Origin of the sequence: Rhodovulum sp. PH10 (assembly GCF_000293785.1) — a bacterium.
GTDB lineage: Bacteria > Pseudomonadota > Alphaproteobacteria > Rhizobiales > Xanthobacteraceae > Rhodoplanes.
Genome location: NZ_AKZI01000082.1, coordinates 1 through 43,285, shown reverse-complemented (window position 1 = coordinate 43,285; position 43,285 = coordinate 1). Strand labels below are relative to the sequence as shown.

The following is a 43,285-nucleotide window of genomic DNA, read 5'->3' as shown; positions in this document are numbered from 1 at the left end:
CCTGGGTCGCCGCCCGCCTCGGCGGCTGGAACTGCTACTACAAGCCGCCCGGCCCCAAGACCATGCGCGACGGCTGGAACAGCCTCGTCGCACACCTCGCAGGCTTCCTCCTCGCCACACGCGAAGCACTTCCGTGAATCCCGTAGGCGGATCAGGGGCGGACCAGGCGGGCGGCCCAGGTGGGCGCCCGGACGGGGTGGCACGGCGCATGGGGGGGCGCAACGGTCGGGCGAGGGGCGGCACAACGCGCGGGCGGAGGGATGGCGCAGGACTGCGGCCCTGCACCGGTCGGCGCGGCTGCCGGGCGTCGACGTCACGGGCGGCCGGTGCGGACAGCCTCTGGGGTCACCGCAGATGGTTCGATGTCACGGGAGAGAAATGGCGCGCCCGAAGTGCCTCAATTAAGAATTGTAGAAGTCGAGAAATTACCAGTTTTGCTTCGCGTAATCAAGCATTTGTTGCTGAGCCGTTCTCCTTACTCAGCAGCGAGAAATACAGCTTGTTGCACGCGATATTGGACGCCACGTTGAGCGGAGCACGACCCTACGGTTGGCCTATAAGATGGAACACCGGTGTTGAGAGTATCCAGCAGCATTTCTGACATCAGCGGCGTGAAGCGTCCGTTGTTGCCGAGGAACAGGTGAATCAAAAAGAGCCAACGATGCGCGGCTGCGGCGGCGGCAAGGATGGCGTCCGTTCTACCAGGCTTGCTGTCACAGCGACCGACCATAGCAATCAGACGGAATAGTTAAAATACCGGCCCTCACCGTAGTCGTAGATCTGCACTGACCTCCCGTTCACCAAACCGCTGAAATGATGGCCGCCATCATAATCGTAGCCGGAGAACGCAGTGCCTTTGATGCTGAGGTTCAGATGGCTTGCGGTACCGTAGTGGTAGAGGCTCGAACCTGAACCACCGAAATGCGCACCTGCTTCATAATCGTAGCCAGAGCCTATCGACGTGTGCCGTCCCCGGTCATAGCTATAGACACTCGACGGCCGCTGCCGGTTAACACGCGACGCGGCCTCGTATGCAACCATTCTCCGTATTTCTTCCCTCATCTGTGTTCTTTCCATATCCGTGACCACCAATTCTTGACGCCTGCCCAGCCCCCGCTGGCACTCGGCCGCTCGTCGCTCATGCTGCCCGCTGGACGTTGGGGATTGCTCTGCTGGCTGCCGAACTGCCGTTGCTTCGCCGCCCGATCAGCGGCGCGCCCGGCCGCGATCTCCTCGTCCGACCAATCCGGAGCCCACTCGATGTGGTTCTCACGAATCCAGTAGTGGGAACGGCACTTGAAGTTCCAATTGCCGATGGAGGGGTGCAGCGACATCGTGTCGCCGTCGTAGATCATCTTCCAATCCGTGCGGCCGAATGGAGTCACGACCTTCTCGCCGCAGCCGCAAGCGCAGCGGTGCACGGCGGTGCCGTACTCGATCGACACGTAGAGTATGCGCTCCTTCAGCTCCTTCGGTACGAACTCGACGAATTCATGAGTAAACTCGATAGGCCGGTTCATTTGGTAGGCTCGCTGGTGAGCATGTTGCAGTCGATCGTGTAGGTGCTGAGGTACTCGCCCTCGTAGTCAGCATAGAAGGCGAGGAGCTTCTTCCAGCGGATCACGGCCATGGCTGCGTTCAGCATATTTAGGTCGGCGATCTGGATGTTCTTGTCGTACTCGTCGTTGCCGCCTTCACCCGCGAGCGCGATGCCGCCCTTCTCGCGGGCGAGATCGCGGTGCCCTTCCGTACTGGTCGTGACGCGCACGATCCCGTGCAGAGTCTCGTCCTTGGCGTATAGTCCCATCCCCACATCGACGAAGGGCACGCCCCATTCCTCCAGCTTCTGGATGATCAGGGCTTTCGGTTCGGGCTTATCAATGCACACGAATACAAACCGCATCTCGCGCAGCAGCTCGACGTTCGACGCGTCGATGAACACGCCGTGCGAGACGATGCCACGATGCATCTTTTCGTAGATGGCCTTGAAGTGGTCGACCTTGAGCGGCTGCTCCCGCAGTTCCTCGATCGAGGGAGCCCCCGGCGCTCGGAACGCGTTGTGGGTGGAGAAGACGTCCCCATCGAAGGTGTGGATTTCCTTCGTCGGCGTCTTGGCCACCTGGTCGAGTACGTAGGACCCGGTGCCGCCCAAGCCGACGATGGCCACGCTCTGGATCGCCAGCTTCTTCGTGATCATGTTGATGTCGGCGCGGCTGGAGGCAGTGTCCAAGTAATTGAACGGCGTGTCCTCGTCCTCCGGCTCCTCGACGCGGTACACGCGCGCCTTGGCTTCCGGGTCCAGCGCCTGCGCTTGACTTTCCAGAATGGTGACGTAGGTGGCCATCTTCTCGTAGTAGTCCACGTAGTAGCCGCACTGGGGCTTCTGCGAGAAGGAGATGATGGCCGCGTGCTGCTCGTCGATACGGGGGCCGCCCATGCCGCTCACGATCTCCTGCATCTGCGAGCCGTCGTGGTGACACGGATACTCGCCGATGAAGTAGGCCTGATGGTTGTCGGGCCGCTGCGTGATGTCGCCGGCGAGATTGAGCGGCGACAGGAGGATTCCGCGCTTCACCTCGCGACGTGCCGTAACGTACGGCACGTCCTTGACGAGGAGGTACGTCGCGCGGACCTCGATGTTGAAGCCGTCGTCACGCAGCCACTTCAGGTCGGCATTACGACTTATCAGTGCGCGTGACATTGAAGATCGTGCCGTTCTTGATCTTGACGGTGCCGCTCGGGAGCAACGTGCCCTGATGCAAGGGCCCGGCAGCCTTCTTGAAGGTCACCGTGAAGACGATCTGCGGGCCGGTCGGCAGGCCCGGGAACGTCAGCCGGGTGATCTCGTCGAAGGTCAGCACCCGCTTACGCACCACCACCGGCTCGCCGTTGATGACGATCTTGAACGCTCGCTCGCGTTGCTTGGCGCTGTGGAAGTGCTCGTCCGCGCGCAGGTAGAAGCGCTCCCCGTCCTTGGCCACCAACTCGTCTTCGCGGTTGCCGTCGACCTCGCGGTAGAGCTCGTCCTCGTCGCCGAGGTGGGCGAGAGCATAGAGCGCCGCCCCCGTCGTGGGGGTCGGCGACGTATAGGCGTGCTGGTCGATATGGACCTGCACCCCCTGATCTGCGTGTTGCTGTTCCATCTGGAAGGGCCTCCTTGACCCTTTTGTTGTCTTGAGCCCCTCACATAGCACGGCGCGCGGGTAAATGCGAGTCATGAGCACAAATTAATTGTGCTCTTAGATCACAATGTGATTTTCGTTGACAAAATAAATGCGAATCTCTACACACGCGGGATGGACCATAAATGGATCTACCCCATTATTGGCGAGCGCGTGCGACAGCGGCGCAAGACCTTCAAGCTGAAGCAAGAAGTTCTTGCTGAGAAAGTCGGGATGTCCCGCGCGACCGTGGCCAATATCGAGACCGGTCGGCAAAACGTGCTGGTTCACCAGCTCTTTGCGCTGGCTGAAGCGCTCGAAATCGAGCCTCAAGCGCTCCTACCCGACAAGGACCTGCGTCCCACCACGGAGGAACGCGGCAAGGCGGCGGTCGCCCCCACCGTGCCGCTACCCGCCGACTTGAAGCCGCAATATCGCGAGCAGGTCATGCGCGTATTCGCAGAAGCTGCACCAGAATCACCACCACTACCGGAGGGGGGCCATGGCAAGAAAACAAAGCGATGATCCAGAAGCACGCGCAGAAGAAACACTAGCAAGCCTGAATATTCGTAGCCTGCCCATTCCAGTAGAAAAAGTTGCAAAAGGTCTCGGTGCGCAAGTTCGCTTCTCGCCGCTCGACGAAGAATTATCGGGCATGATTTTTATCAAGGATGGCGTTCCCATCATCGGCGTTAACGCGCTGCACCATCCCAACCGTCAACGCTTTACAATCTCCCACGAAATCGGCCATCTCGTGCTCCACAAGGACATGATTACAGCCGAAGTCCATGTGGATAAGGGTTTCCCGATCCTTATGCGCGACGCCATATCAGCGACCGGCACGCAGCAATTGGAAATCGCTGCGAACAGGTTTGCCTCAGCACTCCTCATGCCGATGAGTTTCTTGAAGCAGGCACTTGCCGGGAAGTCGATCGACATTGACGACGAAAAATCACTCGAAGCGCTGGCGAAGAAATTCAGGGTAAGTAGGCAAGCGCTTGAATACCGAATGCGGAAGCTAACTGAATTGGGATAGCTCCGCATACCCACGATGGGGGCGTAAATGGGATTCGTGTTTTATGATGCCGAGACCACTGGCACCAATACCACGTTCGACCAGATTCTTCAGTTCGCGGCGATCCGCACGGACCCGGAGCTGAAGGAGATTGATCGGTTCGAGGCGCGCTGCCGCCTCATGCCGCATATCGTGCCCTCCCCGGGTGCCATGCGGGTCACAGGCACCACGCGCGCGCGGCTGCTCGATGCCTCGCTACCCACACACTACCAAATGATGTGCGCGATCCGCGCCAAGCTGCTTTCGTGGAGTCCGGCGATCTTCGTCGGCTACAGCTCGCTCCGGTTCGATGAGCACCTGTTCCGGCAAGCGCTCTACAAGACCTTGCATGCTCCCTACCTGACCAATACCGGCGGCAACGCGCGGACCGATGCGCTGCGGATGGCGCAGGCAGCCCTGACGTTCGCGCCGCAGGCGCTCACGGTTCCTGTGGGGTCGGATGGGAAGACGGACTTCAAGCTCGATCGCCTTGCGCCAGCCAATGGCTTCAGACACGCGAACGCGCACGACGCCTTGGCGGATGTCGAGGCGACGATTTTCCTGTGCCGCCTACTGATGGACCGCGCTCCCGACGTCTGGTCGACCTTCATGCGCTTCAGCAATAAGGCTTCCGTTGTCGATTTCGTTTCCGGCGAGCGGATTTTTTGCGTTGCTGACTACTTCTTCGGCTGCCCATTTTCGTGGTTCGTGACACCGATCGGCGCGAACCAGGTCAACCCGTCAGAATTCTACGTCTACAATCTCGCGATTGATCCGGAGGAACTGGCCGGTTTGTCGGACGACCAGCTCGTGGAACGGATGGGCCATTCGCCCAAGCCCATGCGGAAACTCAAATCGAACGCCTGCCCGATGTTGGTGCCGTGCGACGAAGCTCCGCCCATTACCGCCGGGATGCGGCTCGGCATGCAAGAGATCGAACGCCGCGCCGATCTACTCCATACGGACGAGGCGCTTCGCAACCGCCTCAACGCCGCCTTCCAGACCTCGATTGGCGTATGGGCACCATCGCCGCATGTCGAGATGCAGATTTACAATGGCTTCTTCTCGAACCCGGATACGGTGCTGATGGATCAGTTCCATGCGGCGCCGTGGGAACAGCGCCCGGCCATCGTTCCGCGTTTTGCCGATCAGCGGCTCCGAACCATTGGCAACCACTTGATCCATGTCGAACGGCCTGACCTCCTCTGCGCATCCGACTGCCAAGAATATGACCGCGCTCGGGCGCGGCGGCTGCTTGGCTCGGACGGCGATGTGCCATGGATGACCGTGTCGAAGGCGCTGGCGCAGCTTGAAGACCTCATTGCCAAGTGTGAAGCGCACGAGCACGAGCTTCTAAATGGTCACCGGCAGCATTTTATTGAGTGCTCACAGCAGGCTTCCGCGCTCATCAGAGCTTCCACAACAGGAGCTGCGTAAGGCTCGTTCGGGATGAATAAGGCTGGGCTCTTCTACGCCTCGTCCGGTGCTTTCTCAGGAAGGAGTCTGGGTATCGAGCGGAGGCGAACGGGCCGGAAAGGCGATGCGTAGCGGAGCTGCAACCGCAGCAAGGCCGCAACCATCGACGAAAGAATAAATCAATACTCCATATGTTAAACTAGGATAATTCGTACTTGGCGTAGGCTGACCTTCAAGTGGGGCCTTTGCGACGCAGGATGAATATCCTATTATCGAGACACTAGGTTGCTATCTATGTATCCCCAGAAGCGGCCGATAATTAAGCGCTTTCGGACAAGATGTTGATTTCGGCCTCGCGGGTAGCTGGTCTGGACTGTGTACAAGTATGAGAGCACCCTGCGCGTTCTTCGCGAATGGTGCACCATGCGCGGGTGTGGCAGGGGGGAGCAATGCGGATTTTGCATACGGCCGATTGGCATATTGGTCAGACCGTGAACGGGTGGACTCGCGAGGTCGAGCACCGGGCTTTCCTTCAGACGCTTTCCGACCTTGTCGCCGCACAAGCTGTCGATGCGCTGATCGTTGCCGGTGACGTCTTCGACGGAATCAATCCGTCGGCCGAAGCGATGCAGCTTCTTTATGAGAGCCTGCTGGCGATGCGCGAGCGTCGGCCGACGCTTACGACGATTATGGTCGCGGGCAATCACGACCCGGCGGGGCGGCTGGAGGCACCCGCAGCCCTGCTTCGAACCATCGGCGTCCATTCCGTCGGGATCATGCATTCGCAGGGAGGTTCGATCGACCTAGACAGACATCTCGTGCCGTTGCGTGATGAATCTGGAAACATTCGCGTTTTCGGACTTGCGATACCTTATTTGCGTTGCGCTGATCTTCCGGCTTTACAGCAGACCGAAGACGAACCCGGTTCCCCAATCGTCCGTGCTACCCGCGAACTCTATGCCAAAGCGTATGCCGCCGCTCGGACTCATGCCGGACTGATCCCACTCGTCGCCACTGGCCACCTTCACTGCACCGGCACTCAGGAAAGCGAAGGCGCCGAACGTCGCATTCTCGTTGGCGGCGAGCACGCCGTGCCCCACGACATTTTTCCCACCGACCTCGCCTATGTAGCGCTCGGCCACCTGCACCGGCCCCAGCAGGTCGCCCGCCGCAACGTGCGTTATTCCGGATCGCCGTTTCCCCTTTCGGCAACGGAACTTCCGTACGAGCACGGGGTCAGCCTCATCGAGCTGCACGACGGCGCTGTTCAGTGTGAGCACGTCCGTCTCCCGCGGACTGTCCCATGTATACGTGTTCCTGAAACCGGCGGCGTCACGTCGCGCGCGCTTTCCGAAACGCTCACACAGCTGGCCTTCGACCCCGATTGCCCGGTGGAAAGTCGACCCTTCCTCCACGTCGTCGTCGAACCCGACGGACCGGCAGCGGGGTTGATCGCGGAGGTCGACCAGATTCTCGCCGAGTATCCGGTCAGGTGCGCCAGCATCAAAATCGAGCGACCTCAATCCTCCGAGGAAGCTGGGCCATCGCCGGTCATGATGAACCTCACCGAATGCGATCCCATGGACCTGTTCGAGCGCGCCTTCACCGAGACCCATGGTGTGACGCCGGAACCCGAACATAAAGCGGCATTCGATCAATTGCGGGTCGAGGTCTGAACTATGCGCATCCTCGCCATTCGAGGCCGAAACATCGCCAGCCTCGCAGACAGTTTCGAAATCGCCCTCGATGCCGAGCCCCTCGCATCGGCAGGACTGTTCGCGATCACGGGCGAAACCGGAAGTGGCAAGTCATCCATTCTCGACGCCCTGTGCCTTGCACTTTATGCGAGCTGCCCCCGGCTCGCGGGAGACGGGCTTCGGGAGTCTCTGCCCGACATCGGCGAAGAAATCCTTTCCAACGATTCCAGGACGTGCCTCCGGCGGGGGGCAGCTGAAGGCTTCGCCGAGGTTGATTATCGCGGCATAGACGGAGTGCGGTACCGAGCGAACTGGACCGCGCGCCGCGCGCGCGGCAAGGTGACGGGCTCGCTGCAGAAAGTTTCGGTTTCGCTCAAGAAGATCGACGACGGGACGGTGGTTGAAGCCAACCTCACGGGTGTCAAAGCCGCCGTCGAGCGAACCACCGGGCTGTCCTATGACCAGTTCCGCCGCACCGTCCTTCTCGCCCAGGGCGATTTCGATGCGCTTTTGCGCGCCGATGCCAACGCACGCGCAGAACTACTCGAAAAGATTACCGGAACGTTCGTCTACCGCGAGATATCCAAAAAGGCGTATGACCAGTGCTCGGCCGCGGAGCAAGCCGTCCAGTTGCTCGAAGGCCGCAGGCAGGATTTTCGGCTGCTGTCGGAGGACGACCGAAAGACACGGGCCGACGAGAAGTTGACGCTGGAAACCGTCGCGGCGACAGCAACGCGTCGCCGATCGGAAATCGACCTTCTTCTGGCGCGGCACACTGCTATCGATCTTGCAGAGACTAATCTCGAAAAGGCCAGGGGGACGCTCGACCAGGCTCTGGCTGAGGTCGAGCGGCTAACGCCACAACGTCAACGTCTGATCCGGATCGACGCAGCGGAACGCATCCGTCCCGCTTTCACGCGCCGCGCGGAAAAGCGCGGGAACCTTCAGACGATTGAAGCGAAGTTGGTCGAAGCATCCGGAAACGCCACCGAAGTCGAAAGACAGGCGGAAGAGGCAGCCGCGGCTGTTCGCACAGCTATTGACGCCCTCAATGACTTCGAACGCCGGTTCAAAGAGTATGGGCCGGTATGGACCGAGGCCACGCGGCTTGATGCCGACATCCTTACGGCCAGGAGCGAAGTTGCTGGTGCGGAAGGACGCGCCGCCCAACTCCACGACGAGCATGCGAGACTGGAGGACATCGCCACCCAGCTCGAATCGCAGGTCAACACGACCGCAGAGGATTGCGCGCGTCTCGACCGCGAACTCTCATCTCTAGAACACCTGAAGCCTCTCGCCGACCGGTGGGAAGAGATCAACGAAAAGATCGACCGGCGAATATCGCTCGTTGGAACAATACAGAGCCAGGCTGGGGCTCTTGAACAGCACGAAACAACTCATTCCAAACTTGAAGGAGAGATCGCCGAACTTGACACGGCTGATGCGCGCGACATGGCTGCGCGTGACGAGGTTGCGAAAGGGCTGTCCGGCCTCACGGCCGAGTTGTCCGACCTCGACGAGCCGGGTCTGACGGCCCGGAGCGACCTCCTGTCCCGGCTTCGCACTTCCTTGCAAGACCTCCGGCGTGCGGCGCAGAATTACGAAACCGCCGCGAAGAATGCCGCCACAGCTCGGGCCGATCTGGCCACGGCTGAAAACGACCTTCGCCAGGCGACCCAGGACAATGCCACGGCCACGACCGCGATGAAAATGGCAGAGGCGAAGATCGAGGCCCTGACCGCACCTCTTGCCCGAGCCGAGGATGCGACATCAGACGCCGCCGCTCACCTGCGTGATCGCCTCGTCGAAGGTGAGGCGTGCCCGGTCTGCGGGTCCATTGAACATCCTGTCCATGGTGACGCTACGCTTCGAGAAATCGCATCCGGTCTGCGCGCTGATCTTGGGGCTGCCGAACGAGAACTCGCGGAAGGCCGGAATGCGTTGCTCGACGCTGAGAAGCGCGCAACGAAGGCCACTGCGAAGCAGGCGGAGGCACGGAGCGCTGCCGACCGGTCCGAAGCTCAGATGCGAGCGGAAACGGACGCCTACGTGACGGGTCATCGTATCTATGAAGAATTGGCCGGATCACTTGAAATCCCGGTCCTCTGCCCAACCACGCCTATCGATGCCCCGGACACAATCGCCAAGGCTTTCGATCATGCAGGGGTGGCGCTGGACGAAACGAGGAACAATCTCGCCAAAGCCACCAAGCTCAAGACAGAAATCGCTCGGTTCACAAGCCAGCGGGACACCCTCAATAGAGCGTTCGAGACGCGCCTTGCAGAACGGACCCGCACGCAAAACGCGTTGTCAGTAGCCGCGTCCGCGTCCGCCACGACCAAGGCCGAGCTGGCTTCTGCAAAGTCCACGCTCCATGCCGTCGATGATGATCTTCTGCCGTGGCTGCGGTTGGCAAAAGCATCCCCTGAAGACCTCGATCAGGATCCCGAAGCCACGAGGCAGAGCCTCGCTGACCTGGTCGAAGCGTGGTCGAGCGAGAAAATGAACCGCGAGTCGGCGGAGAAGCACAGAATCGAACTCGCGCCGAAAGCCGCCGAAGCACGTTCTCAATCGAATGCCGCGAAGAGTTTGGCGGAACAGGCCAAGCGCGATGTCGAAACCCGAAAGACTGCGCTCGACGAGAAGGTCCACGCACGGGCCGGGCTGCTCGGCGGTGAGGCCACGGACGTTCATCGAAGCCGCGTCAACAGAGAGCGGCAACAAGCCCAAACAGACAAAGACCGTCTCTCAGCGGTCTCGACGACTGCGACTGCGGCCCTCGCAACGGCCACGCAAGCCGTCGCATCTTTGACCCAGCAACGCGACACTCTTACGTCAGAAGCCGCCAACGCCGACCGGGTGTTCATTATCCAATTGCAGCAGGCACAGCTCGGCGAGCCCGAAGTCACCGAACTTCTCGCACTCGATATGGCAGAGGTCGACGAACTACGCCGAACTTTGTCCAGTGCCGATAACAAGGTCGTCGAGGCGAAATCCGCACTCACAGAGCGTCAGGCCGATCTCGCTACCGCCTCGACGGGCGGGCGACCTGAAGTTGCGAAACCCGAACTTGAAGGGGAACGCACCAAGCTCGATGCCGACCGGGAAGGCTATCAGCTGCGCATCGGCGCGATTACAAACGAACTTGCGAACGATGACGAACAACGGAAACTGTTCGCTGATCTGGAAACCGAGATCGCCGCCGCCACCGCTACCGCGAAGATCTGGAAAGACATCAACGCGGCGATCGGCTCTCGCACCGGGGATCGCTTCGCGCGTTTTGCCCAGAACCTCACCCTCGACGTTCTTGTCCAGCTTGCGAATACGCATCTCGCCAGTCTGAAGCCGCGCTACCGCCTAAAGAGGGCGGCGCAAGACCTCGGCCTCCACATTATCGACTGCGACATGGCCGACGAAGTACGGTCGACACGCAGCCTGTCGGGGGGTGAACGGTTTCTTGTGTCACTCGCGCTCGCCCTTGCCCTATCGGGCCTCGGGGGGCGGCAATCATTCGCGGACACCCTGTTCATCGATGAAGGCTTCGGCTCGCTCGACGCCGACACCTTGGAGATCGCGATCGATGCCCTGGAAACCTTGCGCAGTCAGGGCCGCACTGTCGGCGTCATCAGTCATGTCGAAGCGATGAAAGACCGCATACCGGTGCAGGTACGCCTTGTCCGGCAAGGGGCCGGACGAAGCACGGTAAAAATCGTCGCGCCTGAAGCGCAATAATCGCCAGCAAATGCATCAGCCAATAGCGATGAACGGGCTCGCCACAGCCATTCCATGTCTCGGGAAACGAAAGTTCCCCAAACTCAATGTGGTACGCCGCAACCTGTACTCATCAAGTATTTTAAGATCTCCCGCCGGTGCTTTCTCGTGCTACCTACAGCAGCCCTTTGATTGCACGCGCGTACCGGATGTGCGATACTTGATCGAAGTCAAGCAGGCGCCAATTATAGTTGCGTTCTATGAGAAAACATGGGCATCCCTGTCAAATCCGTTTATCCCAACATTCCCTGAACTGGCGTTCATCGTATAAAATATTTGAGTTCGTAGCCTATCCCACCTGTCTCCAGAGCGAACCTCCACGAGTGGCCTGATGTATATCCGATCAGTCACAATTTCCGGCTTCCGGTCATTTGGACCCACGCCTCACAAAATCAAATTCTCCGACGGTCTCACTGCCGTCATTGGTCCAAATGCGTCGGGCAAGACAGCGCTGCTACAAGCGCTGTGCAAATTGTTTGGCATCAGCCGGGGGCAACGCAACGTTCAGCGTTCAGATTTTCACTTGCCGGTCGGCGTGGGACCGGATGACCGGACGGCCCGCAGCCTTACAATTGAAGTTATCATCGCCTTGTCCGAACTCGCCAAAGGATCGGCAACATCGAAGACGGTTGCGCCTTGCTTCAAGCACATGCAGATCGCCAAGACCGGGGCGACGCCGGTGTGTCGCCTGCGGCTTGAAGCCCAATGGGCCGATGACGGTACCGCTGAAGGCGAGGTGACACAGGATCTGTTCTGGATCACAACATTAGATGACGCCATAAAGGACGAGCATAAGAGCAAGGTTGCACCGTTCGAGCGTGGGTTCATTCAAGTCTACTACACACCAGCGACGCGCAATCCTGAAGCGCAGATCAAGCTCTCTACGGGGGCTCTCGCCGCCCGGTTGCTTCGTGCCATCGAGTGGTCGAAAGGAACGCGTAAATCGGTGGAAGACGCGACGAAGGCGCTTTCGGATGCGTTCGGAGGCGAGTCCGCCATTAAGGCGATGAGCGAGGCGCTCTCAACGAGATGGCGTGACCTGCACGATAGCGTGACCGACAAGGACCCCGGCCTTGCTCTGATGAGCCAGCGGTTCGAGGAAGTCGTCGCAAAGGTGCAGGTGTTATTCGAACAGCAGGCCACCGGAGTGGAGCGGGGCCTCGACGTGCTCAGCGATGGGCAGTTGTCATTGTTCTATTTTGCGCTCGCGGCTGCCGTATTTGACCTGGAACGTGCGGCCGTCGATGGCACGATTTCCGGTTTTCGGCCTGACGCCTTGCGTATCCCGGCATTGAGCGTGTTCGCGATAGAAGAGCCGGAGAACCATCTCTCGCCATACTACCTCTCCCGTATTGTGCAGCAGGTCCGATCCATCATCACCGGCCATGCGGCGCAGGCGCTCGTCACAAGTCACTCCCCCGCCGTGCTTAGCCGCGTGGAGCCCACGGAAGTTCGTTATTGCCGTTGTGACGTCACGTCGCGCGAAACAAGTGTCACGGCCATCAAACTTCCTGAAGACGACGAAGAAGCGGGAAAATTCGTCCGTGGTGCCATGCTGGCGTTTCCTGAACTGTACTTCGCGCGTTATGTGATACTTGTTGAAGGTGATTCTGAACGAGTGGTAATTCCACGCCTCGCGCAGGCTGAGGGACTCCTTGTTGATCCGTCATTTGTTGCAATCGTTCCACTCGGCGGTCGGCATGTTCGGTATTTCTGGGACCTTCTGGAGGGCTTAGACATACCGTATGCCACTTTGCTGGACTTCGACCTTGGGCGCAATGGCGGAGGGTGGGGGCGGATCAAGACCACGCTTGTTGAACTCATCGAGAACGGTTATTCCCGCGAGCAGCTGTTGAAATGTCAGAACGGTACGCTTGTTGATCTCAAAACCATGCACACGTGGCCGACAAACGAATATCTAGCGTCTTGGGTCACGTTCTTGCGGGAATATGATGTATTCTTTTCCGATCCGCTCGACCTAGACATGGCGATGCTGAAAGCCGTTCCTGCAGCCTATAATGCGATCATACCAAAAGATGGTGGACCGTCAGGCAAGACGGAAACCGCTGATACAGCCGTTTTGGGAAACGGCGGCGAAGGCATTGAGCCGTACAAGAAGTATTACCCCGGCTACGCCGAGTTGATGCCTGAATATCGGTATCATTTTCTGACCCACAGTAAGCCGGCCACGCACCTACGGGCGTTCACGCATCTGGATGACGCGGCACTGAAGAAAAACATGCCGGAGCCGTATCGGGCGTTGCTGAAGGACGTGAAGGAACACTTGAGGCGAGACTGACAATGGCGTTGCCAATCCGTCGTATTGATCCAGCACATTGGCAGCCTGTGGGTATCGACGCGCTTGAAGACAACGCGATCGACGTCGTCCAATCCACGAATAATCGCTCGGTCATTGCCGGTCCCGGGTCTGGCAAAACCGAGCTTCTCGCGCAGCGCGCATGTTACCTCTTGCAGTGCGGCATCGCGCCGATCCCTCAGCGTATCCTTGCGATCAGCTACAAACGCGATGCCGCTGCAAACCTCGCAACTCGGGTGCGCGCGCGGGTGCATCCCGAGTTGGGCCACCGATTTGACTCGCTCACCTTCGACGCCTTCTCTAAGGGGCTCCTTGATCGCTTCGGGCAAGCACTTCCAAAAGAATGGCGTCCGACCCAAAACTATGAAATCACTAATGCGACCTTTACGGTTGTCCAAAACACGCTGGAACTTCTTTCACCACCCGCAGCGGTGGGGACGAAGCGCGACATTATTGCGATCAGCGTGAAGACCTTCGAGAAGGATCACCTTGTTGCAGCGCCCCTAGCGCTTACGCCGCTAGGCAGCCCGTCGCCTGCGCAATGGGCTGCCCGCGAATTCTGGCAGAACTGGTTGCACGGTGGATCGCACAGCGTGCTCACCTTTGCAATGATCGGACGGCTTGCTGAGTTGCTGGTTCGCACCAATCCGATGGTGCGTGATGCACTTCATCTGACCTATTCGCACCTGTTCATGGACGAGTTTCAGGACACGACCCAGGTCCAGTACGACCTTGCGAAAACGATTTTCTGGCAGTCAGAAACGGTAGTCACTGCGGTTGGTGATCACAAGCAGCAGATTATGCGCTGGGCCATGGCGATGGACGATCCGTTTACGCCGTTCGAAACAGAGTTCGGGGCGATACGTACGCCGCTTTTCAACAATTATCGATCCTCACCTGATCTCGTGCGTATTCAAGATGTGCTCGCGAAAGCGCTCGACGGTGGGTCCTCGACACCCATCTCCAAGGCTGAAGGGACGATTGTTGGCAATAGTTGCGAGGTCTGGGATTTCTCTTCCGTAGCCACCGAAGCGACGCTCCTTGCTGACTTCGTTGCGCGGGAAATGATCCAATATAGCCTTCAGCCACGTGACTTCGCATTTCTCGTTCGCATGAAGGCAGTGGACTATTTTACCACGCTTCAACCTGCGCTCGCGGCGCGCGGGATTCTTCTTCGCAACGAAGCCGCACATATTGGAAAGGTGGCTCTGCAAGAGCTGTTTTCCGAACTTCTTTCAGAGACTCTGATCACTGTCCTGCGTGTCGCAACTTCCGAAACCGCTGGACGATGCTGGTCAGAATGCCTTGATGCGATTTGCTCGCTCCGAGGTCTTGCTGTCGATGATGATGACCGCAGGCATATGGCTGGAAAGGCGCTGGAGCATTTCTCGGACGATTTTGTTACCCGCTTTCCAACGCCGCCCACTGATGAAAACCGGGCGGAGGAGATTCTAGCATCTGTGATCGACTTGGTAGGTCGCGCGAATTTGCTGACGGCGTCTCCGGCCTATCGACAAGGTGACTGGTTTGCGCGTGTGTGTGATGCCGCGCGAATGCATCTTGTCGCGTCATCTCGCAGTGCTGCGGGATGGAAGCAGGCTCTTGACACATATGAAGGGCTTCATGCTGTACCGTTGATGACGGTTCATAAGAGCAAGGGACTTGAATATCACACCGTTATATTCGTCGGTTTGGATGATGGTGCATGGTTCAATTTTCGACATCAATCGCAAGAGGAAATGTCAGGGTTCTTCGTTGCGTTCACCCGAGCAAAACAACGGGTTATATTTACCTATTGCGCTGGTCGTGGCAGGCGACAGCAGATTGCGCCGCTTTATGCTCTTCTCAAAAGCGCGGGTGTTCAGACCATCAAGAAGTCATAGCCGGGGAACTTCTCCGAAATTATGATTTTGCTTCATCTGCACGAGCTTATCGAGTATTACGGGGCCTTAATCAGTGGCTCCGTCCTCGCGCTTGCCGGATGCGACGACGTGCAGCGAGCAGTCGGGCAGGGGCGCTGAAGCTTGAGGGCCTCTTCAGTAGGGTCGGTCATCCAGGTCTCGATCTCGTCGGCGGTGCGCAGGATCACCGGCATGGCCTTGGGATGGACCGCGCCGACTTCGGCGTTCGCCTCCGTGGTGAGGAATCCGAACAGGTGGTGCTCGCCGTCGACCGGGTCTGATTTCGGGGTCCATGGGGTCCATATTCCGGCGAAGAGGGCCAGCGGGCGGGTTTCGTCGAAGGCGAACCAGGTCGGCGTCTTCTTTGGTTTGGTGTCGGCATGCTCGCAGAACGAGGTGAACGGCACGAGGTACCGGTTCTCCGGCTTCAGCCATCGCCGCCAGAGCGGCCTCTTCGTGTTGCGAATGTTGGTGATCGGAGACCCGCCGAAGGCGGGGGGACCCGGCATACCCCAGCGCGCCAGCGCCAGCTCGCGCACGCCATCGAGCCCGTTGCGCACCACCGGGGCGAGATAGTCCGGGAAGATGCCGGGATAGATCGGCAGGTTGCCCGTGCGGTCGCGCATGGCGCGGGTCAGTGCGATGATGGCGGCCTGTCCCTTGGTGAGGCTGTAGAGATTGCACATCCGGACAATATAGACCGCGATCCGGTCGCACCAAGGCCGGGGATCTTGCTGTGACGGCCTGCTGGTGACAGGGCTTTACCGTTGCCCACGGAATTTTCGGTAATCGATTGGTACAGGCAGGAAGCGGGTTCTGTTTGGAGTGGCCGCTCGCGACTTGAGCGGTCACCCTCGGCGCATGAGCAACATTCCGGACGACCTACCCCGTCAGACGTATTCCCTCGCAAGCGCCGAGGACACAGAAATACGCGCGCCCGGTGACTGGTGGCCGTGCGAGCCGAAGATCTGCGTCTTCCATGTTCCGACGCGGGTGATGTTCGAACTCTCGCCGCGTCCCCATAAGCAGCCCGACGACACGCTTGAGCTGACCGACTTCCGGACGCGCCTGGCTCACCTGTGCGAAGGGGCGTCCGTTCCGGACGCTGTTGAACTTCAGAGGCTCGGGAAGGAGGCCCTCCTGATGGGCCTTCGGTACATTGGCCTCGTCGACATCCCGGATACGTCCGTCGCCGAACATGCAGGGAAGTGAGCCAGCCACAGGGCGCGTCCTGTCGTGCCAGTACGCCAGGACCGGGCTGTCGTGAACCGGGCCCCGTCTTCGCCGGGTCCCGGCCCTTCGGGCTTCCATCCCTCGCGCAGGCGGCGATGCCGACCAGAACAGTGTAGAGCTTCAAGCAAGGGACGCTAAGGGGCTCCGCCCCCCGCGCGCGCAAGGCATCCCGACACGTCCCGCCGCCTCCACGCGTATCCCCGCAAGCGGGGCCCCTCGCGCGGACCCTCGGCGGGCCGCGTCCGGAGCCTCCTTGCGCTTGCTACCCCCGGTCTCGCCGACGGGCAGGGTTGCAGCAGCAGCTGCAACCCATGACCAAGGAGGCGAACATGCAACTTCTCACTTCTGAACAACGTGATCAGATGCGGGCCAATGGCCGGTTTAATGCCGAGCACCCGGAACAAACGCGCGATTTCCGGCCCGTCGTCAAGCTCTTCTGCCCGTGGGGCGGGGCGACGTGGCTTCTGACCGAACTCGATCCCGAAGACCCCGATATTGCGTTCGGCCTCTGCGACCTCGGCCTCGGCTTCCCCGAACTCGGCACCGTCAGCCTCGCCGAACTCGAAAGCATCACCGGGCCCGGCGGTCTCCGCATCGAGCGCGATCTGTATTTCACGGCGGACAAGACCCTCTCGGCCTATGCCGACGAGGCGCGCCGTGCCGAACGCATCATCGCGTGAGGGGGCGGATATGAGAAAGGACGTTTACGAGACCGTCACCGCCCGCATCGTCGCCGACCTCGAACAAGGCGTGCGCCCGTGGCTCAAACCGTGGAGCGTGGAACATGCCGCAGGCCGGATCACAAGGCCGCTCCGCGCCAACGGCATCCCCTATCAGGGCATCAACGTCCTGATGCTCTGGACAGCCGCCCTGGAATGCGACTACGCCGCGCTATTCTGGATGACCTTCAAGCAGGCGATCGACCTCGGCGCGCATGTCCGCAAGGGCGAGAAGGGGAACCTTGTCGTTTATGCCGACTGCATTCGCCGCACCGAAACCGACAGCGCGACCGGCGAGGAGACCGAGACCGAAATCCCCTTCATGAAGGGCTACACGGTTTTCAACGTCGAGCAGATCGAAGGACTCCCCGCCCACTTCTACGCCGCTCCGCCGCCCCGCGCCGAAGCTCCGCAGCGGATCGAACGCGCCGAGGCGTTCTTTGCCGCGACGGGTGCCGACGTCCAGCATGGCGGCAACCGGGCCTGTTACGTCCTATCTCAGGACCGTATCGACCTGCCGCCCTTCGAAGCCTTCCGCGATCCGGAAAGCTACTACGCCACCCGCGCCCACGAGACCATTCACTGGACCCGGCACCCCTCGCGCCTCGAACGGGAATTCGGGCGCAAGCGCTGGGGCGATGAAGGCTATGCCATGGAGGAACTCACAGCCGAACTCGGCTCCGCGTTCCTCTCGGCCGACCTCGACCTCGCGCCGGAGGTTCGCGACGACCACGCCGCCTATATTGACGGCTGGTTGACGGTCCTCAAGCGCGACAAGCGGGCGATTTTCACCGCCGCGTCCTACGCCCAGCGCGCCGCCGACTTCCTGCATGGGCTGCAACAGCCCGCGCGGGAGGAAGTGGCCGCATGAGCCGCCGCCGCACCGCGCCCGCGCAACTCGGCTTCGATGCGTTGCTCTCGAACGCCGATCAGGTGAACGCCAACCGTCAGGCCGCGCGCGAATGCGCGGACCTGCCGGGAACGATGGAAGCGGCTTTGCCGTTCTACCGCTCGCTTATCGACCGGTATCACGCCGCCATGCGGACGGGCGACGCAGACGCCGTGCTCGCTATGCATCGCGAGGCGCACAGGCTCGCCCTCAAGCTGAACAACTTCGAGCCGGGTATCTGCGCTGATGACGATGCCCCGGGATGCGTGCTCGACCGGGAAACCCGTGCCCCGGACGGTATCGTGCCGCTCTGGGGCCAGAGCGGCAGCTTCGAAATCGCCGTCGGCACGATGCGCGTCCGCATCGACATCGAAGGCCTGTTCGGGATTTGCTCGGGCCATTTCGTATGGCCGGGGTTCTCGGCGCACGCCGTGGAACTCGACCGCCCCTTCCTCAGCGAAACCGGCTACCAGTCCTTCCTCGGACTCTCTGGCGCTCCAAAACCCGGCCTCACACCGGACAGCTTCACCGCTGCCGTGGTCGCGGGGCATGTCCGCCGGGAGCTGAAGGGACGCCTTCTCGCGATCAAGCCGGAATATCGCCGCGGGAAGGAGGGCGCGCCATGAGCATCGACCGCTTCCTCCTCGAAGGCCGCGCCTACAGCTGGCGGAAACTCTGCGAATTGCGCCGGGAACAGCTGGAGGCGATCCGGAAAGCGCGGGGCGCACAGCCCGTCTTGTTCGAGTTGCGGGAGGATCACCGGCCCGCACAAGAGCGCACCGCTGCGGGCCGCTACAGCGAGCCGGGGCTGTTCGACCGGCGCGGATAGCGCGGCATGAATCCCCGGGACGCCGCCCCGCCGGGGAATGTACGACGGGCCTCGCGCCTGAACGGCTTCCGCCTTCCCGCAACTCGCGGCTGGCGCAGCGGGTGGCTGGTTGGCTCACGATGATGCCCCCGTCCTGTGGTGAGCCGCGCATGCGGCCTTTCACATGTTGCCCATCATCGTCCCCGCGGCGGAGCAGGGTAAGGCCTAAGGGCCGCTCGGGCGGCCCAAGGCCCAACCGAAAAATGGCGGGACCCAGCCACGATTTTCTTCTTGCCCGTCTCGCGCGCTGACGCGCGCGGCCCGGACGGGCCCCGGGTCTTTATTGACGGGCCGCGCAGCGGGCGGATTGCGTGAACATGCTCGCCAAGGTGCTGCGCGGCCCGGTGTATCTCCGGCCCTCAAGAACAAAATCGCGGGTCCCCCCGCAATTTTCCGGTTGCCCCTGTCCGCCTGCGGGGCCGGTCGGGATGGGCAACGAGGCCGCGATCAGCGCGGGCTCACAACAAAAGGAGCATCGATCATGAGCAATGCACCCGCCTATTTCGCCTTCGCGGTGCGCGAGCGCGACAAGGGCAAGAAAGCAGTCTGGACCCGCATCGGCACCGTCTGGTCCCTGAAGGAGCGCGACGGCTTCAGCCTCGAGATCGAGGCGCTCCCGGTCAATTTCGACGGGCGGCTCGTGCTGATGCCCCCGAAGGCCGCGCAGGACGGAGGCCCCGCATGACGTTCCGTTCCATCACGCGTGATGCAGGCTCCCCCGAAAAAGGGGGAGCAGGCGCCCCGATCCCGGCGCGAACATCACCCCCGGCCATGTCCGCGCCTTCCAGATGATCACGTCGCGGCTCTACGACGACCGCGTCAATCTTTGGAGCTGCATGGTCAATGACGAGCCCGGCGTCGCCATTGTCCTCGTCGATGAGATCGCCGAGGACAAGCTGGCGGTGATGCCACTCTTCGTCGCCATCACCCCCGGCATGAAGCTGTCCTTCGACGGCGGCCGGGAGTTCGGCGGTGAGGGCGGCGACGGGAAAGCGCCGGACCGCTACGAAATCCTCCGCCAGTTCGCGGCCAACGCCGCGACCCTCTCGGCGGGCAGCGGTGGACTTCCTGGCCTCTGGCACCGGCCGCTCAGGCGGCCGGTGCTTTCCGGCGCGCGCCCGCCGACACCGGCATATGGAACGGGTCCACATCGAACAGCCCGGCAAGGCGCGGGATGCGCCAGTAGGGCATGCGACCCGCCAGCAGAGGATCGTGCTTCCCGGCAAAGAAGGTCACGGACTCGTCCGGCGGCAGGCTCATCATCCGCTCGAACGGCAGGAGCGGCACGCGGCTTTCCGTCCGGGTGTCGCTGTGCTCCCCCTTCAGCATGCCGCCGGAGTAGGTCCGGCTGCGGCTCTCTCCGGTCGTGAAGCCGCCGCGCCGCTGCAAATACTCCGCCGTGTCCACGTCCGAAGGCGTGAAGAACTGGATCAGGCCGCTATTGGCGAGAATGCTGGTCCAGCGTTTTCCGTACAGAAGTTGTAACTGCGGCAGGTCCTGAAGGAAGGGCCAGAGCTGAAGATTGTAGCCTGCTGCAAAGCCGAACGCGTTGGAGACGGCGGGAAGCTGTTCGAGCCGCGCGAACTCGTCGAGGAGCATCAGCACCGGATAGCCGCCGGGATCGGTCGTCAGCTGGTCGATGGCCGAGGTGATCATCAGCCGCAGGAACCGCGCATAGGCGTCCATGTAGCGGCCCGGCAGGATCAGATAGACGGTCGTCGGCTTCTCCCGCAGCTGGAGAAGGTCGAGGTCGTTCCCGGTCAGGGTGCCGCCCCGGGCCGGATCGGTCAGGGCCGGGTCGTCCAGAAACGCCGTCTGGGTGATCGCCGTGTTGATCGCCGAGGAGATGTCGCGGGCGTCGGCATCCTTGAACCGGCCGATCGGCTGGCTGATGAAGGGGTAGGCGCTGGCCCCGATAGCCGTCAACAGCCCGGCGGCCTTGGGCCCCCTTGCGGCGATGTCGGTCACCATTTTCCGCATATGACCGAGCGTCGCCCGTTTCCCAAGGGTGGAGATCAGATAGAGGATTAGCGTTCCGACCAGGTCACGCGCCGTGTCGTCGAAATACGGGTCGCGCCCCTGCGTCAGGATCAGCGCCTGCGAGAGCGCCGCCGCGTCGGCCACCACGTTCGGGCTGTGGATGTCGAGGCGGGAGAGCGGGTTGTAGCGGTGCTTCGGCAGGTTCCATGGCAGCCCGCCATGCAGGCCGAACGGGTTCAGGACATAGACATCCTGCCCCGTGGCCCGGCGCTGCCGCGCCGTGATCGCGGCGTTCTGGCCCTTCGGGTCGATCACCACCACGCTGTGCGGCACCTGGAGCAGCGTCTGCACGATGATGCTCGCCCCCTTGCCGCTGCGGGTCGGGCCGAAGGTGCAGAGATGGCGGTTGTCGGTGTAGCAGGGGAAGGTCTCGCGTTCGGCATTGTAGCCATAGGGGATCGCGAATTGTGAGGTCATGGCGGGCTTTCCTGATCAGCGTTCTTCACTGAGACCGGCATCGCGGAAGGCATCGGCATCGCCGACCTTTGCATCGAACCTGTCGGGAGCCGCGAGCGGGGCCATCCGCCAGCCGAAACCGAAGGGAATCGCCGGAAGCAGCGCGTAACCGGCCAGAGGCCAGAGCGAACCCCAGTAACGCAGCGACACCATGCAGGCCGCGAGGCCGCCGAACACCACCAGCAGCACCAGACCCGAATGCTCCGCCGGGACGAAGCGGCGTCCGCTCTGCCGGTAGGCTTCGTAGAGGAAGCGGCAGCGCGCGCCGGAGAGCGCCAGCGCCAGCACGATCAGCAGATCGAACAGAAGGGGCAGGGCATGGAACGCCGCAGGGGCGAACCACCAGAACAGCACGAGCCAGACCGCCGTCTGCGCCAGCAGCCCGAAGGTGAAGGGTCCCATCAGCGTGATGCCCTGCGCCACGAGCCGCAGCCCCGACCACCAGATCGCCATCAGCCCCAGCGTGGCAAGGAACGCCGTGTCCGCGCCGAGGCCCAGCTCGATCGCCAGCTCGTACCAAATCACGACGAACAAACCGATCGTCCATACAAGATGTCTCATGGTTCTCTCTCCTCCTCGGGAGAGAGAACCACGACGCCCTTGTTTCCTCGCGTGGAATATTTGGTAAGGCTCTGCACGATCATGTCTCACGTCGCGATGCGCTTTGTTTTACGAGGGTTTCACCATCGGCATCAGAGCTGACAAAGCGTATATCAGGCGGAGAGGGTAGCGAGATGTCGTTTCCGGTACCGGAAACGGGTCTCGCCAGGGGCCGGTGGTGGCCCATGGACCCGAGGACGCATGCGCTCAGGCGGCAAGGCCGGACATGGCACGACCGAGACGAAGTGAACTTCGTGATCGTCAGATCAACATCAAGCTCACGATCCGGGAGTTCGAATGGTTGCGCCAGCATGCGGCGTCTCGCGGCATGCGGCTCGTGGATTACGGCCGCGCGCGCCTGCTCGGCGAATGGCGGATCACCGAAGCGGCCGTCGCGGCAATGCCGCATTGCGATCCGTTGTTCCAGGTTCAGCTCTCACGGCTCGGCAACAATCTCAATCAGATCACCCGGCGCCTGCACAGCGTCAATAAACCGAGTCCGCCCACGCTCGAACCGCTCCTTCAGGAAATCCGCGCACTGATCCACAGGGCCGGACGGCATGATCGTTAGGTTCGCCGAGAGACGAAGCGGCGGGATCAAACACGGCACCTCCTTCAAGGGACTCGCCGATTACCTCATGCATGATCCCGATCGGGCGGTGACGTCGGAGCGCCTCGCCTGGACCCACACGCTGAATCTCGCCAATGATCATGTGCCGTTCGCCATCGACGAGATGCTCTGGACCGTTCGAGCGGCTGATGCGCTGAAACGGCAGGAAAAGGTCGGAAATGGCGGGCGCAGGCTGGAAAGCCCCGTCAAGCACATCTCCCTCAACTGGCATCCCTCGGACGAGCCCGAAAGGGAGGAGATGATCGCCGCCGTTCAGGAGTTCCTGCGTCATATGGGTTGGGACGACCGGCAAGCCGTTCTGGTCGCCCATGACGACAAGGAGCACGCCCATGTCCACATCATGCTGAATGTCGTCTCGCCCATCGATGGCCGCTGCATCGACAGCAGCTACGAGAAGGTCCGGGCGTCATCCTGGGCGCTTGGTTACGAGCGTGCGCATGCCCGGATTCATTGCCGGGAACGTCTGAAGCCCGTCGAGGCGCGGGAGCCTTCTCCGACGCGGCTGGCATGGCAGAGTCTGAAGGAGGCCGACCGGGAAAATGACCGGACCGAGTTCTCGCGGATCCGCCAGACGCCGGATTACTTTGAAAGAGGCGAGGCAGGGGGCCGCGAGGCGAAAGAGTGGGCGCTTCTGAAGACCCGTCAGCGCGAGCAAAGGCTGGAGTTCTTCACCGAGGGTAAGGCGGCGTTCCGAACGGTCCGGAACCAGGTCTTCCGCGAAATCCGGGCAGAATACCGCGACGAATGGGTGGCCTATTATGACGCTGCGCGTCGTGATTGCGATGCCGATGGTCTCGCCGCAATGAAGGCCGACATCCTTGCGCGTCAGACCGCCGACCTCGAGGCCAGGCGCGACGCCGCCTGCAAGGCGCTTCGCGAGCGGCGCGACCTGGAATACCGGGGACTCCTTCGGCAACAAAAGGAACAGCGCGCTGAACTCGAGAAGCGGCAGGAACAAGGCCTCCCGTCCTACCATCTGCTCGAGGCTGGACGTGACGCGGCCCCAGCGAAGGGTAAAGCGACCGAGCGGCCAGGTGAGTATTTCCGGGGCGCGGCGAACGAGACCTGCTCGCCGGCGGGGGAGCGTAACGCGGGTCGCGCCATGCCGGGTCCGGGAAATCGCGGAAAGCCGGTGAAAGAGACCGTGAAGGTTCACGACGCGGCCAGCATGTCCGGAGCGCTTGGCATCGGCTTTTTGGGCGCAATCGCCGAGCTTGGCGAGCGCTTGTTCGATGGGTTCTTCGGCGGAGGGTCGGCTGAAAGGCCGGGCGATCGGGCGCCGGAATCCCTTGAAGCAGACGAGAAGGACGCGGACGACAAGCGTTCGCGGGACACCGAGAACCAGCAGCGCGCAGTCGAGATGGAGGGAAACGAGACAGAGCGGCTGGTCGAACACTGGCGAGAGCGGCGCCGACAGCGAGAGCATGATCGGGACTGAGCGCGGGTCCGGGGCAAGGGGCGCCTCCGGACCCGGGTCGCAAGACCAGCCCCGCAATCGTCACCGGCCCATGGGCGAGGCGGTCGCCGTGGAATGCACGCACATCGCCGCCGCGTTCGAAGCCATGCTCGGGGCGGCGCTCGCGCAGCTCATGCTGCAATTTGCGGCGCGACTCGCCGCCGTCGAGCTTGATATGCCCCGCGAGCTTCAGGTCTCGGCCCTTGCTGCCCTTCGGCAGGAGCGTGACGCCGCGCTTGCCATCCTTCGGGCCACGATACGAGCCGGGAAAAGGGCCGCGCTTGCGGCTGCCATGATGCGTGCACGGGGCCGCCCGAAATGCTCCGAACCGCCTGTCGGTCGGACCTCGCAGCCTCGATCACGTCGGCCATCCTGTGCCCTGACGAGCCGCCGTCAGCTGTCGTCCTGAAGCGCCTGTAACGCCGTGGCGACGGGCAGGAAGAGACAATGCGGCTTGCTTGCGAAGCTCCGGAAGCCATTGTGCCGATAGAAGGTGATGGCAGCGTCGTCCTTGGCATCGACCAGCAGGGCGAAGATGGCGGGGTCGGAGCCCCCGGCGCGAACTGCCGCGTCCATGACGAGCGCCCGGCCGAGCCCCTTGCGGCGGAACCGTCGATCGACGGCGAGACGCCCGATCAGCGCGGCGGGAACGAGGGGATAGCGGGGAAGGCGCTTGGCGGTCTCCGGCGGCATCTCCGTCAGCAGCACGCTGGAGGCCGCCAGGGTGTAGTAACCGGCGATCAGGCCCGCATCATCGAGGGCGACGAAGCAGTTGCTGACCCGCCGTTTGACGTCTTGCGAGGCCTGTGTGGCGAGATAGCGATCCAGCGCGTCCACGCCGCTTGCGAACCCCCGGCGGTCATGGGCCCCGAGGGGCTCGATCACGAAACCGGCGGTCACCGGGATTCCTTGATCAGCGTCCGATAGGCTTTGGCCGCCTGTTTCAGGCCGGGCGGCGGCGGCGGCGGATTGATGATCGCGTCGGCGAAGGCGCGCTGGTCTTCCAGCGACAGGCGGACGATTTGCGTGTCCGCGATGGTGCGATGGGCGGCCTCCTGCGCCGCCGCCACCACGAAGTCGCTCACGCTGCGGCCCTGGATTTCGGCGGCGCGCTTCACCGCCGCCAGAACGTCGGGTGCAATCCGCGCTTCGAGGCGCATTGTTCGGTTCTGTTCTTCGGGCATCATACGGCCCTCTCTTTCGTTTGGCCTCTATAATGTACGGTAAATAACCGTACAAATCAAGTTGTTTCACGGCAGTCCATGGAACCCCCGCCATTGGCTTTTCGAGAGGCAGACGGCCCCGTTCAGCTTGAAGAAACCGGCATGCTCCTTCCGGTCGCGGTAATGGGCCCAGAGATTGAACACGCGCCGCCGGGCGCGGTTGCCGCCGTCGCCGAAGATGAACAGGGCGATCGCCCTTGCTCCGTAGATGATGTCCCCTTCAACTTCGGCGCCGTCGCCGACGGACGGTCTCGCGTCGAGGGATGGGCTGCGCACAGGCTCTCCTCTCGGCGCGTCGTTCGGGATTCGCTGCCGCGTGCGGCCATGATGCCGGACCATCGCCTCGAAGCAGTCGTCCGCCGTCGCGCGCGGACGCCCGCGATCCGCCGCATCCGCGCCATTGCCATAGGGTCGTTGTGTGGACATCGCTCGACCTCCGATCGTACCGGTGGATCAAGAGCGCGGCTTCTGCGAAAAGTATGCACCACAACCGCAAGTCAGCCTCGATACGGCGCGAAAAGTTCGGCAAATGCCCCGGATTTCGAAGAAGCTCCCGCGCGAGCGCACCGACTACAGCTTCGGCGACCTCGTCTACTGGCATCTGTTCGTTTACGGCACCCGGCCCAGGGGAAGCCCGGCCGCCAAGGCGGGCCGCGCATGGGAGCCGGGAGCCATCTGCGGACTGATCGGCGTCACCGAGCGGACGCTGCGCAATTGGATCGCCGACAAGCACCTGCCCGACAGCGTGATCCCACTCGAACGGGAGCTCTTCGGCGACAACCCGGCCTGGGACGAGGCGCGGCTCGAACTCGCCGAGGCGCTCCGAAACAGCCGGGCCCGCAAGGCCCGCAAGCCGTTCTCCCGCCTGTGGCCCTTCGTGCGGTCGAACGTTCTTCTGTTGCCTCCCCCGGGCGATGCACCGGATGGCGAGGCATCAAGCACCAGAGATGTTTCCCCGGAAAGCTCCGGAAAAGACAGGAAAACGGAGAAGAATCAAAGCCTCGTTTGCCTCGGCGGCAAGCCGAATGGCAGCAGGCTCGAGCCCGGAAATCTGCCCGACCGGCCCCGGCCGATGAGGGAAAACCCCGGCAGAGCGGGGGCCGGAGTCCCGGACGAACATCTCCTGCCCGGGCGGTCCGACGGTGCTTCCCGGCATCACCAATTCCGAACCCTCGGGCCGCTCGCTGTGACGGCGGTGATGATCGGGCTCGGGATGTATATCTGGTCGATCCCGTCCGTCCCGGGTCCGGCACCATCGCAAGCGCCGTCCCGGAAAGGAGCGTCGCCATCCCCGGCCGGTCCACCGCCCGGCACCGGACGGCAGGGCACGGACCAGAAGCCGGTTCAAGACGGCGCCGAGCGGCGTGCGGGCGCGGACAAACCATCTCCCGGAACCGAAGAGGATGTTGCGCACCGCGTGGTTGCCGCCCAGCGGAAGGCCGAGGACAGGGAGAGGCAAGCGCGCGAGCAGGAGGCCGAGCGGCGCGACCGTGAAGAACTGGCGGCCAGTCGCGCGATCATGGAACGGGAGCAATATGCCCGGCTTCTCGCCCGCATGGGCTATCGTCTGCGCGACGACGCCCGGATGAACGGCACCAACATCCGCGTCCTCGAAACCGCGACCTTCCTCGACTGCGCGCTGGCCTGCGTCGAGGACAAGTGCGACGCCTTCGCCTGGACGAAGTGGTACTGGAAGGGCCGTGCCGACCAGCTTCACCGCTGCTCCACCTTCAAGGCCCCTCTCGTCTTCGCCAACGACCGTTCGTACCTGGCGGGAGAGCGGGTCCTCGATCTTGCTCCCGGTCAGGCGCCGAGCCCCGCCGAGATCGCAAAGCTCACCGCATTCGCCGTTCCGCCACCGCCGAAACCCGTAACCTGGTGTCCGGGTGGACCGGTCAAGGTCACCGGCTTCGACCTGACCTGCGAGGCGACCCTGACGGGCGGCTCGGTTCCAGGCCTGCCGCAGTCCTCCTACGAGGTCACGACCATCAATGCCTGCGCGGCGAAATGCCGTCCGCTCGCCGAATGCGTGGGCTTCGCGTTCAATGCCGCAGGTCCGGACGGCCGGTCGGCTTGCCAGCTTTTCGGACGGACTCGCGAGCGGCGCGACGCCACGGGTTGGATCGCGGGGGAACGTTAGGGTTCGGAGAAGTCAAATTCATCGGCCAGTGCCCTTCCGTTTATATTTTTTCATTAAAAGAACTACATTCTTAACCCAGTTTCTTGCATTATGCTTTCATGTCTGAAAATACCAGTGACATTATCTACGAAATAGTGAAGCAGCTTCAGGCCGGGCAGGGCGACCTGAAAAACAGGCTTGCGGATCACACCCGCCAACTTCTCCGTATGCGGGAAGACATCAATGCTCTCCATAGGGACGATCTGCGCCGGGAAACGGCCCAGGCCCAGATGGACACGCGCCTGGAGCGGATCGAGGCTCGCCTGAATCTCAGGGACGCTTGAACCATTTTCGTGGGCGGGGTTGCTTGCCTGCGCGACGAGCCCAACATGTCCGATCTTCCTCTTGAAATTACCCGCCTCGCGCAGCGCCTTGCGGCTGCGCAGGGCGTTCCTGTGGAGGAAGCTATCCGCCGCGCCATCGAGGAGAGCGCCCGCGCAGCAGGGATTTCTCCCGAACCGCCGCGCGCCCGTCACCGCATGAGCATTGCCGAGATGCTCGCCGTCGGTGCCGAGATTGCCGCCCTGCCGGTGCTCGATCCGCGTTCCCCGCACCAGATCATGGATGATCTTCCTGCCCGATAGCTCGGTCCGGTATATCAATAAAATCAAGGCGTTGGATTCTGGATTAAGCCAACACTTCCCCTAATTAACAAATCCGTTTCCTGTCTTTGCTAAAACTGATGGTCGCGCTGCTTTTATAAAAGGCAGTGGACATGCGATTCATGCCAATAAACGACAATTCCAAAACCGAGTTCCCTGACATCGCCCGCGCAAGTCTGGAGCGTTTTGCCCAGAGCCTTGCTGCCAGCAAAGGCATCAAGGTCACCGATCAGGCCTGCAAGCTCGTCATCGACAATGCTTTGAGCCATCCGGTATCGCCCATCGGCGCTTCCTTTCCCGGCCTGGATATTTCCGGAGAAGCCGTCAGGCGCATCAACGACTATTACGCTCTTGGCGATATCATATTGGAATTGTTCGATCAGGCGGTCCTTGCGGCGCAGCCTATCAGCATGCCGAATTTGCTGCGAGAGGCTTTCCGGAAGGCCGACCTTGCAGCAGGCCGCCCGTCTCGCCTCTTGTTCCCCGAAGCCGATGCGATTGAGGCTGGGCTAAAAGGCTGGCCGCGCGATTTTCCCTGTCTGAGCGTTCAGGAGACGCTGGAGGGCGACATCGTCATTTTGTACCACACCGAGCATAGCATTCACCGCGATTACCGGGACGGGCCCGCTTATCTTGTCGCCAAGCCCGACAATACAATTCTGCGCGAATATTTCTTCTCCGACGGCCTTTTGCACCGTCCGCCAAAACTCGGTCCGGCCGCCCGCATTTTGACGCGAGACCATGAAATCACCCGTTATTGCCTGAATGGCGTTTTGCACCGGGACGAAGACGACGGTCCCGCATTTTCAGTGCGCGACCAGGCAACCGGCAAGCCCCTGAACGAGGAATGGTTCTGCGAAGGCAAGCTACACCGCTTAGGCGGTCCTGCCTGCATTGATGCCCAGTACAAAGAGGAATGGGAGCCCGAAAATCGCCGGGTCCGGCGCGAGGGCTGGTTCTGGCACGGGCAGATTCACCGGTCTTCCCGCCAAGGCCCGGCAGTGACCGATTATGATGCCACGGGCCGAAAGATAAGGGAAATCTATGTCGAGGACGGCAAGCGCCACCGTGATCCCGCCTCCGGCCCGGCCGAAATCCTCTGGTCCGCAGAAGGCGAGGAGACGAGCGCCAGTTATTGTGTGAGAGGGCAGCTGCATCGAGAGGATGGCCCCGCTTTCACATGGCATCCGAGTGACTGGGCCGAAGAAATCACGGAGTACCACCTTGAAGGGAACTTGCACCGAAACCCGCTGGAGGGCCCGGCACGTATTGTTCGCGCCCGTGACGGATCACGGAATTACGAGGAATTCTGGTCGAATGGCGAGCGAATCGAGCCACCATCTTGAAACACGACCCGGAAGCGGCGCGGAAGCGTTAAGGCACGTAAACCAAAGTCGTACCGTCATCGGTTAAAATCACGTTAAATCATGAAACTAATTTAGCGCGCATTAACCTCATGCGCCTATCATATCAGTAATTTCAGTGACTTTATGGGTTAACAAATTAATTTGTAAGAGCTTGCATATGAACTTGTTTACCGCGTGCGGCGCGCAACACGAAAAATCCGGGGGCCGGAGATGAGCGCTTCCGAACCCTCCGCCTTGCGCGAAGACCGGGGCCTGGCCGCCTATGGCACGCGCAGCGCGGCATGGATGGCCGAAGACACTCGCCGTTCCATGCCAGAGAGCGAAGATACGCTTCGCAATCTGAAGTCCATGCAATCGGTGCAACTGGCCTTCGCCGCCGCCGGTTACCCGAACCCGCCTTCCGCTCTCGCCAACATTGTCGCCGCCTATGTGAAGGCGCGCACGCAAGGGCTGACGTCAAGCCAGATCGCCTCGATGGCGCCGGGCGCAGGTGAATTGTCTGCCGTTGCGGCCTCCGGCGTCAGCATGGCCATGAGCAATATGACGCCCGAGCAGCGCGACAACGTGAAGAACGGCGATGACGTGAAACCGGCAGAGCTGGCGCGGATCGGCATGCTTTTGGCCTTCAACCAAGCTCTCACGCGGAATAGCAGCAGCCAAGAAAGCGAGACTTCGGGCAGCAGCGCGGCCTACGACAGCCTCCCGATGGCGCAGGGGCCTGCCTATTGGAACACGCCCAAAGGCATGGCCGAGATGCGGGCCTTTGCGACGACCCTTGGCTTGGGCTGGACGGTGTCGGCGCCGGAGCTGCTGCGGCTGGGCCCGGCGGCGATTGAGACCTTTGCGAAGGTCCATATGGAGAAAGAGACCTACGAGAAGTTGACCAAATCAATCGGGTTGAGCGCCCGGGATTCGGTGAAGGAAGTTGAATTCTACTTGAGAAATGGCGGCGATCCGGAGAAACACAAAGAGCATGTGGATAGCGTCAAAAAGAACTATGAGGGTTTAACGCAGGGTGATCCGGCGGCCAAGCGTGAAGCGACAGGCGCGATCAAGGAATTGATCGAGAGCGACGGCGGAGCGGCCGCCAAGAAGCGTTTTAACAAACGGTTGGATCGAATCCGGCCCGGACATCCGGAAGTGGAGGAATTCCGCCGTGGCATGAAGAAAGAATTCCACACCGAACAGGAAGAAACGCTCAAGCTGAAGAAGAAAGCCGAAAGTGACGTAATTGCGCTGGAGGCTGCAGCAGCAAAGAGCGATGCTCTGGTTGCGGAACAGCGTCAAATTGCAGAACGGGTTGATGCCAAGGCAGATTCCCTTGCCAGTTTATTGGCGGACGTCAGCCTTGATAAACCGAAAGCCGACGATGGCGTAATTGGTAAGCCAAGCGTTGGAGAAGAGAGCAAACCGACTGGAGCTAAACAGGAGAGTGACTCAAAGAAGGCGGCTCCAGATCCGGCCACGCCTAAAGCGGCGGAGTCAGCAAAAACAAAGCCAGAAGAAAGCGGGCCTGCTCAACCAAAAACGCGAACTGTATCTGCCTCTAAACCGTCAGGCCCGGTCCCGGCTTAGAGATGGAGGCCATCACGTATAGCCTCTAGAACGCTGCAAGCAGGCACTTCCTTGATGGACTTTCCGTTCAACGTTCTGACAACCAGAATCTTTCCCGCTTGGTTTTTTTTCGCAATTGCCATCAGGTCATCAAGACAAGAATCCTCATTACGTAGAGAGGCTACCTCTCTCTGTATCTGCCCGTTTTCCTTCAGTACTTGTTTTAATTCTTCCTGAGCGCCCGCTGAAATTCCTTTATATTTCTCCTGACGGCTTTTCAGCACATTTCTGGCGCAGACTGCGAAGTCTCCGCCCTCAAGGCCGTTGCAATAGGAAAGCTCGGTAGGTTCGGCGGCCTGAGCCGGAAGGCTGCTGCCGACCATCCCGGCAGCGCTGCCAGCCACAGCTGCAGCAAGAGCAAAGTTGCGAACGGTTTTTTTGGCGCTGTTAGCCAAGGAAGTGGGTGCGGATACTGGCATGGCGGACTCCTTTTCGGAGAAAGTACCGATCAACTCCAATCTTTGTTTTATAGCATAAAAAGGCCATGTTTAACACTTTCAGCGCTGGTGAATACTTTACTACCGGCCGGGGAAATGCTTTCATAGCGGCGTTTTCTGCGAAAACGGACATTTCAGGCATAAATCGAATACTTAAAAGTTAAATCGGCGCCTTATTTTGCTTTATTTGGTCAATTTGCCGGGCCCTGCGGCATGGGCATAAAGACATGCCTCGTCGCGCCACAATTGATTTCGGCAGCGGGTTTTTTAAAGGGTTCGGGGGGAGTCATGTCGGCCCGGACGCGCCTTAAGCGCGTGGATGCCCGCCTGACGCGGGCATGACGCCTTGTGGGTATTGACGTCATTCCAACCAAGCGAGCCGAGGGCGAGCGCGAGCTGGAATCCAGATACGTGAAGCTTCGTTTTGTGGGCAAAGGCGTTCGGCCTTCGCTGAAGCGAGTAGAGGAAAGAGGATCATCCCGCATGGCTTGAGCATCCTCTAGCGAAACGACGGATGGAGCCGTCGATGCGTTCGTCTTACGTGCCGCTAACGAAGCATGGGCGAAACACTATTGCTCATTACGTTGCGGCTGTGCTGTAGTCGTGATATTGAATGCTTGGAGAGGCGCGGTCACATCGCGAGGATGCGTCCGCTGTTCGGAAATGCCGGAAGTCGCGGGCGAATTGGCCTGCAACACAATGAGCAATTCGGTTGCGGCCAGCCGCGAGGAGTTGGCCGCCATGACCGGCGTCGCCCGCGATCCCGTGCCGGGCCTCTATGGCCGTGACGGCTCACGCAAATATCTGAACCGCATGGAGCGGCAGCGGGTGCTGGCTGCCATGCAGGGGCTGGACCCCGGCCGGGCGCTCTTCGCGCTCACCCTTGCCTGGACCGGCGCGCGGGTCAGCGAGGTGCTGGCGCTCACGCCATCGTCCTTTCAGATCGAGAGCGGCATCGTCGCCATCAATACGCTGAAGCGTCGCAGGCCGGTGGTGCGCGAGGTGCCCATTCCGCCCGCGCTGATGCGGGCGCTTGATGCGCATTTCGCCCTGGCGCGAACGCAGCAGCGGCAGAACGAGGCGCAACAACGGCTGTGGCCCTGGAACCGCGTCACGGCATGGCGGCTGATTAGGCTGGTGATGCGCCGCAGCGGCATTGCGGGCCGACAGGCTTGCCCGCGCGGGCTACGCCACGCCTTCGGCGTGGGCGGGCTTCAGGCGGGCGTGCCGCTCAACCTCGTGCAGCGCTGGCTGGGCCATGCCCGCATGAGCACCACCGCGATTTACGCCGATGCCTGCGGCCCCGAGGAGGCCGCGATGGCCGAGCGCTTCTGGCGATCGACCGAAAGCCTGCCTCCGACGGGCTCGGGTGCGAGGAGAAGGCATGCCCCGTAGGCAACCCGACGCGCTCGACCGGCTGATCGGCCGGAACATCCGTCAGCAACGGCTAAAACGCGGCCTATCGCAGACCGAGCTGGCCGACGCCATCGGCATCCGCTTCCAGCAGCTTCAGAAATACGAGAAGGCCAAAAACCGCATCACCGCCTCCCGTCTCTATCTGATCGCCCGCAGGCTGGACGTGCCGTTCGAGGTGATGTTCGAGGGGTGACGATAGCTTTTCGAGCTTCTCGCCAGGATGGCGTGCCCTCTTCATGGGGGAAAAATCAAGTAGAGTCAGATGTATACGCGTTGTCTCACTAAAGTCGTCGTTCGACGACATTTTATATTGTCATCGAACGACGACATGTGATAATGTCTTCGTTCGACGACTTTCGGACGTTCCATGCTCATCCGGACACCTGCCGATCTTGGCGCTGTCATTCGTGACCGGCGCAAGCATCTCAAGCTCGATCAGGCGACTCTCGCCAGGCGAATTGGCGCGAGCCGCCAGTGGGTGATCGAGGTCGAGCGGGGCCATCCACGTGCCGAACTCGCGCTGGTGCTTCGAGCCATCGATATTCTCGGCATCCGCCTCGATGCGACTGTCGGACCAGAAACAAATGAGCCGCCTTCGGATGGCGTCGATATCGACGCCATCGTGGCCAGCGCCAGAAAGGCGAAGCCATGACCAGCGAGCTTGTCGCTCTTCTTGACGGCAAATTAGTCGGGCGGGTGCAGCGCGATGCGCGCGGCGGCATCAAGTTCTTTTACGACGACGCATGGCGAACGGCAGCCGACGCCTATCCTCTCTCTTTGTCGATGCCGCTCGGCGCAAAGGAGCATGGCCGCGCCGTGACCGAAGCGTTCCTTTGGGGTCTCCTGCCTGATAGCGAGCAGGTGCTCGCGCGCTGGGCCGCGAAGTTTCAGGTCTCGGCCCGTAACGTCTTTGCCCTCATCTCGCATGTCGGGGAGGATTGCGCAGGTGCCGTGCAGTTCGTGACGCCCGAACGGCTCGCAGCACTCCGCGGCGCGAAGGACGACACGGTCGAGTGGCTTGACGAAGCGGACATCGCCAGGCGGCTTGAAACCCTGCGCAAGGACCACGCCGCATGGCGTCTGCCGCGCGACGCCGGGCAGTTCAGCCTGGCGGGTGCCCAGCCCAAAACGGCGCTGCTCTTGCAGAACGGGCGTTGGGGCATTCCCTCGGGACGTCTGCCGACCACGCATATCCTCAAGCCGCCGACCGGGCACTTCGACGGCCACGCCGAGAACGAGCATATCTGTCTCACACTGGCGCGGAATCTTGGCCTGCCGACCGCGCAGTCGAGCGTCATGACGTTCAAGAACGAGGTTGCCATTGTCGTCGAGCGCTACGACCGCCAGTGCAGAGGCAACGACCTCATCCGGGTGCACCAGGAAGATGCGTGTCAGGCCCTTGGCATCCCGCCGACCAGGAAATACCAGAATGAAGGCGGGCCAAATGCCTACGACATTGTCCATCTCTTGCGCACCTATTCGACAGACCGCGAAGCCGATATCGATACATTCATCGACGCGCTCGGCTTCAACTGGCTGATCGGAGGCACCGACGCGCACGCGAAGAACTACGCGCTGCTTCTCGGTAGCCGTCGTGTCCGCCTTGCGCCGCTCTACGACGTGGCGAGCATCCTTCCTTATGAGGAGTTCGACCTGCGCAAGGTCAAGCTCGCGATGAAGATCGGCGGGGAATACAAGCTCGGCCTTGTCGCCTTGCGTCAGTGGCAGAAGTTCGCGCGCGAGATGCGCGTCGATGCCGAGGGCTTGATCGAGCGGCTCACCGCGATGGCCAAGAGGCTTCCCGACGAGGCGAACGCCGCCCGCGTTCGCGCGCGCGAGGAGGGGCTCGACGCGCCGATCATCGACCGTCTGACGGAGCAGTTGATCGAACGCGCGGCTGCGTGCCGGAAGTCTCTCGGCGGCGCGTAGCGGTTCTGGACCTGCCGTTGGCGGTGATGTTCGAGCCGTGAGCCAGATCGGCCAGGTGATCGGCCAAATCGCTCACGTCGATAGAACTATGTCGTAAGATCAGTGGCTTGACGCGATTGGGGGTCGGCCAATTCGATAATCGACGCATGTATCTGAGGCTGCGGCCTGATCACCGCGCCCGGAACAGGCTTTGCGTTTGCGATTTCTCCTGTGCGGCAATCCAGTCGAGCAAAACGCTCTTTCGGGCATAGATGCTATTCCCGAGCCGGAATGTCGGAAGCCGCGCCGCCTCGACCAGATTGTAGACCTTGCGGCGGAATTTCCGGTCCCCGAAAAGAAATTCAGCGATCGCTTCGCCTCCGCAGAGAAGGTCTCCGACAAGCGCTGCATCCGTTTTTGGCGATACCTGATGCATGGGCCGTGACTCATCCATTCGATTTTCCCTGATCTTTGCGTGGGCTTGAAATGGGTAAATGAGTCACTCTCCCAAGCCAACTAATAAATTGGTTCCAACAAAGAAGGACTCTGGTCGTGCGATCGTTTTCGCGCTTCTTTAGCGCGACATCCACCATTTGAAGAGAAAATCGCCATGCCCAACATGTTCACGATAGGAAAGCGTCTCGTTCCCGTCGACGAAGTAGCTTTTGTCGAGCCTTACAGTCCCGGCGAAAATCCGAAAATTCAGACGGTTCGGAATTATCAGGCCCGCGTCGTGCAGGTGAACCGAGAGAGCGTTCTTACGGAGCAGAGCGTCGCCGCCTTTGCCGAAGAACACAAATTCCGGCTGATTGATGAGGACGGAATTGCGGTGAATCCCGCGGTGCGTTTTTGGGTCGAAACCTTCACTCCGACCGAAGGGTTCACGCCCACAAAACCTTATGTGACGCGCCTTGTCTGGCGCGATCACGATGGCAATGCCCAGAGCAAGTTGCTCGTGGCGGCTCCGGAGACGGTGCTCGCTGTGGCCTTCACCGGCGACAGGATTCCGGCCGGAAGCGACGGCGCTTCGGAAGCAAACCCGGCGCCAGTCCGCCGTGGACGCAAGCCACGCAACCGCCGCCGGCCGCCCGCCGCCACGATGTGATCACGCCACCGGCCCGCACACGCGGCGGAATCTTCCGCACGGAGACGCACGCGGCGATGCTAGGTGGGATTGGTCGCCTTGTTCCACCATCGGCATCCATTTAGGGCATGAGGACGAGACCAACGCCATGCCCGCACATGCACCGCAGCAGAACGCTCTCGTCGAACGCATGGAACGCGCGTTGCTCCTGCTTGCCTATTTCATCGAGCTCGATGGCGATGCGCACCTCCCCATGTACGAGAAGTTCGAGGCCGAGCTTGATGAGCTTCGGCGCAAGGAGAGCGTCAAGGACCGCGCCCGCCGTCTTTTGGCCTCCTACAGCCGCGAGGGCGGCGTGAAGGCGATCGGCTGTAATCATCCGGGTTCGAGCGAAGGCCCCTTGCCATATTCGGGCTTGCCGGTCCGGTGACTCGGCCTGTCGGCCAAGCGCCGGACATGGCGCGCCGGGACCGCGAGAGGGAACGGGACCGATAACCGGGCGGCTGGAAAGGCCAGACCATCCGCCCCGCGTGTTCCGTCAGGCTGCATTCCGTTCTCGCGGGCGCCAGCGCGCCGCGCTGCACAGCCTCTATGCCGCGAAGATCGCGGCGGCCCTGCACTACGCCGACCGGCGGGAGGTGACGGCCATCGTCGAGGCGCTGCGGAGCGAGGAGCGGGCGGCACTGGAGGGCCTCAAGGCGTGTGAGGCCGCCCCGAGCCGGGGCAGGGCCGGGAACCGTCTCCCCGCGCGTCCGGCGCGCGGGGCAGTGCCCTTCCACAGCGGCCCGCCCGCCGACGAAGGCGCGGGGCAGGGCCGCCCCTTGAAACCGGTCAAGCGAGCGAGGATAGGACCTCAGACCTTCATCAGGATCGGGTCCGGAGGCAGCAGGGGGATGCTGCCCTTTTCCCAGCCCGTCGCGCCCGAAGTTCCCTCTACGAACAGTCTGATCCGGTAGTCTCTGGTTGTATTGAAAACCATGGCGAAGCGGGCGCCTTGTGGCGTCAGCCCGAAGCGCGCCGCCATGCACAAGGTGGACCGTTCGACGCCCGAGCGGTGCTTACCGACTTCCATCAGGAATTCGACGGCGGGGACGCCGTTCAGGAACAGCGTCAGACCCCGCCGGTAGGCTGGTGCGAGCTGGAACCGTCCTGTCGCATCAAGCAGCCGGTCGAGCCGGATGTGCGAGGTGTTGAATTCATCCAGGCTCCAGGGCAGGTCGCCGGCCGGTTCGCCGTTCCAGATGGCGACTACCTTCGCCATGCGCTTCGGCCCGAAAATCTCTTCGATCTCGCGCAGGGGCGTTGCGCTTGCAGCCCCGGGAAACAGCCCCGCAAGGGCGGCACCTGCGCATCCTTCCAGCACGGTACGGCGCGAGAGGTCCATCATTTCGCCTCCTTCCGGCAGCGCGGCCGGGTCATGGGTTTGGCGAAGGCTACAGGGCAGCGGATTCAGGCCGGAAGAGTCAAAACCGTGAACGCGGGAAAAGTGATCGAGCGCCCCCTTTGGGGCAGGGCTCTCCTTGCGGGCTTGACGCTTGAGTGGGGGGGTATCACCATCTTGTGGTACAGTAATCGGCGCTAGGCGGGCCGAGTTCAAGTATTCGTCTCCGCCTGGTGCGGCCCAGAATTCAAGTATTCGCGGCGAGAGGTCTTGCCGGGCGTGCTTTTGGCCCTTGAGGACTTCACGAACACTTTGAAAATTTTGACATAATGGAATTTTATGCGATTTTCGCGCCCCCCCCGCCCCTCGCGCAGGCGATGGACCAAGGAGGGGCAAGCGGAGCCAACACATGAACGATCTCGAAATATTCTGTCGCCAAGTTCGCGAGCGTTCTGCGGAGCATCGAAGAGCCGTAGAAGCTTTGGGGTGTGCCGATGCGCCAAGTCAGCTCGTTTCTATTCTTAGGCAGGAACTCGACTCAATGGTTCGGGTGATCTACGTTCTTGCTCAGCCTGATAATGATTATCGGCAGCAATTGATTACCGCTTCCGTCAACGGTCACCGCTGGAAACGGAGTACGGGGAAGGGTCATGTTACCGACCGTGAAATGATCGAATTAGCTCAGCACCTTCACGGGTGGACGGCGTCGGTGTACAAATTCGGCTGTGCGTTCATTCACTTATCAAATCTTCATGACCATAAAGTTCGTGATGGATTTCTTGCGATAGATGCATCGGAACGCGAAGATATTATTCGGCATCTGCGCTATTACCACGGAGGGCCTTCTACCGAAGCTGCGGCTTTTGCAGACATCATCCCTTTCTTCCCGCGCGTCTTTGAGAAGATCGCGGATAATCTTGAGTGCTACGTCGAAACCCTCGAGGCGGGCCAAGGCCTCGATGAGTACGTAGCGTAATCGCGATTTGGTAGAAATTCACGAGTTATGAGGCTCTGCGCGCTTACGGCCTTTGGCAAAGTAGGTCCGCAACCGCCATCCCCAAAACCAGACTTGCAAACGAGACCATCGACCGGGAGGCAATCCGGCGACATAGGCGGCAATAATGGCTCTATCGAGCGAAACTCTCAACCGCGTGCTTATGTAAATAATTTTCTTTGCCGCCTTGCCTGAGCGGGAGTGTTTATAATGAGAGATATACATCGGGGTGGAGCGCAATTCACGAAATCCTTGGTCGAGGCCCCAGAGGCTGTATCTCGCGTTGGATCGCAATTTGTTTAGGACCTGTCTTTGCTCTTCGGCAAGCTTCAAAAAGTTTCTAAAGGCCGCATCGCTTTTTGCGTTGGACATCTTTTTGCTATAAGCGACAATAAGATATATGCACGAAGAGATTCCATTAATGTCATTTTCTAGTATTTTCCGGAGCGCTCCCCGTTGTGGCAAGGTAACGGCATTTCTTATGTTTAGAAAAACTCCAACCAAGCCGGATATGGCAGCGATTCCGGCTGCTATTAGTGTGATCCATTCCTTGCTTACCTGATCTAGCATTGTGTCCCCCCAGCGCAACTCGCCATGTTTGACCTACTGGCCGTTCTTGGGCAAGCGCTACCACTTGTTTAAGCTTGGGTGTGGTGCGAAATTCAAGAATTTCGCACCACACCCAAGCCGCTGATTGAAGGGCGCTTTTCTGGTGCGAAAGTCCGGTGCATAATGCCGGGATGATTTACGGCTATGCACGGGTCTCCACAGACGGCCAGAGCGTCGAGGCGCAGGTGGCGGAGCTGACCGCCGCCGGGTGCGCCAGGGTGTTCCGCGAGACGGCAAGCGGGGCCAAGACTGACCGGGCGCAGCTCCGGCGCGCCCTGTCCGGCCTCGCCCCCGACGACGTGCTGGTGGTCGCGCGGCTCGACCGCCTCGCCCGCTCGACCCGCGACCTTCTCAACACCCTCGCCGCCATTGCCGAGAGCGGCGCGGGCTTCCGGTCCCTCCACGACACATGGGCCGACACCACCACCCCGCACGGCCGCCTCATGCTCACGGTTCTGGGGGGCCTCGCCGAGTTCGAGCGCGAGTTGGTCCGCGCCCGCACGGGCGAGGGCCGCGCGCGGGCCAAGGCGCGCGGCGTGAAGCTCGGCCGCAAGCCCAAGCTCACTCACCCCGCATCAGTGCCGGGAGGCCCTTGAACGCCGTGCCGCGGGCGTGCCAGTGCGCGACATCGCCCGCACCTACAACGTGGCGCACAGTACGATTTCGAGGCTGAGTTCATGACCATTACAACGCTCGATCAGATTCCGCACCTCTATCATTTCACGGATCGCCGCAACCTCGATCTGATCCGCCAGCACGGCGGGCTCCACCCACTTAGTCACTTGGTCGAGAAAAAAATAGAGATTCCGGCGGCTGGTGGAAATCAATGGAGCCGTGATGCGGATGAGTTGAAGGGGATGGGCCGCTACGTCCACCTCTGCTTTCGCAGCAGTCATCCGATGGAGTTCGTGGCACGACAAGAAGGACGGATCGTAGATTCGATCTTCTTGGAGATTCATCCGTCCGTCATGCAATTCGACGGCGTTTGTTTCACGAATGACGTCTCAAATAAATCCGGCGTTGAATCAGTCCCGATTTCGGAGGCGGCTCAGCTTATAGATTTTCATGTCTTGTACACACGGACAGACTGGTCAAACCCGGAAATTCAACAGCGGCTGAAACAGGCAGAGAAATACGAGGTTCTCGTGCCGTGCTGCATCCCTCTCAGTCACATAAGGAACATCTGATGGCGGAACGACCGATATTCATTCCCGCAAAGGATGCGCCCGGCTTTGTCAAGGAAATTAGTCTGAGCATTCCGTGGGCCTCTGGTTTTGCGCCAGTTCAGAAGAAGAAGAACATAAAGGCGTTACACGAAGCCGCTGCGCAGCGCGGATTCGAGCCATTGCTGGAGGTTTCGACCAAGTCGGATGTTGTCGCAGGCCAGCATCTGAGCGCCTTCCACTTAAAAGTACAAATCAGCAAGGGAGAAATCCCGCTTGAGAGCGCCTTTCAGGGAAGCAAGGTGTTTGAGCGCGGCGGGCCGTACACCGATCTCTACGAGATGGACCCAAGGACAGCGAAGCGCGATCCACGGCTACAGGAGTCGGGCCGACTAATCCGGTTTGAATACGAAGGTCACAGGTTTCCGCTTCACCCGGCGACCGTCTTTTATGATTGGCTCTACCTCACAGCGATCTACCCCCACCGGGAATGGCTAAACAATCGGCTTACGGAAAAAGGAAACTACGCCGGATTCACTGATATTGAATTCAATCCAAGCAAGTCCATCAATTGCCAAGCTCGCTCGTGCGCATTGTTTATTGCGCTGATGCAAAAGGGTCTACTTGAGGGCGCGATTAAGTCCCCGGAATCTTTCGTGACGATGATGAAGGAGCAAGGAAGCTCCCGGATCGCGAAAGAGTCGGATCGCCAACTCTCGTTCTGATCAGCGATCCACGATGCTCTCCTCTACGATCGCGGCCTTCTCCGCCGCCGACCATGTCCGCCGGCGCCGCCGCCCAGTGATCACCTCGACTCGCTGGTAGCGCTCACCTTCGTGACTGTCTTGATGTCTGTCATCATCCATCGCGACACCTCACATCGGTCCTGCCAATACGACGGTCTACGACGGCCCCGGCGCCCGCGATGAGGTGGGGCGCTCAAGCCGGTTACAGAAAATCGGACGAGAACCACAAGTTCGATAGGGGTATGATAAAATCAACAAATTTCTTGATGACTTCAATGTATCGCCACCACCGCAGGGTACGCATCCGCTCGACGACAATATCCGCGGGTTCTATGCCAGTTGGGGCTTCACGGGCCTGCCTTTCGACCCGCGCCGCGCGATGATGAGACGCACGTCCGAATTGGCCCGGCGGTTTGGCATCGGGGTGCGGCTCACGGGGTCAGTGAATGCGCACGGCGGCGTCACGCACCCCCTACAGCGGTGAAGGCGGCGTGAAGGCGATCGCCTGCAAGAATTTGAGCTTGAGTTCGAGCGGCGGCCCCTTGCCGTATTTGGGTTTGCCGGTCCGGTGGCCCATCAGATTGTCGATGAGGCTGTCCGGCGCTTCGGCTGCCACCAGACGGTCCTTGAAGCTGTGGCGCAATGAATAGACCGTGTGGTCCTCCGTCGGGCGAAGGCCGTGTTCGCCAAGGAACTTGTTCACCGCCGCCGAAAGGGACGACGCCTTGTCCCGATAACGTGGAAAACCGTCAGGACGGAGCTTCAGTGCGGCGAGCGCCGCTCCGACCAGCGGGATTTCGCGGCGCGAGTCTTCGGTCTTCAGCCGCCTTCCATCTGGCAGTACCTCCACGTAAGGGATCGGCGCGTCCAGATGGATTGAATTGCGCCGCAGGTTCACGGCCTCCGACAGGCGAAGGCCGGTATCGGCGACGACATAGAGCACCAGCCGCGCATCCTCGTTCAGGCCGTCGAGGGCGCCGGGAGCCAGAAGCCTGTTCTGAATGAATTCCGCTTCGAAGGGGCTGCGGGACTTCTCCACCTCGCCCTTGAGGCGCAGGCCCCTGAAAATCTCCGGCAGATTGAGCCGCCGCCGGATGTTCATCTCCTTGAGCATGCGGCTCAGCTGTCCGATCGCCTTGTTCGCGGTCTTGGCGTTCGTCTCCCCCGCGACCACGCGGTCCCGCCACCACTCGCAGTAGTCGATGCCGTCATCGACGGTGACGTCCGTCACCGGCTTGTCGCCGATCAGCTTGACGAACTCTTTCAGGGCGCGCTCGCGCCCGTTGCGCCAGACGCGAAGCTGGTTCGGGGAGAAGTCCCTGGTTTCATCCTTGGTGGCGGCTTCGTACTCCACGAACAGCTTCGAGAGCAGGAAGGGGGGCCGCTTCTCGGTGCCGAGCAGGGCGGCCCGGGCACCGGCGTCGTCGGCGACGCCGTTCAGCACGAGGGCTTCGAGGCGCTCCAGCCGTCGCTCGGCGGGCAGCATGAGAAGCTGGGCGTTCTCGACATAGTCGAAGCCGAGCGAGCGGGCGCGGCGACGGGCATCCTCGTAGCAGTTGTTCTTGCGCAGCGACCGCCGCGCGGCCAGTTCCTGCCAGTAGGCTTCGAGCGCCTCGTTCAGCTGGATGGCGACGCGCGACGCTCGGCGACCGGTGCGGTCGGAGGCGACGCGAATTCTCGTGGTGTGCTTGACGATGCCGCGCGGGTCGAGGTCCCGGAACTCGTTGGGGACCCGGCGGACGAAATGCCACGTGCCGTTCCGACGGGTGAGGAAGTCAGGCATGACCGCCTCCCGAGTTGGACGATTTGTTGCACGTTTTGTTGGTCGATTTGGCCGACAGGGTTCCGCTCCGGTCCGCGATGGACGGCCGGATTCTATCGCCGGCCCGAAGCCAGCCAATTGTAATTCTTTGTAATTTCAACTTTTGTGCCTCCGGCTGGAGGCACTCCGGTCACGCCGTATTCAAAACCGATTGGAGCGGGTGAAGAGCGTAAGGTGGCGCGCCCGAAGAGAATCGAACTCCTGACCCCCAGATTCGTAGTCTAATTAAATTGAATGCGTCAGGCGGCGATGGTAGACTAATAAATGCGCTTTGGGGGCAAGTAATAATGGTTATCCATTACGACCAAGGACCACCGCATGCGCTGCGACTCGCTCTCTCCTGCTTACGTGGGCTTACGTCGCTGCGCCGCCTACTGGCGAGTCTGATCGATGCGGATGGGTGTACATGCTCGGCCGTAGAGGGCCTCGGGCGTCCAACCCGTCCAAGTCGTCCGTGGCACCACGGCAACGCGGGTTCTTCCCACCGAGGGGCACCGTTAGGCGCCGTCCAGGTGGTGTCCAGCGGACGGG

45 protein-coding genes, 1 tRNA gene and 1 pseudogene are annotated in these 43,285 nt (G+C 61.2%); 30 read left to right on the top strand and 17 right to left on the bottom strand.

Going from position 1 to position 43,285, the window contains the following annotated elements; all coding sequences use genetic code 11:
- Window positions 1-735: 735 nt before the first annotated feature.
- The 4 genes from A33M_RS24035 to A33M_RS23060 are packed head-to-tail and all read right to left on the bottom strand — an operon-like array spanning window position 736 to window position 3,143.
- Window positions 736-1,041: a hypothetical protein gene (locus A33M_RS24035; protein ID WP_157223481.1), complete on the bottom strand. Its 306-nt coding sequence runs from the start codon at window positions 1,039-1,041 to the stop codon at window positions 736-738.
- 17 nt (window positions 1,042-1,058) lie between these two features.
- A complete protein-coding gene (locus tag A33M_RS14015; protein ID WP_040620661.1) occupies window positions 1,059-1,520 on the bottom strand; it encodes a DUF6527 family protein in 462 nt (153 codons plus the stop codon).
- Window positions 1,517-2,701, bottom strand: a complete 1,185-nt coding sequence (locus tag A33M_RS14010) for a ThiF family adenylyltransferase (protein ID WP_008388206.1) — start codon at window positions 2,699-2,701, stop codon at window positions 1,517-1,519. The genes A33M_RS14015 and A33M_RS14010 overlap by 4 nt, the downstream gene beginning before the upstream one ends.
- Window positions 2,676-3,143, bottom strand: coding sequence for a multiubiquitin domain-containing protein (locus A33M_RS23060; protein ID WP_083850465.1), 468 nt, complete (start codon window positions 3,141-3,143; stop codon window positions 2,676-2,678). Before A33M_RS23060 ends, A33M_RS14010 begins: the two co-directional genes overlap by 26 nt.
- 108 nt (window positions 3,144-3,251) lie before the next feature.
- Here A33M_RS23060 and A33M_RS23055 point away from each other — a divergent pair, with 108 nt between their 5' ends.
- The 7 genes from A33M_RS23055 (at window position 3,252) to A33M_RS23045 (ending at window position 15,299) form a co-directional block, all read left to right on the top strand.
- On the top strand, window positions 3,252-3,686 hold the full coding sequence (locus A33M_RS23055; protein ID WP_202801895.1) for a helix-turn-helix domain-containing protein: 435 nt from the start codon (window positions 3,252-3,254) through the stop codon (window positions 3,684-3,686).
- Complete coding sequence (locus tag A33M_RS14000; RefSeq protein WP_040620660.1) at window positions 3,664-4,197, top strand: ImmA/IrrE family metallo-endopeptidase; 534 nt, start codon at window positions 3,664-3,666, stop codon at window positions 4,195-4,197. Before A33M_RS23055 ends, A33M_RS14000 begins: the two co-directional genes overlap by 23 nt.
- Before the next feature lie 27 nt (window positions 4,198-4,224).
- On the top strand, window positions 4,225-5,652 hold the full coding sequence (locus tag A33M_RS13995) for an exonuclease domain-containing protein (protein WP_008388200.1): 1,428 nt from the start codon (window positions 4,225-4,227) through the stop codon (window positions 5,650-5,652).
- 428 nt (window positions 5,653-6,080) lie between these two features.
- Window positions 6,081-7,307 (top strand): exonuclease SbcCD subunit D, encoded by a 1,227-nt coding sequence (locus tag A33M_RS23050; protein ID WP_157223480.1) that lies wholly within the window; start codon window positions 6,081-6,083, stop codon window positions 7,305-7,307.
- A gap of 3 nt (window positions 7,308-7,310) precedes the next feature.
- Entirely contained in the window at window positions 7,311-11,060 is a 3,750-nt protein-coding gene (locus tag A33M_RS13985; protein ID WP_008388195.1) for an AAA family ATPase, read from the top strand.
- Window positions 11,061-11,430: 370 nt separating this feature from the next.
- Window positions 11,431-13,398: an ATP-dependent nuclease gene (locus A33M_RS13980; RefSeq protein WP_008388193.1), complete on the top strand. Its 1,968-nt coding sequence runs from the start codon at window positions 11,431-11,433 to the stop codon at window positions 13,396-13,398.
- Between the two features lie 2 nt (window positions 13,399-13,400).
- Window positions 13,401-15,299 carry a UvrD-helicase domain-containing protein gene (locus A33M_RS23045; protein ID WP_008388191.1) on the top strand — a complete coding sequence of 633 codons (1,899 nt, stop codon included), beginning with the start codon at window positions 13,401-13,403 and terminating at the stop codon, window positions 15,297-15,299.
- 56 nt (window positions 15,300-15,355) lie between these two features.
- Here A33M_RS23045 and A33M_RS13975 read toward each other — a convergent pair whose 3' ends face one another.
- Window positions 15,356-16,003: an SOS response-associated peptidase gene (locus A33M_RS13975; RefSeq protein ID WP_008388188.1), complete on the bottom strand. Its 648-nt coding sequence runs from the start codon at window positions 16,001-16,003 to the stop codon at window positions 15,356-15,358.
- A 175-nt stretch (window positions 16,004-16,178) separates the two neighbouring features.
- On the opposite strand from A33M_RS13975, the gene A33M_RS13970 reads away from it, so the two are divergent.
- The 6 genes from A33M_RS13970 (at window position 16,179) to A33M_RS13945 (ending at window position 19,711) form a co-directional block, all read left to right on the top strand.
- Window positions 16,179-16,529 carry a hypothetical protein gene (locus A33M_RS13970; RefSeq protein WP_040620657.1) on the top strand — a complete coding sequence of 117 codons (351 nt, stop codon included), beginning with the start codon at window positions 16,179-16,181 and terminating at the stop codon, window positions 16,527-16,529.
- A gap of 350 nt (window positions 16,530-16,879) precedes the next feature.
- On the top strand, window positions 16,880-17,230 hold the full coding sequence (locus tag A33M_RS13965; RefSeq protein ID WP_040620667.1) for a DUF2958 domain-containing protein: 351 nt from the start codon (window positions 16,880-16,882) through the stop codon (window positions 17,228-17,230).
- Window positions 17,231-17,240: 10 nt separating this feature from the next.
- A complete protein-coding gene (locus A33M_RS13960) occupies window positions 17,241-18,140 on the top strand; it encodes an ArdC family protein (RefSeq protein WP_008388184.1) in 900 nt (299 codons plus the stop codon).
- Window positions 18,137-18,784, top strand: a complete 648-nt coding sequence (locus A33M_RS13955) for a hypothetical protein (RefSeq protein ID WP_008388182.1) — start codon at window positions 18,137-18,139, stop codon at window positions 18,782-18,784. The genes A33M_RS13960 and A33M_RS13955 overlap by 4 nt, the downstream gene beginning before the upstream one ends.
- Window positions 18,781-18,987 (top strand): hypothetical protein, encoded by a 207-nt coding sequence (locus A33M_RS13950; RefSeq protein ID WP_008388180.1) that lies wholly within the window; start codon window positions 18,781-18,783, stop codon window positions 18,985-18,987. Before A33M_RS13955 ends, A33M_RS13950 begins: the two co-directional genes overlap by 4 nt.
- Window positions 18,988-19,507: 520 nt before the next feature.
- The gene (locus A33M_RS13945; RefSeq protein WP_008388177.1) at window positions 19,508-19,711 is read left to right on the top strand and encodes a hypothetical protein; all 204 of its coding nucleotides are present in this window, start codon (window positions 19,508-19,510) and stop codon (window positions 19,709-19,711) included.
- A 404-nt stretch (window positions 19,712-20,115) separates the two neighbouring features.
- Here the strand turns inward: A33M_RS13945 and A33M_RS13940 are convergent, their stop codons facing one another.
- Together A33M_RS13940 and A33M_RS13935 are read right to left on the bottom strand one after the other, a co-directional pair.
- On the bottom strand, window positions 20,116-21,483 hold the full coding sequence (locus A33M_RS13940) for a type IV secretory system conjugative DNA transfer family protein (protein WP_008388175.1): 1,368 nt from the start codon (window positions 21,481-21,483) through the stop codon (window positions 20,116-20,118).
- A gap of 15 nt (window positions 21,484-21,498) precedes the next feature.
- Window positions 21,499-22,083, bottom strand: a complete 585-nt coding sequence (locus A33M_RS13935; protein WP_157223479.1) for a hypothetical protein — start codon at window positions 22,081-22,083, stop codon at window positions 21,499-21,501.
- 265 nt (window positions 22,084-22,348) lie between these two features.
- Here A33M_RS13935 and A33M_RS13930 point away from each other — a divergent pair, with 265 nt between their 5' ends.
- The 3 genes from A33M_RS13930 to A33M_RS24030 all read left to right on the top strand — a co-directional run bounded on the left by A33M_RS13930 (window position 22,349) and on the right by A33M_RS24030 (window position 24,618).
- Window positions 22,349-22,693, top strand: a complete 345-nt coding sequence (locus tag A33M_RS13930; RefSeq protein ID WP_083850463.1) for a plasmid mobilization protein — start codon at window positions 22,349-22,351, stop codon at window positions 22,691-22,693.
- Window positions 22,683-24,191 carry a relaxase/mobilization nuclease domain-containing protein gene (locus tag A33M_RS13925; RefSeq protein WP_040620654.1) on the top strand — a complete coding sequence of 503 codons (1,509 nt, stop codon included), beginning with the start codon at window positions 22,683-22,685 and terminating at the stop codon, window positions 24,189-24,191. Before A33M_RS13930 ends, A33M_RS13925 begins: the two co-directional genes overlap by 11 nt.
- Window positions 24,192-24,261: 70 nt before the next feature.
- Window positions 24,262-24,618 carry a hypothetical protein gene (locus A33M_RS24030; protein ID WP_157223478.1) on the top strand — a complete coding sequence of 119 codons (357 nt, stop codon included), beginning with the start codon at window positions 24,262-24,264 and terminating at the stop codon, window positions 24,616-24,618.
- On the opposite strand, the gene A33M_RS13920 is transcribed toward A33M_RS24030, so the two are convergent.
- From A33M_RS13920 to A33M_RS24025, 3 genes are all read right to left on the bottom strand, one after another.
- On the bottom strand, window positions 24,603-25,109 hold the full coding sequence (locus A33M_RS13920) for a GNAT family N-acetyltransferase (protein WP_040620653.1): 507 nt from the start codon (window positions 25,107-25,109) through the stop codon (window positions 24,603-24,605). The genes A33M_RS24030 and A33M_RS13920 overlap by 16 nt on opposite strands.
- The gene (locus A33M_RS13915; protein ID WP_008388167.1) at window positions 25,106-25,369 is read right to left on the bottom strand and encodes a type II toxin-antitoxin system TacA family antitoxin; all 264 of its coding nucleotides are present in this window, start codon (window positions 25,367-25,369) and stop codon (window positions 25,106-25,108) included. The genes A33M_RS13920 and A33M_RS13915 overlap by 4 nt, the downstream gene beginning before the upstream one ends.
- 90 nt (window positions 25,370-25,459) lie before the next feature.
- On the bottom strand, window positions 25,460-25,858 hold the full coding sequence (locus A33M_RS24025; protein ID WP_157223477.1) for a hypothetical protein: 399 nt from the start codon (window positions 25,856-25,858) through the stop codon (window positions 25,460-25,462).
- A 22-nt stretch (window positions 25,859-25,880) separates the two neighbouring features.
- Here A33M_RS24025 and A33M_RS13905 point away from each other — a divergent pair, with 22 nt between their 5' ends.
- Window positions 25,881-27,572 carry a PAN domain-containing protein gene (locus A33M_RS13905; RefSeq protein ID WP_157223476.1) on the top strand — a complete coding sequence of 564 codons (1,692 nt, stop codon included), beginning with the start codon at window positions 25,881-25,883 and terminating at the stop codon, window positions 27,570-27,572.
- Between the two features lie 62 nt (window positions 27,573-27,634).
- Here A33M_RS13905 and A33M_RS24985 read toward each other — a convergent pair whose 3' ends face one another.
- The gene (locus A33M_RS24985) at window positions 27,635-28,222 is read right to left on the bottom strand and encodes a hypothetical protein (RefSeq protein ID WP_237718381.1); all 588 of its coding nucleotides are present in this window, start codon (window positions 28,220-28,222) and stop codon (window positions 27,635-27,637) included.
- 113 nt (window positions 28,223-28,335) lie between these two features.
- On the opposite strand from A33M_RS24985, the gene A33M_RS13890 reads away from it, so the two are divergent.
- Window positions 28,336-29,559: a hypothetical protein gene (locus A33M_RS13890; RefSeq protein ID WP_040620649.1), complete on the top strand. Its 1,224-nt coding sequence runs from the start codon at window positions 28,336-28,338 to the stop codon at window positions 29,557-29,559.
- Between the two features lie 231 nt (window positions 29,560-29,790).
- On the top strand, window positions 29,791-31,155 hold the full coding sequence (locus A33M_RS24020) for a hypothetical protein (RefSeq protein WP_157223474.1): 1,365 nt from the start codon (window positions 29,791-29,793) through the stop codon (window positions 31,153-31,155).
- On the opposite strand, the gene A33M_RS24015 is transcribed toward A33M_RS24020, so the two are convergent.
- Window positions 31,152-31,613, bottom strand: a complete 462-nt coding sequence (locus A33M_RS24015; RefSeq protein ID WP_157223473.1) for a hypothetical protein — start codon at window positions 31,611-31,613, stop codon at window positions 31,152-31,154. The genes A33M_RS24020 and A33M_RS24015 overlap by 4 nt on opposite strands.
- A gap of 759 nt (window positions 31,614-32,372) precedes the next feature.
- Between A33M_RS24015 and A33M_RS13875 the strand changes: the two genes are divergently transcribed.
- From A33M_RS13875 to A33M_RS13865, 4 genes are all read left to right on the top strand, one after another.
- Complete coding sequence (locus A33M_RS13875; protein WP_008388161.1) at window positions 32,373-33,026, top strand: tyrosine-type recombinase/integrase; 654 nt, start codon at window positions 32,373-32,375, stop codon at window positions 33,024-33,026.
- Window positions 33,016-33,240, top strand: coding sequence for a helix-turn-helix domain-containing protein (locus A33M_RS13870; RefSeq protein WP_008388158.1), 225 nt, complete (start codon window positions 33,016-33,018; stop codon window positions 33,238-33,240). Before A33M_RS13875 ends, A33M_RS13870 begins: the two co-directional genes overlap by 11 nt.
- Window positions 33,241-33,414: 174 nt before the next feature.
- Window positions 33,415-33,699 carry a helix-turn-helix domain-containing protein gene (locus A33M_RS23040; protein ID WP_083850461.1) on the top strand — a complete coding sequence of 95 codons (285 nt, stop codon included), beginning with the start codon at window positions 33,415-33,417 and terminating at the stop codon, window positions 33,697-33,699.
- Entirely contained in the window at window positions 33,696-34,976 is a 1,281-nt protein-coding gene (locus A33M_RS13865) for a type II toxin-antitoxin system HipA family toxin (protein ID WP_008388157.1), read from the top strand. The genes A33M_RS23040 and A33M_RS13865 overlap by 4 nt, the downstream gene beginning before the upstream one ends.
- A 169-nt stretch (window positions 34,977-35,145) precedes the next feature.
- Here the strand turns inward: A33M_RS13865 and A33M_RS23035 are convergent, their stop codons facing one another.
- Window positions 35,146-35,391, bottom strand: coding sequence for a helix-turn-helix domain-containing protein (locus A33M_RS23035; protein ID WP_085977076.1), 246 nt, complete (start codon window positions 35,389-35,391; stop codon window positions 35,146-35,148).
- Between the two features lie 174 nt (window positions 35,392-35,565).
- Between A33M_RS23035 and A33M_RS24010 the strand changes: the two genes are divergently transcribed.
- Both A33M_RS24010 and A33M_RS23030 read left to right on the top strand, forming a co-directional pair.
- On the top strand, window positions 35,566-36,060 hold the full coding sequence (locus tag A33M_RS24010; protein ID WP_157223472.1) for a hypothetical protein: 495 nt from the start codon (window positions 35,566-35,568) through the stop codon (window positions 36,058-36,060).
- 127 nt (window positions 36,061-36,187) lie between these two features.
- Window positions 36,188-36,469, top strand: coding sequence for a hypothetical protein (locus A33M_RS23030; RefSeq protein ID WP_192814120.1), 282 nt, complete (start codon window positions 36,188-36,190; stop codon window positions 36,467-36,469).
- Window positions 36,470-36,892: 423 nt separating this feature from the next.
- On the opposite strand, the gene A33M_RS13855 is transcribed toward A33M_RS23030, so the two are convergent.
- Window positions 36,893-37,426 carry a hypothetical protein gene (locus A33M_RS13855; protein ID WP_040620641.1) on the bottom strand — a complete coding sequence of 178 codons (534 nt, stop codon included), beginning with the start codon at window positions 37,424-37,426 and terminating at the stop codon, window positions 36,893-36,895.
- A gap of 403 nt (window positions 37,427-37,829) precedes the next feature.
- Here A33M_RS13855 and A33M_RS23025 point away from each other — a divergent pair, with 403 nt between their 5' ends.
- Window positions 37,830-38,396, top strand: coding sequence for a hypothetical protein (locus A33M_RS23025; RefSeq protein WP_083850459.1), 567 nt, complete (start codon window positions 37,830-37,832; stop codon window positions 38,394-38,396).
- Between the two features lie 18 nt (window positions 38,397-38,414).
- Here A33M_RS23025 and A33M_RS24005 read toward each other — a convergent pair whose 3' ends face one another.
- A complete protein-coding gene (locus tag A33M_RS24005) occupies window positions 38,415-38,984 on the bottom strand; it encodes a hypothetical protein (protein ID WP_157223471.1) in 570 nt (189 codons plus the stop codon).
- Window positions 38,985-39,139: 155 nt separating this feature from the next.
- On the opposite strand from A33M_RS24005, the gene A33M_RS13850 reads away from it, so the two are divergent.
- The 4 genes and pseudogenes from A33M_RS13850 to A33M_RS13840 all read left to right on the top strand — a co-directional run bounded on the left by A33M_RS13850 (window position 39,140) and on the right by A33M_RS13840 (window position 40,911).
- Window positions 39,140-39,619 (top strand): recombinase family protein, encoded by a 480-nt coding sequence (locus A33M_RS13850; RefSeq protein WP_008388154.1) that lies wholly within the window; start codon window positions 39,140-39,142, stop codon window positions 39,617-39,619.
- A gap of 10 nt (window positions 39,620-39,629) precedes the next feature.
- Window positions 39,630-39,704: pseudogene (locus tag A33M_RS25385) on the top strand (hypothetical protein); the annotation flags it as partial.
- Entirely contained in the window at window positions 39,701-40,210 is a 510-nt protein-coding gene (locus A33M_RS13845) for a DarT ssDNA thymidine ADP-ribosyltransferase family protein (RefSeq protein ID WP_040620640.1), read from the top strand. The pseudogene A33M_RS25385 and the gene A33M_RS13845, both read left to right, overlap by 4 nt.
- A complete protein-coding gene (locus tag A33M_RS13840; RefSeq protein WP_040620638.1) occupies window positions 40,210-40,911 on the top strand; it encodes a DarT1-associated NADAR antitoxin family protein in 702 nt (233 codons plus the stop codon). The genes A33M_RS13845 and A33M_RS13840 overlap by 1 nt, the downstream gene beginning before the upstream one ends.
- A 493-nt stretch (window positions 40,912-41,404) precedes the next feature.
- Here the strand turns inward: A33M_RS13840 and A33M_RS13835 are convergent, their stop codons facing one another.
- The gene (locus A33M_RS13835) at window positions 41,405-42,715 is read right to left on the bottom strand and encodes a tyrosine-type recombinase/integrase (protein WP_008388151.1); all 1,311 of its coding nucleotides are present in this window, start codon (window positions 42,713-42,715) and stop codon (window positions 41,405-41,407) included.
- Window positions 42,716-42,929: 214 nt separating this feature from the next.
- Window positions 42,930-43,002 (bottom strand) — tRNA-OTHER (locus A33M_RS24000).
- Window positions 43,003-43,285 lie beyond the last annotated feature (283 nt).

Bases quoted from the DNA above. Each gene is read 5' to 3' on its own strand.
- A33M_RS24035 (WP_157223481.1), bottom strand. From the start codon at position 1,041: ATGGTTGCATACGAGGCCGCGTCGCGTGTTAACCGGCAGCGGCCGTCG.
- A33M_RS14015 (WP_040620661.1), bottom strand. From the start codon at position 1,520: ATGAACCGGCCTATCGAGTTTACTCATGAATTCGTCGAGTTCGTACCG.
- A33M_RS14010 (WP_008388206.1), bottom strand. From the start codon at position 2,701: ATGTCACGCGCACTGATAAGTCGTAATGCCGACCTGAAGTGGCTGCGT.
- A33M_RS23060 (WP_083850465.1), bottom strand. From the start codon at position 3,143: ATGGAACAGCAACACGCAGATCAGGGGGTGCAGGTCCATATCGACCAG.
- A33M_RS14000 (WP_040620660.1), top strand. From the start codon at position 3,664: ATGGCAAGAAAACAAAGCGATGATCCAGAAGCACGCGCAGAAGAAACA.
- A33M_RS13995 (WP_008388200.1), top strand. From the start codon at position 4,225: ATGGGATTCGTGTTTTATGATGCCGAGACCACTGGCACCAATACCACG.
- A33M_RS23050 (WP_157223480.1), top strand. From the start codon at position 6,081: ATGCGGATTTTGCATACGGCCGATTGGCATATTGGTCAGACCGTGAAC.
- A33M_RS13985 (WP_008388195.1), top strand. From the start codon at position 7,311: ATGCGCATCCTCGCCATTCGAGGCCGAAACATCGCCAGCCTCGCAGAC.
- A33M_RS13980 (WP_008388193.1), top strand. From the start codon at position 11,431: ATGTATATCCGATCAGTCACAATTTCCGGCTTCCGGTCATTTGGACCC.
- A33M_RS23045 (WP_008388191.1), top strand. From the start codon at position 13,401: ATGGCGTTGCCAATCCGTCGTATTGATCCAGCACATTGGCAGCCTGTG.
- A33M_RS13975 (WP_008388188.1), bottom strand. From the start codon at position 16,003: ATGTGCAATCTCTACAGCCTCACCAAGGGACAGGCCGCCATCATCGCA.
- A33M_RS13970 (WP_040620657.1), top strand. From the start codon at position 16,179: ATGAGCAACATTCCGGACGACCTACCCCGTCAGACGTATTCCCTCGCA.
- A33M_RS13965 (WP_040620667.1), top strand. From the start codon at position 16,880: ATGCAACTTCTCACTTCTGAACAACGTGATCAGATGCGGGCCAATGGC.
- A33M_RS13960 (WP_008388184.1), top strand. From the start codon at position 17,241: ATGAGAAAGGACGTTTACGAGACCGTCACCGCCCGCATCGTCGCCGAC.
- A33M_RS13955 (WP_008388182.1), top strand. From the start codon at position 18,137: ATGAGCCGCCGCCGCACCGCGCCCGCGCAACTCGGCTTCGATGCGTTG.
- A33M_RS13950 (WP_008388180.1), top strand. From the start codon at position 18,781: ATGAGCATCGACCGCTTCCTCCTCGAAGGCCGCGCCTACAGCTGGCGG.
- A33M_RS13945 (WP_008388177.1), top strand. From the start codon at position 19,508: ATGAGCAATGCACCCGCCTATTTCGCCTTCGCGGTGCGCGAGCGCGAC.
- A33M_RS13940 (WP_008388175.1), bottom strand. From the start codon at position 21,483: ATGACCTCACAATTCGCGATCCCCTATGGCTACAATGCCGAACGCGAG.
- A33M_RS13935 (WP_157223479.1), bottom strand. From the start codon at position 22,083: ATGAGACATCTTGTATGGACGATCGGTTTGTTCGTCGTGATTTGGTAC.
- A33M_RS13930 (WP_083850463.1), top strand. From the start codon at position 22,349: ATGGCACGACCGAGACGAAGTGAACTTCGTGATCGTCAGATCAACATC.
- A33M_RS13925 (WP_040620654.1), top strand. From the start codon at position 22,683: ATGATCGTTAGGTTCGCCGAGAGACGAAGCGGCGGGATCAAACACGGC.
- A33M_RS24030 (WP_157223478.1), top strand. From the start codon at position 24,262: ATGGGCGAGGCGGTCGCCGTGGAATGCACGCACATCGCCGCCGCGTTC.
- A33M_RS13915 (WP_008388167.1), bottom strand. From the start codon at position 25,369: ATGCGCCTCGAAGCGCGGATTGCACCCGACGTTCTGGCGGCGGTGAAG.
- A33M_RS24025 (WP_157223477.1), bottom strand. From the start codon at position 25,858: ATGTCCACACAACGACCCTATGGCAATGGCGCGGATGCGGCGGATCGC.
- A33M_RS13890 (WP_040620649.1), top strand. From the start codon at position 28,336: ATGCCAATAAACGACAATTCCAAAACCGAGTTCCCTGACATCGCCCGC.
- A33M_RS24020 (WP_157223474.1), top strand. From the start codon at position 29,791: ATGAGCGCTTCCGAACCCTCCGCCTTGCGCGAAGACCGGGGCCTGGCC.
- A33M_RS24015 (WP_157223473.1), bottom strand. From the start codon at position 31,613: ATGCCAGTATCCGCACCCACTTCCTTGGCTAACAGCGCCAAAAAAACC.
- A33M_RS13875 (WP_008388161.1), top strand. From the start codon at position 32,373: ATGACCGGCGTCGCCCGCGATCCCGTGCCGGGCCTCTATGGCCGTGAC.
- A33M_RS13870 (WP_008388158.1), top strand. From the start codon at position 33,016: ATGCCCCGTAGGCAACCCGACGCGCTCGACCGGCTGATCGGCCGGAAC.
- A33M_RS23040 (WP_083850461.1), top strand. From the start codon at position 33,415: ATGCTCATCCGGACACCTGCCGATCTTGGCGCTGTCATTCGTGACCGG.
- A33M_RS13865 (WP_008388157.1), top strand. From the start codon at position 33,696: ATGACCAGCGAGCTTGTCGCTCTTCTTGACGGCAAATTAGTCGGGCGG.
- A33M_RS23035 (WP_085977076.1), bottom strand. From the start codon at position 35,391: ATGCATCAGGTATCGCCAAAAACGGATGCAGCGCTTGTCGGAGACCTT.
- A33M_RS24010 (WP_157223472.1), top strand. From the start codon at position 35,566: ATGCCCAACATGTTCACGATAGGAAAGCGTCTCGTTCCCGTCGACGAA.
- A33M_RS23030 (WP_192814120.1), top strand. From the start codon at position 36,188: ATGCCCGCACATGCACCGCAGCAGAACGCTCTCGTCGAACGCATGGAA.
- A33M_RS13855 (WP_040620641.1), bottom strand. From the start codon at position 37,426: ATGATGGACCTCTCGCGCCGTACCGTGCTGGAAGGATGCGCAGGTGCC.
- A33M_RS23025 (WP_083850459.1), top strand. From the start codon at position 37,830: ATGAACGATCTCGAAATATTCTGTCGCCAAGTTCGCGAGCGTTCTGCG.
- A33M_RS24005 (WP_157223471.1), bottom strand. From the start codon at position 38,984: ATGCTAGATCAGGTAAGCAAGGAATGGATCACACTAATAGCAGCCGGA.
- A33M_RS13845 (WP_040620640.1), top strand. From the start codon at position 39,701: ATGACCATTACAACGCTCGATCAGATTCCGCACCTCTATCATTTCACG.
- A33M_RS13840 (WP_040620638.1), top strand. From the start codon at position 40,210: ATGGCGGAACGACCGATATTCATTCCCGCAAAGGATGCGCCCGGCTTT.
- A33M_RS13835 (WP_008388151.1), bottom strand. From the start codon at position 42,715: ATGCCTGACTTCCTCACCCGTCGGAACGGCACGTGGCATTTCGTCCGC.